The organism is Mesorhizobium carmichaelinearum, assembly GCF_900199455.1.
Classification (GTDB): domain Bacteria; phylum Pseudomonadota; class Alphaproteobacteria; order Rhizobiales; family Rhizobiaceae; genus Mesorhizobium; species Mesorhizobium carmichaelinearum.
The window spans coordinates 1-55,381 of the sequence record NZ_FZQR01000002.1; the positions used below are offsets into that span (position 1 = coordinate 1).

The 55,381-nt window shown below is 58.3% G+C and carries 60 protein-coding genes and 8 pseudogenes (1 of these 68 cut by a window edge); 32 read left to right on the top strand and 36 right to left on the bottom strand.

From position 1 onward, the window contains the following. Positions 1–114: transposase domain-containing protein (locus CKW40_RS03245; protein WP_143748234.1), on the top strand; the 114-nt coding region annotated here is incomplete at its 5' end. On the opposite strand, the gene CKW40_RS03250 is transcribed toward CKW40_RS03245, so the two are convergent. Next, positions 81–629 (bottom strand): hypothetical protein, encoded by a 549-nt coding sequence (locus CKW40_RS03250; protein WP_244571069.1) that lies wholly within the window; start codon positions 627–629, stop codon positions 81–83. The two genes, CKW40_RS03245 and CKW40_RS03250, sit on opposite strands and share 34 nt — an antisense overlap. Positions 630–841: 212 nt before the next feature. On the opposite strand from CKW40_RS03250, the gene CKW40_RS03255 reads away from it, so the two are divergent. From CKW40_RS03255 to CKW40_RS03270, 4 genes are all read left to right on the top strand, one after another. Then, positions 842–1,597, top strand: coding sequence for a phosphatase PAP2 family protein (locus CKW40_RS03255; protein ID WP_439330953.1), 756 nt, complete (start codon positions 842–844; stop codon positions 1,595–1,597). Continuing rightward, positions 1,594–2,505 (top strand): diacylglycerol/lipid kinase family protein, encoded by a 912-nt coding sequence (locus CKW40_RS03260; RefSeq protein ID WP_095198528.1) that lies wholly within the window; start codon positions 1,594–1,596, stop codon positions 2,503–2,505. Before CKW40_RS03255 ends, CKW40_RS03260 begins: the two co-directional genes overlap by 4 nt. A 28-nt stretch (positions 2,506–2,533) precedes the next feature. Then, positions 2,534–3,346: a metallophosphoesterase family protein gene (locus tag CKW40_RS03265; RefSeq protein WP_095198529.1), complete on the top strand. Its 813-nt coding sequence runs from the start codon at positions 2,534–2,536 to the stop codon at positions 3,344–3,346. 142 nt (positions 3,347–3,488) lie between these two features. Continuing rightward, entirely contained in the window at positions 3,489–3,752 is a 264-nt protein-coding gene (locus CKW40_RS03270; protein WP_095198530.1) for a YMGG-like glycine zipper-containing protein, read from the top strand. Positions 3,753–3,837: 85 nt separating this feature from the next. Here CKW40_RS03270 and CKW40_RS44525 read toward each other — a convergent pair. Both CKW40_RS44525 and CKW40_RS03280 read right to left on the bottom strand, forming a co-directional pair. Next, positions 3,838–4,134 (bottom strand): annotated as a pseudogene (locus CKW40_RS44525) (OB-fold nucleic acid binding domain-containing protein); the annotation flags it as partial. Between the two features lie 63 nt (positions 4,135–4,197). Next, positions 4,198–4,953 (bottom strand): class I SAM-dependent DNA methyltransferase, encoded by a 756-nt coding sequence (locus CKW40_RS03280; protein ID WP_244571071.1) that lies wholly within the window; start codon positions 4,951–4,953, stop codon positions 4,198–4,200. Positions 4,954–5,925: 972 nt separating this feature from the next. On the opposite strand from CKW40_RS03280, the gene CKW40_RS43650 reads away from it, so the two are divergent. Continuing rightward, positions 5,926–6,090: a hypothetical protein gene (locus CKW40_RS43650; RefSeq protein ID WP_179297812.1), complete on the top strand. Its 165-nt coding sequence runs from the start codon at positions 5,926–5,928 to the stop codon at positions 6,088–6,090. A 203-nt stretch (positions 6,091–6,293) separates the two neighbouring features. Further along, on the top strand, positions 6,294–6,581 hold the full coding sequence (locus CKW40_RS03290) for a hypothetical protein (protein WP_095198531.1): 288 nt from the start codon (positions 6,294–6,296) through the stop codon (positions 6,579–6,581). Positions 6,582–6,821: 240 nt separating this feature from the next. Here CKW40_RS03290 and CKW40_RS44530 read toward each other — a convergent pair. Together CKW40_RS44530 and CKW40_RS03300 are read right to left on the bottom strand one after the other, a co-directional pair. Then, positions 6,822–7,059, bottom strand: a pseudogene (locus CKW40_RS44530) (hypothetical protein). A 387-nt stretch (positions 7,060–7,446) separates the two neighbouring features. Then, the gene (locus tag CKW40_RS03300) at positions 7,447–7,641 is read right to left on the bottom strand and encodes a hypothetical protein (RefSeq protein ID WP_095198532.1); all 195 of its coding nucleotides are present in this window, start codon (positions 7,639–7,641) and stop codon (positions 7,447–7,449) included. 145 nt (positions 7,642–7,786) lie between these two features. On the opposite strand from CKW40_RS03300, the gene CKW40_RS03305 reads away from it, so the two are divergent. From CKW40_RS03305 to CKW40_RS03315, 3 genes are all read left to right on the top strand, one after another. Continuing rightward, positions 7,787–8,041, top strand: coding sequence for a hypothetical protein (locus CKW40_RS03305; RefSeq protein WP_095198533.1), 255 nt, complete (start codon positions 7,787–7,789; stop codon positions 8,039–8,041). A gap of 406 nt (positions 8,042–8,447) precedes the next feature. Beyond that, positions 8,448–8,681 carry a hypothetical protein gene (locus CKW40_RS03310; protein WP_095198534.1) on the top strand — a complete coding sequence of 78 codons (234 nt, stop codon included), beginning with the start codon at positions 8,448–8,450 and terminating at the stop codon, positions 8,679–8,681. A gap of 431 nt (positions 8,682–9,112) precedes the next feature. Then, on the top strand, positions 9,113–9,307 hold the full coding sequence (locus CKW40_RS03315) for a hypothetical protein (RefSeq protein ID WP_143748236.1): 195 nt from the start codon (positions 9,113–9,115) through the stop codon (positions 9,305–9,307). 61 nt (positions 9,308–9,368) lie between these two features. Here the strand turns inward: CKW40_RS03315 and CKW40_RS03320 are convergent, their stop codons facing one another. Then, the gene (locus CKW40_RS03320; RefSeq protein ID WP_095198536.1) at positions 9,369–9,536 is read right to left on the bottom strand and encodes a hypothetical protein; all 168 of its coding nucleotides are present in this window, start codon (positions 9,534–9,536) and stop codon (positions 9,369–9,371) included. 89 nt (positions 9,537–9,625) lie between these two features. Here CKW40_RS03320 and CKW40_RS03325 point away from each other — a divergent pair, with 89 nt between their 5' ends. Further along, positions 9,626–9,889: a hypothetical protein gene (locus CKW40_RS03325; protein WP_143748237.1), complete on the top strand. Its 264-nt coding sequence runs from the start codon at positions 9,626–9,628 to the stop codon at positions 9,887–9,889. 292 nt (positions 9,890–10,181) lie between these two features. Further along, positions 10,182–10,427 (top strand): hypothetical protein, encoded by a 246-nt coding sequence (locus tag CKW40_RS03330; protein ID WP_143748239.1) that lies wholly within the window; start codon positions 10,182–10,184, stop codon positions 10,425–10,427. Positions 10,428–10,438: 11 nt separating this feature from the next. Here CKW40_RS03330 and CKW40_RS03335 read toward each other — a convergent pair whose 3' ends face one another. Continuing rightward, positions 10,439–10,708 (bottom strand): hypothetical protein, encoded by a 270-nt coding sequence (locus CKW40_RS03335; RefSeq protein ID WP_095198539.1) that lies wholly within the window; start codon positions 10,706–10,708, stop codon positions 10,439–10,441. A gap of 141 nt (positions 10,709–10,849) precedes the next feature. Here CKW40_RS03335 and CKW40_RS03340 point away from each other — a divergent pair, with 141 nt between their 5' ends. From CKW40_RS03340 to CKW40_RS44535, 4 genes and pseudogenes are all read left to right on the top strand, one after another. After that, entirely contained in the window at positions 10,850–11,131 is a 282-nt protein-coding gene (locus CKW40_RS03340; protein WP_095198540.1) for a hypothetical protein, read from the top strand. Positions 11,132–11,158: 27 nt separating this feature from the next. Continuing rightward, a complete protein-coding gene (locus CKW40_RS03345; RefSeq protein WP_095198541.1) occupies positions 11,159–11,851 on the top strand; it encodes an SOS response-associated peptidase in 693 nt (230 codons plus the stop codon). Positions 11,852–12,068: 217 nt separating this feature from the next. Beyond that, entirely contained in the window at positions 12,069–12,233 is a 165-nt protein-coding gene (locus CKW40_RS43660; protein ID WP_179297813.1) for a hypothetical protein, read from the top strand. Further along, positions 12,234–12,498 (top strand): annotated as a pseudogene (locus tag CKW40_RS44535) (hypothetical protein). It abuts the gene before it with no gap. A 2-nt stretch (positions 12,499–12,500) separates the two neighbouring features. On the opposite strand, the pseudogene CKW40_RS44540 reads toward CKW40_RS44535, so the two are convergent. Then, positions 12,501–12,704 (bottom strand): annotated as a pseudogene (locus tag CKW40_RS44540) (DUF768 domain-containing protein). 337 nt (positions 12,705–13,041) lie between these two features. Further along, positions 13,042–13,503: a YidB family protein gene (locus tag CKW40_RS03365; RefSeq protein ID WP_095198543.1), complete on the bottom strand. Its 462-nt coding sequence runs from the start codon at positions 13,501–13,503 to the stop codon at positions 13,042–13,044. A gap of 508 nt (positions 13,504–14,011) precedes the next feature. Here CKW40_RS03365 and CKW40_RS03370 point away from each other — a divergent pair. The 4 genes and pseudogenes from CKW40_RS03370 to CKW40_RS03390 all read left to right on the top strand — a co-directional run bounded on the left by CKW40_RS03370 (position 14,012) and on the right by CKW40_RS03390 (position 15,966). Further along, positions 14,012–14,476, top strand: a pseudogene (locus tag CKW40_RS03370) (Hsp20 family protein). Between the two features lie 180 nt (positions 14,477–14,656). Further along, positions 14,657–14,959, top strand: a complete 303-nt coding sequence (locus CKW40_RS03375) for a DUF982 domain-containing protein (RefSeq protein WP_095198544.1) — start codon at positions 14,657–14,659, stop codon at positions 14,957–14,959. Between the two features lie 14 nt (positions 14,960–14,973). Further along, positions 14,974–15,258 (top strand): DUF982 domain-containing protein, encoded by a 285-nt coding sequence (locus CKW40_RS03380; protein ID WP_095199108.1) that lies wholly within the window; start codon positions 14,974–14,976, stop codon positions 15,256–15,258. A gap of 360 nt (positions 15,259–15,618) precedes the next feature. Then, positions 15,619–15,966, top strand: a complete 348-nt coding sequence (locus CKW40_RS03390) for a hypothetical protein (protein ID WP_095198546.1) — start codon at positions 15,619–15,621, stop codon at positions 15,964–15,966. Positions 15,967–16,193: 227 nt separating this feature from the next. On the opposite strand, the gene CKW40_RS03395 is transcribed toward CKW40_RS03390, so the two are convergent. After that, positions 16,194–16,403, bottom strand: coding sequence for a hypothetical protein (locus CKW40_RS03395; protein ID WP_095199109.1), 210 nt, complete (start codon positions 16,401–16,403; stop codon positions 16,194–16,196). Positions 16,404–16,713: 310 nt separating this feature from the next. Between CKW40_RS03395 and CKW40_RS03400 the strand changes: the two are divergent. Further along, positions 16,714–16,915 (top strand): annotated as a pseudogene (locus tag CKW40_RS03400) (CsbD family protein). Positions 16,916–17,173: 258 nt separating this feature from the next. Here CKW40_RS03400 and CKW40_RS03405 read toward each other — a convergent pair. The 8 genes from CKW40_RS03405 to CKW40_RS03435 form a co-directional block, all read right to left on the bottom strand. Further along, positions 17,174–17,449, bottom strand: coding sequence for a hypothetical protein (locus CKW40_RS03405; RefSeq protein WP_095199110.1), 276 nt, complete (start codon positions 17,447–17,449; stop codon positions 17,174–17,176). A gap of 47 nt (positions 17,450–17,496) precedes the next feature. Continuing rightward, a complete protein-coding gene (locus CKW40_RS42740) occupies positions 17,497–17,679 on the bottom strand; it encodes a hypothetical protein (protein ID WP_143748240.1) in 183 nt (60 codons plus the stop codon). 557 nt (positions 17,680–18,236) lie between these two features. After that, positions 18,237–20,228 carry a PAS domain-containing hybrid sensor histidine kinase/response regulator gene (locus tag CKW40_RS03410; protein WP_244571072.1) on the bottom strand — a complete coding sequence of 664 codons (1,992 nt, stop codon included), beginning with the start codon at positions 20,226–20,228 and terminating at the stop codon, positions 18,237–18,239. A gap of 94 nt (positions 20,229–20,322) precedes the next feature. Beyond that, entirely contained in the window at positions 20,323–26,037 is a 5,715-nt protein-coding gene (locus CKW40_RS03415) for a hybrid sensor histidine kinase/response regulator (protein ID WP_095198548.1), read from the bottom strand. A gap of 275 nt (positions 26,038–26,312) precedes the next feature. Next, positions 26,313–27,332: a YihY/virulence factor BrkB family protein gene (locus CKW40_RS03420; protein ID WP_095199111.1), complete on the bottom strand. Its 1,020-nt coding sequence runs from the start codon at positions 27,330–27,332 to the stop codon at positions 26,313–26,315. Between the two features lie 124 nt (positions 27,333–27,456). After that, on the bottom strand, positions 27,457–28,119 hold the full coding sequence (locus tag CKW40_RS03425; RefSeq protein WP_095198549.1) for a hypothetical protein: 663 nt from the start codon (positions 28,117–28,119) through the stop codon (positions 27,457–27,459). Further along, the gene (locus CKW40_RS03430; protein WP_095198550.1) at positions 28,100–28,513 is read right to left on the bottom strand and encodes a phage holin family protein; all 414 of its coding nucleotides are present in this window, start codon (positions 28,511–28,513) and stop codon (positions 28,100–28,102) included. The genes CKW40_RS03425 and CKW40_RS03430 overlap by 20 nt, the downstream gene beginning before the upstream one ends. Before the next feature lie 13 nt (positions 28,514–28,526). Continuing rightward, a complete protein-coding gene (locus tag CKW40_RS03435; protein WP_244571073.1) occupies positions 28,527–29,045 on the bottom strand; it encodes a hypothetical protein in 519 nt (172 codons plus the stop codon). A 404-nt stretch (positions 29,046–29,449) separates the two neighbouring features. On the opposite strand from CKW40_RS03435, the gene CKW40_RS03440 reads away from it, so the two are divergent. Next, complete coding sequence (locus tag CKW40_RS03440; RefSeq protein WP_095198551.1) at positions 29,450–29,668, top strand: hypothetical protein; 219 nt, start codon at positions 29,450–29,452, stop codon at positions 29,666–29,668. Positions 29,669–29,778: 110 nt separating this feature from the next. Here CKW40_RS03440 and CKW40_RS03445 read toward each other — a convergent pair. Then, positions 29,779–30,001, bottom strand: a pseudogene (locus CKW40_RS03445) (DUF768 domain-containing protein). A gap of 690 nt (positions 30,002–30,691) precedes the next feature. Then, positions 30,692–30,859: a hypothetical protein gene (locus CKW40_RS43670; RefSeq protein WP_179297814.1), complete on the bottom strand. Its 168-nt coding sequence runs from the start codon at positions 30,857–30,859 to the stop codon at positions 30,692–30,694. A gap of 547 nt (positions 30,860–31,406) precedes the next feature. Between CKW40_RS43670 and CKW40_RS03455 the strand changes: the two genes are divergently transcribed. Beyond that, complete coding sequence (locus CKW40_RS03455) at positions 31,407–33,200, top strand: PAS domain S-box protein (RefSeq protein WP_179297815.1); 1,794 nt, start codon at positions 31,407–31,409, stop codon at positions 33,198–33,200. Between the two features lie 61 nt (positions 33,201–33,261). Here the strand turns inward: CKW40_RS03455 and CKW40_RS03460 are convergent, their stop codons facing one another. The 4 genes from CKW40_RS03460 to CKW40_RS03470 all read right to left on the bottom strand — a co-directional run bounded on the left by CKW40_RS03460 (position 33,262) and on the right by CKW40_RS03470 (position 36,644). Continuing rightward, positions 33,262–34,446: a DUF2252 family protein gene (locus tag CKW40_RS03460; RefSeq protein WP_280175379.1), complete on the bottom strand. Its 1,185-nt coding sequence runs from the start codon at positions 34,444–34,446 to the stop codon at positions 33,262–33,264. A gap of 328 nt (positions 34,447–34,774) precedes the next feature. Further along, positions 34,775–35,950, bottom strand: a complete 1,176-nt coding sequence (locus CKW40_RS03465; RefSeq protein WP_244571074.1) for a phospholipase D-like domain-containing protein — start codon at positions 35,948–35,950, stop codon at positions 34,775–34,777. Beyond that, positions 35,896–36,174: a phospholipase D-like domain-containing protein gene (locus CKW40_RS44545; RefSeq protein ID WP_244571075.1), complete on the bottom strand. Its 279-nt coding sequence runs from the start codon at positions 36,172–36,174 to the stop codon at positions 35,896–35,898. The genes CKW40_RS03465 and CKW40_RS44545 overlap by 55 nt, the downstream gene beginning before the upstream one ends. 125 nt (positions 36,175–36,299) lie before the next feature. After that, a complete protein-coding gene (locus tag CKW40_RS03470; protein ID WP_095198553.1) occupies positions 36,300–36,644 on the bottom strand; it encodes a low affinity iron permease family protein in 345 nt (114 codons plus the stop codon). A 600-nt stretch (positions 36,645–37,244) separates the two neighbouring features. On the opposite strand from CKW40_RS03470, the gene CKW40_RS03480 reads away from it, so the two are divergent. Beyond that, positions 37,245–37,544 carry a DUF1236 domain-containing protein gene (locus CKW40_RS03480; RefSeq protein ID WP_095198555.1) on the top strand — a complete coding sequence of 100 codons (300 nt, stop codon included), beginning with the start codon at positions 37,245–37,247 and terminating at the stop codon, positions 37,542–37,544. A gap of 328 nt (positions 37,545–37,872) precedes the next feature. Further along, positions 37,873–38,076, top strand: a complete 204-nt coding sequence (locus tag CKW40_RS03485) for a hypothetical protein (RefSeq protein ID WP_095198556.1) — start codon at positions 37,873–37,875, stop codon at positions 38,074–38,076. A 40-nt stretch (positions 38,077–38,116) separates the two neighbouring features. Here the strand turns inward: CKW40_RS03485 and CKW40_RS03490 are convergent, their stop codons facing one another. Next, entirely contained in the window at positions 38,117–38,326 is a 210-nt protein-coding gene (locus CKW40_RS03490) for a hypothetical protein (protein ID WP_095198557.1), read from the bottom strand. Positions 38,327–38,797: 471 nt separating this feature from the next. Here CKW40_RS03490 and CKW40_RS03495 point away from each other — a divergent pair, with 471 nt between their 5' ends. Beyond that, the gene (locus CKW40_RS03495; RefSeq protein ID WP_095198558.1) at positions 38,798–39,034 is read left to right on the top strand and encodes a hypothetical protein; all 237 of its coding nucleotides are present in this window, start codon (positions 38,798–38,800) and stop codon (positions 39,032–39,034) included. Between the two features lie 316 nt (positions 39,035–39,350). Here the strand turns inward: CKW40_RS03495 and CKW40_RS03500 are convergent, their stop codons facing one another. Together CKW40_RS03500 and CKW40_RS03505 are read right to left on the bottom strand one after the other, a co-directional pair. After that, positions 39,351–39,857 carry a DUF6894 family protein gene (locus tag CKW40_RS03500; RefSeq protein WP_095198559.1) on the bottom strand — a complete coding sequence of 169 codons (507 nt, stop codon included), beginning with the start codon at positions 39,855–39,857 and terminating at the stop codon, positions 39,351–39,353. A 58-nt stretch (positions 39,858–39,915) separates the two neighbouring features. After that, positions 39,916–40,200 carry a photosystem reaction center subunit H gene (locus CKW40_RS03505; protein WP_095198560.1) on the bottom strand — a complete coding sequence of 95 codons (285 nt, stop codon included), beginning with the start codon at positions 40,198–40,200 and terminating at the stop codon, positions 39,916–39,918. A gap of 538 nt (positions 40,201–40,738) precedes the next feature. On the opposite strand from CKW40_RS03505, the gene CKW40_RS03510 reads away from it, so the two are divergent. The 3 genes from CKW40_RS03510 (at position 40,739) to CKW40_RS03520 (ending at position 42,856) form a co-directional block, all read left to right on the top strand. Continuing rightward, positions 40,739–41,251, top strand: coding sequence for a YciE/YciF ferroxidase family protein (locus tag CKW40_RS03510; protein ID WP_095198561.1), 513 nt, complete (start codon positions 40,739–40,741; stop codon positions 41,249–41,251). 26 nt (positions 41,252–41,277) lie between these two features. Beyond that, positions 41,278–41,529, top strand: a complete 252-nt coding sequence (locus CKW40_RS03515) for a hypothetical protein (RefSeq protein ID WP_244571076.1) — start codon at positions 41,278–41,280, stop codon at positions 41,527–41,529. 256 nt (positions 41,530–41,785) lie between these two features. Next, the gene (locus CKW40_RS03520; protein WP_095198562.1) at positions 41,786–42,856 is read left to right on the top strand and encodes a YihY/virulence factor BrkB family protein; all 1,071 of its coding nucleotides are present in this window, start codon (positions 41,786–41,788) and stop codon (positions 42,854–42,856) included. 402 nt (positions 42,857–43,258) lie between these two features. Here CKW40_RS03520 and CKW40_RS03530 read toward each other — a convergent pair whose 3' ends face one another. After that, the gene (locus CKW40_RS03530; RefSeq protein ID WP_095198564.1) at positions 43,259–44,239 is read right to left on the bottom strand and encodes an SDR family oxidoreductase; all 981 of its coding nucleotides are present in this window, start codon (positions 44,237–44,239) and stop codon (positions 43,259–43,261) included. 197 nt (positions 44,240–44,436) lie between these two features. Between CKW40_RS03530 and ku the strand changes: the two genes are divergently transcribed. Next, positions 44,437–45,261, top strand: coding sequence for a non-homologous end joining protein Ku (gene ku, locus CKW40_RS03535; RefSeq protein ID WP_095199114.1), 825 nt, complete (start codon positions 44,437–44,439; stop codon positions 45,259–45,261). Positions 45,262–45,296: 35 nt separating this feature from the next. Next, entirely contained in the window at positions 45,297–45,602 is a 306-nt protein-coding gene (locus tag CKW40_RS03540; protein ID WP_342202916.1) for a helix-turn-helix domain-containing protein, read from the top strand. A 30-nt stretch (positions 45,603–45,632) separates the two neighbouring features. On the opposite strand, the gene CKW40_RS03545 is transcribed toward CKW40_RS03540, so the two are convergent. Together CKW40_RS03545 and CKW40_RS03550 are read right to left on the bottom strand one after the other, a co-directional pair. Next, positions 45,633–45,923 carry a hypothetical protein gene (locus CKW40_RS03545; RefSeq protein WP_095198565.1) on the bottom strand — a complete coding sequence of 97 codons (291 nt, stop codon included), beginning with the start codon at positions 45,921–45,923 and terminating at the stop codon, positions 45,633–45,635. A gap of 13 nt (positions 45,924–45,936) precedes the next feature. Then, entirely contained in the window at positions 45,937–46,134 is a 198-nt protein-coding gene (locus CKW40_RS03550; protein ID WP_095198566.1) for a hypothetical protein, read from the bottom strand. Between the two features lie 131 nt (positions 46,135–46,265). Here CKW40_RS03550 and CKW40_RS45940 point away from each other — a divergent pair. Next, positions 46,266–46,976, top strand: a pseudogene (locus tag CKW40_RS45940) (IS1 family transposase); the annotation flags it as partial. Positions 46,977–47,879: 903 nt separating this feature from the next. Here CKW40_RS45940 and CKW40_RS03565 read toward each other — a convergent pair. The 6 genes from CKW40_RS03565 to CKW40_RS42745 all read right to left on the bottom strand — a co-directional run. After that, entirely contained in the window at positions 47,880–48,899 is a 1,020-nt protein-coding gene (locus tag CKW40_RS03565) for an ATP-dependent DNA ligase (RefSeq protein ID WP_095198568.1), read from the bottom strand. Then, complete coding sequence (gene ligD, locus CKW40_RS03570; RefSeq protein ID WP_095198569.1) at positions 48,896–51,562, bottom strand: DNA ligase D; 2,667 nt, start codon at positions 51,560–51,562, stop codon at positions 48,896–48,898. Before ligD ends, CKW40_RS03565 begins: the two co-directional genes overlap by 4 nt. Positions 51,563–52,319: 757 nt before the next feature. After that, entirely contained in the window at positions 52,320–53,033 is a 714-nt protein-coding gene (locus CKW40_RS03575; RefSeq protein WP_095198570.1) for a CorA family divalent cation transporter, read from the bottom strand. Positions 53,034–53,138: 105 nt separating this feature from the next. Further along, on the bottom strand, positions 53,139–53,696 hold the full coding sequence (locus tag CKW40_RS03580) for a cytochrome b (protein ID WP_095198571.1): 558 nt from the start codon (positions 53,694–53,696) through the stop codon (positions 53,139–53,141). Positions 53,697–53,824: 128 nt separating this feature from the next. After that, positions 53,825–54,460 carry a LolA family protein gene (locus CKW40_RS03585; RefSeq protein WP_095199116.1) on the bottom strand — a complete coding sequence of 212 codons (636 nt, stop codon included), beginning with the start codon at positions 54,458–54,460 and terminating at the stop codon, positions 53,825–53,827. A gap of 669 nt (positions 54,461–55,129) precedes the next feature. Continuing rightward, positions 55,130–55,381, bottom strand: partial view of a hypothetical protein gene (locus CKW40_RS42745; protein ID WP_143748241.1) — the 3' portion only. It continues 39 nt past the right edge of the window; the window shows 252 of its 291 coding nt (coding positions 40–291); its start codon lies beyond the right edge, outside the window; it ends in the stop codon at positions 55,130–55,132.

Here is a 55,381-nt window from a genome sequence, read left to right on the forward strand (position 1 = left end):
TACGCCTACCTCGCCGACGTCATCACCCGCATCGTCGCAGGCCATCCGCAAAGCCAGCTCGACGACCTGCTGCCCTGGGCCTATGCCCCCGCGCCACTCAAGGCCGTGGCCTGAGAACAGCGGTTACCGGCCTTCGACCGCCCGCGCATCTTGACTGTGCGGGTGCCGATGCTTCGCAGCCGGCCATCCTTGAGCCATTTGTGACGTTCGCGCGTGCGGATCGTAAGGATATCCTCTGCCTCGCGCGGTAGCACGGGCAGGTGCTCAATGCCTTCCAGCGTCTTCGTGATGGTGGCCGAAGCGGCTTTGAACTCATCTGCCTCGCCAGCGGGCATTTGAATTGCGATGCGACCGGTTTCCGCCTTGAGGTGCTTTCGCAGGGGCCATGGCAGGGACGCACGCACTTCGCGTTCGATGCCCTTGGCGCGCACTGCGGATCCGAGCGTCGCCGACGGCGGTAGCGGCCACTTTGCAATCAACGGAGGGGTGGTGCTCGCCCCTTGATCAGTCGTCGCCCGGTTTAACGTGCGTTTCCGGACGATGTTGATTAAGTTGGCGCCGGCTCGCTTCAGTGCTGCCGCCGCAGGTGACTTACGCTTCCCTTCGGTTTTCGGCCGGCGCTGTTTCATGCGACCTGTCCTGTTTTCATCTCCAGCTGATGCACGGCGTCTAGAAAGTTCCGAAACAAACGATCACCTCCACCCATGACGCTTGAGCAGCGCAATAGTTGCACCCAGGTTGCCACGGAACATGCATCTCGCGCCTATCTCGTCTCCTATTGCGCACGGACGACACGGGAACTTCGTCCTTACAATTCCGTTGTGGCCTCGGAAACGAGGTCGTGCGCTTGCGTGAATCAACCCCAACCAACGAGCGCAAATCCTTCGAGCGACGCGAACCGCGTTCGCTGTCCAGGACGGCCTGGCCGAGCGCGACTTGGTCGGTTGCAGCGGGGCTGGTTGTTGCAGTCCTCATTCTCGTGTTTGGCGCGCTTGCTGAAGAAGTCCTAGACGGGGATACCACCGCGTTCGATCTTGCCATCCTCTCGGCCTTGCGTAGCGCAGCTGATCCGGCCAATCCGATTGGACCGCCGTGGCTTCACGAAGCCGCCCGAGATGTGACATCCATCGGCAGCGTGGTGTTTCTTGGATTCGTACTGCTGGCAGGGGTCGGCTATCTCCTTCTGATCCATAGGCGGGCTCTCGCGATCTTGATGGCTGTTTCGGTGGTCGGCGGTGAACTGCTCAGCACGATCCTCAAGAAGAGCTTTGATCGGCCCAGGCCCGACATTCCTCATGTGACTCAAGTGTTCACCGCGAGCTTCCCGAGCGGACACGCAATGCTTTCAGCGATCACCTTCCTCACAGTGGGTGCCCTGCTTGCTCGTGCCAACGCGGACCCACGCGTCAAGGCGTATTTCATGGGGCTCGCCGTCTTCCTGACGGTCGCTGTTGGCGTAAGCCGCGTCTATCTCGCAGTCCATTACCCCACGGATGTGCTCGCGGGATGGTGTATCGGTTCTGGCTGGGCAATCTTGTGTTGGACGGCTGCGTCGTGGTTTCAGCCGACCAGAGTCAATCAGGAGCTCGAACCGTGAGGGCTTTGGCGCTCATCAACCAAAGCGCGGGCGCTGTCGCGCGCAGCGGCGATATCGAAAAGCTTGTCCGTGATGGGTTCGCGAAACGCGGCATCCACGCCGATGTGAAGTTAGTGGCTGGGCACCAGATTGGCGAGATGGCGCAGGGGTTCGTCGCTGAACGCCCAAGATCGGGCGATCGAAGAGTGTTGGTGGTGGGTGGTGGCGATGGTACGCTTGGGAGCGCAACGTCGGCGCTCGCCGGGACCAACGTAGCGCTGGGCGTCCTGCCGCTAGGCACATTGAACCACTTCGCCAAGGATCTTGGCGTGCCGATCGAACTTGATGCGGCAATGGACGCCATCGCGGCGAACAAGCCTGTGACAGTCGATGTCGCCGAGGTGAACGGTCGCGTTTTTCTCAACAACTCATCGATCGGCATCTATCCCTTCTTTGTCGCAAAACGCTCCGCCGAGCAAGAGCGGCGTGGGTTGGGCAAACTTGCGGCGATCGGTCCCGCTCTCGCAAGAACAGTGAGGTCCGCGTCCTGGCAGGCAGTCCATGTTGCCGCTCAAGGCAACCGCGAACGGCTGCTGACGCCATGCGTTTTTGTCGGTAACAATTTCTACGACATCGGTGATCTTGGACGCCGCAAAAGCCTGTCCTCACACGAGCTCAGCGTTTACGTCGTCAAGCAGCAGTCATGGTTCGGACTGGCTTTGCTCCCGTTCAAAATCGCGTTTGGTCTCATCGACGCAACCCGAGACGTGGAGACGTATCGCACAAAAGCCCTCCAGATCACGTCGCATCGCGCCGCCATGCTGGTCTCGTTGGACGGTGAGGCGATCAGTATGGACATGCCCCTGAACTTCCGGATTCGCCCAGCGGCCCTGCAGGTTCTGTCACCCACCAAAATGGAACCGGATTAATGGCCAGACCTATAGCCGGAGCAATGTGGTGAAGACCCTCGTCCATCTCTCGGATTTGCATTTCGGAAAAACAGATAGCCAGGTCGTGGCAGCCATCGCGGCTGAGGTTCGCGACATCGTTCCCGATTTGCTCGTCGTTTCCGGGGATTTGACGCAACGTGCTCGAAAAGGTGAGTTCCTGCAGGCGCGAGCGTTCCTCGATTCCTTTCCTGCCCCTCGCATTGTGGTGCCCGGCAACCATGATGTACCGCTGTGGAATGTCTTCGCCCGTACCTTTACCCCTCTATCCCGCTACAAGCGGTATATCGAGGCGGACACGGATTCATTCTACGCGGATGCCGAAATCGCTGTTGTCGGTATCAACACTGCACGATCCCTGACGATCAAGGACGGCCGGATCAATGTCCGCCAGCTCGAGGCGGCAGAGGAAATATTCGCGCGCTTATCCGATAAAATCATCCGCATAGTGGTAACGCATCACCCGTTCGAAGGACTGGATTTCGAAAGCGATGATGGTGTCGTCGGGCGGGCCAGCCTTGCAATGGATGCCTTCTCGCGCAGTGGCGTAGACATGATCCTGTCTGGTCATCAGCATCTTCATCGCGCCGGTTCCAGCGCCAGGCGGTACCTTATCGACGGGTATGCGGCATTGCTTGTTCAGGCGGGAACAGCGGTCTCATCGCGACTCCGCCAGGCCGCAAATTCGTTCAACATCATTTGCGTCGATGGTCCGGAAATATCCGTGGAATGTCGAGGCTGGCGGTCGCCTCGGGGCGGGTTCGAAACCTCGGCGAGATATTCCTTTCGGCATGGCCCAGACGGATGGCGTCTGCTTGATTAGCACAGATCAATTCAATTCCAGGGGCTGCGCCCCGACTAGCAAGGAGCGGGTGCAAATGTGTTGGTTCTTGGCCGGGTCGATGGATCGAAAGACTCCGTGGCGCATTTAAGCTTCGGCTAATAATGGCCTCAGGAGAGAACCAATGAAGAAGACGCTGCTCATTTTGAGTATACTCATTCCGCTCGCCGCATGCTCCCGCACAGAACAAGGTGCTGCCGTCGGCGGCTTGGGCGGCGCAGCTATTGGCGCAGCCGTGGCCGGCGACCCGGTGCAAGGAGCGGTTGTTGGCGGGGCGGTCGGAGCAATAGCCGGGGCGGTCATCGGGCACGCCAGCGAAGCCGGTCAGTGCAGATATCGCGATCGGCATGGCCGGGTTTACGTTGCACGGTGCCCGGACGGATACTGAGATCTGAGGGCGCGTGATCTCATTCGATCACGCGCCTCTTCGGGATAGGACAAGTGAATGGCACGTAAGGCTGCAAGGCCTCGCGGTCGCTCCGCAGGAAGGACACAGGATATCGCGCAGGTCAGCCCGACATAACCGTAGTCTTCGACGACCTCGCCGCCTGATGTCATGGCCCGTAAAGTGACGCTCGGCTCCTGTACCTCCGGCACCGTTGTTGTTGCTCGCGAGTTGAGGCGGCCGCAAACAGCGGCAGCGGCTCGTCGCGCAGAGCCTTGATCGCCCACAAAGCCTCAGGCCTCGCCAGCGACAATGAGGGTTCAAACGCGTGGGCCTGGGCGAGCTCGACCAGGGAGGCAGCAGCAACACCGGTGTGACACCAGAGGGCTGGTCGAGCACGTGTGGTGACGATCGTTGCCGCCGCATGAAGGCAAGCTCGGATTTGCGACTATCGCTTTCTGGCGACCACTAAGAAATTCTGAGCAAAGCGTGCTGGGACACCAACTCGCCGGCATATCGTGTCAACAGGACCGACCAACATTTCGCAAAGCCTTGGTAGCAGCCACCCGGGCCGCGGCAAAAACCCATAGCCGATGACCCGTTCGACGACAAACCCGTTGGAAACGAGCATCTGGCGATATGCGTGGATGCTCAACGTACTGCGCACGACGAGCCCCCGAATTCGGTTGAGAAAGCGGCAGACAAGCCCCATTGGCGAGGTTGCGTTCATGTGGACGTTCGAAACCAGCAACCCACCGTCGTTCAAATGCTCATGAATGGCCGACAGTGCGTCCCGCCTAAGAGTGTCTTCAGCGTTCAAGAAGAATCGAAAAGCTGTAACCACGTCGAATCTTCTGGAAAGGGGGGCAACCGTCAGATCGGCTTTCACCAGTTTGACGTTGCTCGGAACCCGCGCGCAAGCAAGCATGGATTGAGAGACGTCGACGCCAACGACCTCACCGAACAATGGGCCTGCAACAGTTGTGACGCGCCCCGTGCCGCACGCGAAGTCGAGGCAGCTGCGATCCGGCCCGCCAAGAGGCCTGAGAATGCCTTCCACAAGGGGGCGTTCGATACGCAACCACAAGGCAGCATAGTAGCCGGAACAGAAGGTTTTGGTGTAATCGGTGCCGTAGCCTTGGGTCTGATGGCTCGATCGGTAATCGCTATAAGCGCTCCCCTCGAATGACCGCTCGGTCAACACATCACCTCGAGAACCCCCATCACAACAACCTCCATTCTGGGCTTGCCAATAAAATTCACTAGTCCCGATCGATCTTCATCCGATCACATGACGCAAACCTTACAAAAAATTATAGCAGGGGGCAGAATTCCGATCATGCCGAGAGGGCGTCAGTTCAGGGTGCCCGCTTCTCCACTTCGCTCATCATGGCCTTTCGCTCGTGCCTGGACGGCGTCACCACCGCGCGTTTCCGGCTGGCCGCTCGGCTACCGCTCCGACGCTTCTCGCGCGGTTGTCGCCGGCCAATCCATCCGCTGAAAGCTCCTCGTCTTACGACTTTGGTCGGGCTGTTGTGCGCAAAGGTCTGAGGCCTGCAACCCGAATGACCGTGCGTGGTTAGGACATCGATCGCCGAGTAAGTGCCTTCATCGCCGGTCAGATCGATGCCCGCCAACTCACCGGAGGTGGCGGGCATCGGATTGAGGAACAATGACGAAATGCCTTTGTCCGATGAACTGCGCGACGTTCTGGTCGAATTTTCATGCCCGATCTGCTCGCATCCTATCGTGAAGCCAGGGTCTTGGCTCCGAACGATCGGGGTTTTCAATTGCGAAGGCTGCAAGGATAGGGTGCGCATTGGCTATGAAGAGAAGCTAGAGATCTTCGGGCGCTATCTTCGAAAGCCGACTAGAGGTCCCCAGCGCCCCGCCAAGCTGCGCTATGCCGGAGGATAGGTCACGGGTGCTACCGGCACGTGACCTATCGCTTGGTTAGTGGGTCAGTTGGAAATTTGAAGCTTCACTGCGGCGCGTCCCGAATTTCATGCATGGCGTCGATAAGCAGACCCAATTCGGCGACGTCATCACGCTCCGTTTTTAGGCGGAGTGAGATTTCTCAGCACCAAGGGGCAATGTCAGTGTCAATCTTCTTCCGATCAGGAGCGGCCGTTCAGTCAAGTCCCGCAATGTGCGATAATTCGCTATGGGAATGAAGGTGAAGGAGAAGACCAAGCAGGCGATTTATGCGCCGTTAGAGGGCGGGCTTGGAGCGGAAGCCGTATACTATGCCCGCAGGGTCGGCATCACTAGAGACGAAGCCGCCAAGATCATCAGGGAAACTCACGAACTGTATAATGTCCGCAAGGAAAAGACCAGATAGCTTCGCTCATGGTTCAAGGCAGCGATGGCCAATACCGGCCAGGAAGATGGTATGCAGATCCGTGCAGATATCGTTGATGATGTGCTGGAGGGCAAAGGCCAACAGCACAGCTAGTGTGGCCTAAACGACCGACGCGCCGTGTGCGGGAACAAATTGCTGGATGCCGAGTTGACCCCCCGAAGGGTAACACTCAGGAGAATCAAATGAAAATCATCCTCGCCGCACTGGCGATTTGCATCGCCGTGCCTTCGATTGCCTCGGCCGATGCGATCGTTCTGACCACGAACCAGCATCGTCATCACCGCCACCATCATTGGAACAACGGAGAGGTTATCATCAATCGGGATGGGGGGCGCCTTCATCACCGCCGCCACGGCCAAGAGGCCTTCTACGATCACGGCCGCCGGCATCATCACCGCCCGGATGTCGTCATCGTGACCAGGAAGCACCACCGTCATCATCACGTCGTCATGGATAACGGCGGCTACTGATTGGGCCGACTTCGGCTCGGGGCTCGGCTGCTCGACAAGAGAGAGCCGGGCCTGTTGCCGGTTAAAGCCGGCCGGTTGACTGATGCAGCCCTGTCCGCCATCTCCATCACCCTGTCGCTCTAAAGCCCGCACCCCTCTGGCGGAGAAGAGCGCGGGCCGATCGGAGTTCCGATCTTCGGCAGGAGATGGAGCGCACCAACCTGCCGCACGCAACAACCTTTAGAGATAGCTAATGTTCCGTCAAGCCGCGGGCGGCAGTACCGGTGCTGTGGTGTACCACTGGATGAACGGGACTTCGTTCCCGGTTACTCCCGAACGGCTTTCAAGAGCGCCTCATACAGGGCACGCGTTGCCCGGTAGTCATCGCATGTAGGTGATATGAGCGGCTTCACGATGCTCTTGTGCAGCGCTTCGGCTGCCACCAGGACGTCTCGATTTGAGCCTGCGACAACTGCTTGGAAGGTTTGGTTCTGGCCATTTGGTCGACCTCTTCGTCGATTTCGCCGCGCTTGATCCCAATGGAACTGGTGCGTCAACTCATCGATCGAGATGACGTCGTCTCGGGGACCTCGTTGGCAAGCCATTTGTCGAGGAAGTCTACGCCGCCCGTGCTCATGCCTCACCCTTCTTCAATATCCAGGCTTCCCGCACGATGGAGGAATGATCGTAGCCGAGCATCGCGATCAGGTACCTAACCTGCTCCTCGGTAATGCCGGTCTCGCGTGCACATTGCGCACAAACTCGGCTCTCGGATCGAATGGTTTCGGTTCCTCCGCCATAGAACCAAATTCGCCACCCGCGCAAAAGTTCTCTGAAACGTACCAATGGATAGCGCCTGCCTAGTTTAATCGACCTCGATGATTTTTTAAAACTTCTTCTTTGCGCGTGCTCGATCACCTTTGACCAGAATCGCGTTCTGGACGAATGCTTCGGCTGAAAGTCGCGCCTCGCGCAGGCGCGCTGTCTTGGCATCTCTTGCCGCTCGCTCCGCCTCGATCGCCAGCTTCGATTCTCGATCTGCCCGCTCGATCCGGTCTTTGTCGATGCGCCGCCTTACCACAGCTACCTCCCATCACATATGCGGCATGAAGGGAAATCAGGGCAAATGGTTCCGAAAAGAAAGCGCATGTTCGCCTCGTCGCCCTGGAACATTTCGACCCACGCTGGGTTAAGAGGGCATCCGATTGGTTTGCAGCAGGCGCACAGTGTGGATTTCGATAACGCCCGATGTTCCAGAGGAGAAACGCCCGCGGTGGGGCATTCTTGCAATCTTCGCGGCCACCCTTTTTGTGATGGCCGTCGGATGGTCTATTTTTGAGTTGTTCTTCGAACTGCCAGCGACGCAAGTGGAACGTACGGCAGGGGAAAGCCGCAACTCGGCGTTCAATGGCGTGCCGGACGACCAAAACCCTAAGCCTGGCAAAATACCGTCCGCTCATCGAGATGCTGCCGAGAAGTAGGGCTGCAAGTTCCCTTTTCAGCGCTTCTTCGGCTTCGGAGTGATTTCCTCCACCCGCACCTTGTCGCCGATCTCCTTGGCCAAATCCAACGCCTTCTGCTTGTTCCTTGGTGGTAAGCACGGTCCGCCAGTGCGGCTTCTCGAATACGCTGACAACGTAGGTCGTTGCAGGCCTGTCGGTCATCAACGGCCGTCGTGTCCTTCGTTCGTACGCTGCGACTATATTAGCATGAACGTATGTAGCCCGCCGGTTAGGCCCGGCGTCCTATTCACATCCCAATCTATAGGTGCCGGGCCGCATTTGCCGATCGGATAGGCCAGGGTCGTAGCGTCCTTCGTTCGCACGTTTCGATTATATTAGCGGAACCGCATATACTTGCCATGCGGCGCCTAGAGCGGAGGCCCAAATGGGCGGCTTTAAGCCTTGGCATGATGCTATTCACGACCATCAGGTCGAATGTTTCGCTTCGGAGAACGGTTTGCCTGCCGACCTGGTCTGGGAGTTGATCCTAAAACACGGAAACAGCCGCAAGGCAGTGATCAAAGCTGCGCAGGGTTGCCGGGCCGCTCTCGCCACTGAGAATGGAAACCCGCCGGGCGAAGACCCCAACCACCTCAAGCCCGGCGAGCCTACTACCTGATCAGGTACGCGATCAGGGCCGGGATTAGCCGGCACACTATCCGACGCAAGAGCAATGCCAGAACGCCGTCCCAAAATGGGACGATACCGGGGGAAAACGCCCACGCAGGGTTATGTTGCAGACCTGCTAATATTACGGTCGCGCCGGTCGGCTCGCCGCGGATGAGTCGGCTAGGCCCGGCGGCCAGTCAATACAACACCCCAACGACGGCTGCCGGGCCGCATCGAAGGCCCTAGTCATTGTGCCGCCTGTAGGCACTACCCCAGCCGTAGGCGGCCGCACGGGTCCTGTGTTGTTCCTGACAGGCCGGCACTAATTTGACTCGCTAACCAATTGTCGGAAGCGTACAAATCTCCTGTCGCCCGCCTTATCCGGCAAACGGGCGCTTGGAAGCCAACTCAGGTGCTCCCGCCAATACGCGGGAGATCGAAATGGCAGACGACCATTCAGACAACAGGATGACGTCTTTAGACTGCGACATCATTCGCAGCGCCTTCAGAAAGTCCATTGTGGAAAGGCGCATTTCCGAAGGTGAGCGCCGCCGGTATGCGAGACTTCTCGCGCTCGAACTCACCGAGCTTGATCAAATTGATCCGGACATTATCGACTGGATTGTAGCCCGCTAGATCACTAGGCCGAGCCCCCTCCAAACCACCGGATGAACTCCACTTCCTTTCCGGTGATTTCTCATACGGCCTTCAACAGCGCCTCATGCAGGATCCGCGTAGAGCGGTAATGGTCGCAATGGTGCGATATGAGCGGCTTCACAATGCTCTTGTGGAGCGCTTCCGCTGCCACCAGGAAACGCTCGATCTCAGCCTGCGATAACTGTTTGGAAAGTTTTGATCTGGCCATTTGGCGATCTCCGTTTTTGAGGGTTTCGCCGCAACGTGGGATTATATTCCTCGACTGGATCGAGGCATGCAAGAGGGAGGATGCAGAAAATGACAACCGACGACACGGTAAAGCAAGAGATGCGCCTCTTGGCGATCGAATACATGCTCATGGAAATCTACAATCTTGTATTGGTAAGTTCTGATACGCCGGAGCCTGTCGTCGAAGGTTTCGAACAACGCTTGCTGGAAAATGTGGACAGGATAACCTCTGTCGTCGCGGATGATCCGGCGATGGCCGACCATGCCGCTGCGGAACTCAGAGATGCGCTTGCGGACCTAATGACCGGCGCGAGGCAGATGCGCCTTCAATAGCCCTTTTGGCCAGCCTGTCCGGCCGATCGTCGAGAAACTTCAGGGCGCGAGCGCTCATTCCGTTAAACCCAGATCATAATTCACAATCGCGTCGAGGATCGTGCAGTAGAGGCTGTCAACCTCTTCATCGATTTCGCCGCGCTCGATACCGAGCGCCCTCCTATCCAGCAATCCAGCGTGCCGAGCGTGTCGATGACGTGCCCAACGTGCAGGCCAGAAATCTCCAGTCATCCATGCGGCCCTGATTGCCGGTGGCGTGGAATTTACCCAATGGTGTGACGCTGAGTGAGCAATGAGCAAGGCAGCCGGATATATTTTTCACCCTGAGGAACTTTCGCTGCCGACTCGGTGTTTTCGTGCCGTGGGCAGGAAAGCAAAGCAGCGCCGCGAAGAGCCAATCGACCGCGAACGCGTGGCCGAAGCTGACTTTTATGCCCGCAGGTGCGGTCTTACCCGCGAGGAAGCTCTGAAACTTCTCAAAGAGACCAGCCCGTCAAAGCCGGTGATCCATCTGGTCGGCAAGGGTAAGGGCCGCTAGGCAGCTACCCTTTACTCATCCTTCCAGATCACGCGCTTTTCCCATCGGATCTCAACCAGGCGCCGGAACCGGATCGTTTCAAGCTCTTGGCCGACCGGATGAAATAACTCAGCGCTCATCGATTCCTTGCGCTTGCATTTTTCGCAGCGGACCTTTGTCCTTAGCTGATCGGCGGTGACGTTGCCGATCACTTCCCGCAATTCCAGGGGCTTATAGAAGCGCTTGATGTTGCAGTGGCCGCACCGGATACGCGCCACCTGCCCTGCATTGTGGGCATGCATCAACGTCCAAGGTGTGCCCTTCGGCCACTTTTCTGGTTGCTCTGGCATACCTTGAAATGAGGAACATATTCCTGTCAGGTCAAGGGGTATTGACTCTCGTGTTCTCATTTTGTTCACTGCTGGCAAATTGGAGACACAACAATGAAACCGATCATTGCTACCGAATGCGAACAGCCCGAACTCTATGCCATCGTAAAGCGCGAGCGGCCCGCCATTCATCGAGCCGTCAACAAGATGGCGAAACAAATGCGCGGCCTCACCGATGTCAGTCAAAAGCAGGCCGTTGCCGAACTGACGGCCATATGGACTTTGGCGAACTATCCGGAAGACCTCGACCTCGCTTTGTCGCTTTCGGAGGCCATACGCCACCAGACCGACATCTATATCCGGGAGAGCAAGAACGCTGGCCGCGTGCGCCCCTGATGCCGAAACACGACTAGGGGCAACGCTATGTGTGGTCGCTACACCAGATATCTGTCCTGGTCGGAGATCCACCGGCTCTACCGGTTGACGGCGCCGGCCGAAATCGGGCGCACCGACGCCCCTCGCTACAACATCGCTCCTACTGATGAAGTCCCGTTCATAACGGCTGGGGAAGATGGCAACCACAAGCTGCGCACTGGTAGATGGTGGCTGGTACCGTTCTGGGCGAAGGAAATGCCAAAGGGACAGATGTTCAACGCCCGTATCGAAAGCGTCGACACAACGCCGGCATACCGTGACGCCTTCAAATCGAAGCGTTGCCTTATCCCGGCCGACGGCTACTACGAATGGACGATATCGCCCGCCGACGGCAAGAAGGATCCCCGGTTCATCTTCCAACCCGACCACGCGCCATTCTCGTTCGCAGGTCTATGGGCCTACAATTCGAATCTCGAAATCACCAGTTGCACGATAATCACAGAACCGTCGGCGGCGCCGGTCAACCAAGTCCATGATCGCCAGCCCCTCATCCTAGACCCGGCCTACTATGACGCCTGGCTTGACCCCACGATACCTGCCGGCGACCTGAAGGACATCCTCAGCCACGACATCGATGGGCAGTTGCAGTTCTCCCGCGTTGGCCGCAGCGTCAACGCCGCCGCCATCGACAAGCAGCCCAACGATCATGCCGAGCTGATCGAGCCCATCAAGCTGCTATGAGTGACGAACCGATCAAGCTTGCCGAAGGGATGACATCAGTTCCTCACGAGCGCGCTAGGATCGAAAATCACGTCTGTGAGTTTTCTGGGTGCGCCAAGCGCGCACCGTTTGGTTTTGCCCGGCCGAGAAAGCCATCGCATTGGTATTGCTTCGAACATCGCGAGCATGGCGATCGGCACCTTCGAAGGAGGAAGACCATGCCAGATAGCCCCCGTACATGCCGACCGGCATGTTGATTGACGACGAGACCAGGGTGGGAGTTCTGATATTCGAGACGGCAGAAGGTAACTTCGACTTCGCCATCAATTTGCAGGCGGTCGAAGTTCTGACGAAGGCGCTCAACAAGATCGAACTGGAGCTGCGCTCCAGTAAGACGCACTGAATGTCGGATCACGTCCTTCCCGGCCAGAAGAAACCGAAGCTGATTGTTGTCGTGGCGTTCGACCACGACGAGGATGGAGAGTTGTTCGCGGCCTATGGTCCGATTGATCAGCAGAGCGAAGAGCGAGCCATCCGCACCGCTATGGCGCTTGCTTGGGCAACATGTCGGCGTCATAGCTTGGAGCCGCGACGCCGATCCGGCGTTGGGTGATTATGGGCCACCGACAGTGCTATTTGCCAGCGGCGAAGTTCCAGATATGGAGTAGCGCTAGTCCGACAATCCCGGATCGTAGTGCACGATTGCATAAAGGATCGTGCGGCAGAGGCTGTCGACCTCCTCGTCGATCTCGCCCAGCTAAATGCCGAGTGCCTTGGCGTCGGCGATGAGCTTTTGCGTAAGTTCGTCTACCGAGATGACATCTGCGTTCGTCGTCTCGGGGATGTTGGCGATCCATTGGTCTAGGAAGTTGATTCAGCGCAAGCTCATGTCGCGATAAGCTCGCGCGCAGGTTTAAGTTCCGCCTTAGTCGACCTCGATAATCTTTCGGGCTGGTTTCTTCGGGGCCGCTCGACGACGCTTGACGGGAGCCGGCTTATCGACGGGTGGCGCCGCCAGCAGGCGTTGTGCTCGTAGTCGCTCAGTCTTCGCACTTCTGGCTACGCGCTCCGCCTCGATTGCCAGCTTCGCCTCGCGATCTGCACGCTCGATTCGTTCCTTATCGATCCGCCTTTGGGTCATGGAAAGCCTCCGTTGGCTGACCGACCTTGAATGCTGCCCCGATAGAAATGTTCCGTCGCAGGTCGAAGGTTTAGGTCCGTACGGTGGAACGTGGCGGGACCTCGTCGAGGAGTGTAATCTCATCCCTCGCCGCTGGCAGTTCGCCGCTTGGCGTCAGCTTGTCGACCGCCTCGGGCAAGTCTTTCGTGATCCTGGCAATCAGTTCATCGCGAGACAGCCCAGTTTGCATCGAAAGCGACGTGAGTGTGTCCTCGTCTATCGCCATTTCGACATCCTTCGGGTCGATCGGCTGGTTCGGGCCGCTGCTGACCCACGAATCCACCTTCGACCCTGCTCCCGCATTCCTGAAGCGGTCGAGGATGTCCCCAAACGCGGTCCCGGAGACACTTTTGGAAACCTGATCCAGGAGCCCGCCTTCCGGGTTGTTGGGATCGGTATTTCCCGCACTGCGGATCAAATCTCCGATCTTGTCGCGATTTTGATAGGCCAGAATGCCGAGCATGGCGACAGCCATTCTTCCAAGATTTGCCATTGGTTTTTCTCCTGAAGGTCATAGGGAGAAGGTTTCGTGCCCGCAAAGGTTCCACCTGCAGGGGCGACCTGATCCTGCGCCAGGTGTTTGGCACGAAGAGCCGGGACACGAGCCGCTCAAGCCCGAGCCCGAGCGACGATCATCAAGTTCCCTATCAGGGAATAAGTGGCCCGCCGCCCCATTCACGGCAGCGGCGGGCCGACCGATGCTTAGGTCTCGGTCGGCAGCGCTACCCAGGGAAGGGACGCTGCTTGCCTGTGAACTTGCGAATGATTTTGCGGTTCCACGAGACGGGAAAAGCCCGCCAGCTAAGCCAGCGGGCAATTGGTCTGGAGTAGCTGGAACGATGCCAAGGGTGGGCGCCAAAAAAATTTCGAGATGCTCTTGAACTCATTTGGGACGATTCCTAATTCGATTTTCGCCCGAGGCCATAGGGGCTCGGCAAAAAATGGCGGCGCCGCATGCGCGGCGCCCCTTGTACCCATGTTGCTTCAAGGAGAATGTGGCTATGAGAACCTTTGACACCCTCTATCGCACCACCGTCGGTTTCGACCGCCTTTTCGACATGCTCGACAGCGGCACGCGCCCGGACTGGCCTCCCTACAACATCTAGAAGGTCGGCGAGAATGACTACCGCATCGCCATGGCCATCGCCGGCTTCAGCCAGGACGAGGTCGAGTTGACCCAGCACGGTCCCGAACTAATCGTGGTTGGCCAGAAGGCTGATGACCAGAGCGGGCGCCAGCTTCTCCATCAGGGCCTTGCCTATCGCAGCTTCAGGCAATCGTTCAGGTTAGCCGACCACATGAAGATCAAGGCAGCCAACTTGGAGAATGGCCTCCTCACGATCGACATTGTCCGTGAGATTCCCGAAGAGCTGAAGCCGCGACGCATCAGCATTGGCGTGGGTGACACGCCGACGGCCGCCACTCAGATCCCGCAAAACACGGACCGCGCGCGTAAAGCCGCGTAATCCTCTGTCACTTTGAACTGCGGTCCACCTCCCGGCCTCGGCTGGGAGGCTCCGATTGCGGAGAAAGGGAGATGATTACTTTACGGCAAAGTAACTGGCGCGCATCTATCGCCTGCGCGCGGTCGGCCTGGACCCCGCAAAACCATAAAACTCCATGGTTCGTTCGATTTGGAGGGTCATATGAACGATCGGATGTTCGACGGCGCCGTCTTCGTCAAAAGCGGCAACAATCTTGTCCAGGAAATCGCCTGTCTCGAGGACGCTCTGGAATTCCTCTATGAATGGCCGAAGGACAGGCGTGGCCCCATCCACCAGACCGCGTTGCGCGCCTGTCAGCGGGCTTTCGATAGCGACTATCCGCTGTCTGCAGCCAGAGACGCGTTCAGCGGTTTTGCGAAAGCAGCCAGAATCCTTGAGGAAGTTTCGATGACGATGCCGTGGATGACGGGCAAAGGTGGCCAAGGCGGAGGAGTGACTGCCTAGAAAGGAGGTCAATGATGCTATCGAAACCTTTTGAAAAACCTGTTCGCGTGTGGGTAGGGTTAGGCTTTCCTCGCCAACTCAACACGGTCGCAGACGCGTATCAATTCGCAGCGGAATGGTGTGGCAACAGCCCCGAGCAGAAAGCGGCCATTCGCGCGTGCAAAGCCGCGTTGATTGGCGATGTAGAACCCGAGACTGCACGAGGCATCTTCATAGCGTTCGCGCGCAAGAAGGATATTCTCATGGAGGACGGCATTGAGCCTGCGCCTTCCAGGAAGATGAGCCCGCGCCACGTCTAAAATGCAAAAAACGAGGCGGTCGCCATGACTGGTGGCCGCCTCCCTGGCTAAGTGGACGAACAGCGGCGCCAAGCGTCGCCCGAGAGAGCATGGTCGATGACGAAGGGAACTGAAATTAGACAGCCTGTCCATCAGGTAACCGCAACTTCATATGACGCCGACTGCCAGGATGCTTTGACGGCCGATCTTGATGATCTGATAGACAGAGCCGAAGCCGCCGGTTGGAACCGGACGCGCATAGCTTCAGCCATCATGTACTTGGCGGCAAAGAGACTGACTGCGACGTCATAGACGCGGAAGCTCGCCGCGAGGGCTGAGGCTTCGGCGGGGACCAGGAGGCCACCAACGCGCGCTCCGCCTGTGTCAGTCGTCACCGCCGCCGCCACCGCTGCCGCCACCCGCGCCCCCGCTGCCGCCACCCTCGCCGCCAGCATGCTCGCCGCTCTGGTGCTCATCGCTGTCATCACCGGATTTCTCACCCTGGTCGTCACCACCCTTTTGCTGGCCGGCAGCCGCGCTTTCGTCACCATGGTGGCCATCGCTGGCTTCGGTTTCGACCGCATCATCATCGTTCCGATCGCCGGTGATGACACCCTGCCCATCATCGTTTGGCGCATTGACGGTCGCTGGACCGCCGTGATCGGAGACCTGACTTGCGAAGGCATTAGCTGCCGTGAAAATCCCCAGCGCACCGACAGAAGCCGCTAACAGCAAGGGGAGCCTTTTCATCGTTTCCTCCAATGTCGGCTTGCCAGCCACCGTGACTGGTCCCGGCTTTTATCGTTCTCGGCACATTACGGCGCGCTTAAACGCCAAGGAGTAATTTTAGCGATCGCTAATTTTTGGAGCGATCCTATTAGCGATTACGCGCCCTCGACTTTGCCGCCTAGCTCCTCCTATGCCTCGCTGTCGGACTGGGCGCCGGCATCCTCCCGCTAGCGCCCCAAGGGCTGTTTTGAAAGCGAGACAAGTTCAGCCTCGTCTTTGATGCCGGCCATGTAGTTGGCAATGATCCGGGAGGCGATGGCGTCCCGCGCTTCCGGCGACTGATTTTCGAGCCTCAATTGCTCAAAAACCCTGCCGAGCAAAGCCACCTCAGATGGATCGAAAATACCTGCCTCGGTCGCCTTTTTTCGTATTGGCATGTTTGTCCTCACGCAAATCCCGCAGCGATGTTCAATTGCGAGTGGGTAGCCGTCGACCTTCGCTCCGCGAATCCAGCCGTCGCTTTCCGAAGGATGCTTGACAAAGGTCGGCATCAAGGGCGCGACGCACTTCCAACGCATGCACGGCACTCTCACGAAAAGGTTCAATAAGCTTGGGCTAAAATAGTTCCGGAACTGTAACGCGGGCGCCATCTGCCCATCAGCGCCAGACGACGGGGCTCCGGTCGCCTGGAACTTCTGTGGCTGTGGCGAAACGACGTTCCGCTTTTTTCAAACGAAGGAGGTCGTCATGGACTGGAACCGCGTGGAGGGAACTGGAAGCAGGTGAAGGGTAAGGTCAAAGAACAATGGGGAAAACTCACCGACGATGACCTTGATCGGATCGCTGGCAAACGCGATCAACTTGAAGGTAAATCCAGGAGCGCTACGGCATCGAACGGGATCGCGCCCGTCGCGATATCGACGACTGGTACAGCAGGCAAGGTTGGTAAGAGAGAGCCCGCCGCCCCATGCGCGGCGGCGCTTCATTGCCTGTCTGGTTGGCGGCGCCGTCTTACCATCATCGGTATGTTCAGCGGTTGGAGAACACCGGGTTGAGACGCGCTGAGAGAACGACTGCCGCGGGGGGTGGCTGTCCCGTTCTGGATGTGTTGCGGCATCGCCTGCTGGCAACCTCCCCCGTTACGGCTCTCGCCTGCAGTTATTAGAAGGCGGGCTCGGCGCGCCCGCCTTCGACGTTCAACCTGCATTCAGCCGCCCATCATCTTTGCCATGGCGCAGAAATCCGCGTGCGACTTGTTGATTGTGGTGTCGCCGCAGTCTTTCAACACCGCCTTCTGTTCGTCGGGTTTCATGGCCATCCACGCGGTCTTGAAATCCTTTTCCGTCTTCAAGGTTTTCATGCCGGCATCAGTGAAGAACGGCGACATCTTTGCCGGGTCGTCGAGCGCGGATGTACTGCCAGCCAGAGCCGAACCAGCCATGATTGCGAGCACCATCGCGCCCGCTGAGAGCGTCTTGATCATTGTTTCCTCCATGGTTAGGTCATCCAGTGTGACCTTCCGGAAAAACGTCATCCTCTGAACTCGGTTCCACCGCTTTCCGACTTCAGATTGAAAACCGTCTCGTCTATTTTCGGGATCGAGACAGGCAATACGATGTCGAAGATCGGAAATGGCAGCGTTTGGCGCTGATGCACTCGTCTGTCCTTGAACGCCATGTGGCCTGCTGTCAGGACGATGGGGGCGAAGGCCATCTTATCCCGACGCCGCGCCGGCGACTGTTGGCGCTGTAAGGAAAACGGCGCATAATCGCAGTTCTGCGCGCGTGCGCAACCGCGGACGAGTGTCGCGCGTAGAACGTAGGAAATTCGCCCCCGCTGTGGGCGGTGAACCGGACAGCCGTAGGAGCGTAAGCATAGGGCCGGCCGCAGGACGGGACGCGGGACCGACTGTCCCCCGTCCGCAGCCGTCCATGTGTTTGAGAGATCGTGCCCAGTGCGGCTGGCCAAGGGTCCGCGATCGCACCATTTCGGATATTTTAGTCTATTCTAACTTGTTGTTTGGCGCGTGACCAATGGCGTCACCCAGTGCGGACTTTCAGGCAGTTGTCTTCACCGGCAAACCGCGCTGGCCACAGATCATCCCCGACCGCTTCCAGCCGTCCAAAAGTCGGCGGTACTGCCCTGCGTGCCGACGCCTAATGCTGGCTCCCGCGTGGCAAAGCGCGACGCCGACGAGCTTGCTATCACGAACTTGAATTTCAGCAGCAAAAAAATCAGCGCCGTTTGCTGCTAACCAATCCCCCCTCCCGCTAGCCTGTCTTGATCTTTGGCGGCTCCGCGTTGGCAATAGCGAGGAAAATGCTTTCGAGCAGATCCTTGTCGCGGAAGGGCTTGCCGAGCAGCGGCACGTCCGTCGGCCGATCGGCGATTTCCTCCGCGTCGGCGTAGCCCGTGATGATAACCGCCGGCCAATCGGAGCGCAGATTGCGTGCGAATCGGATGACGTCCACTCCTGATACGAGTGGCATGGCGAAGTCGGTAACGATGACATCGAAATCGTGGGGGGCACGTTCGATCATCGCCAGCGCCTCTGCCCCTCCCCCCGCGCAGGTGACCTCAAAACCGCGCTGGCGTAGCGACTCGGCTGTCAGGTGGCGCAACGCGTTACTGTCATCGATCAAAAGGATGGACGGGCGCTCGCTGCGGGCTCCTGGATGCATTTGCTCGATATCGGCTTCCACTGAGGGAGTGGCGGGTTCTTCGACCGAGCGTGGTAGCCACAGTTGCATGGATGTTCCACGATCGACGACGCTGTCGATACGCAACGTGCCGCCGGACTGCTTCATAAAGCCGTAGACCGTGCTGAGACCTAGACCCGTTCCCTTCCCAACGGGTTTTGTGGTGAAGAAAGGCTCGATGACCTTTGTGAGAATATCAGGTGCGATGCCGGATCCCGTGTCTCTGACCGTCACAACGACATAGTCGCCCGCCGGAACGTCCTCCGATCGGCTTGCAACCGAGCGGTTTTGCGCGTGAACCGATATCGTTCCTCCAGAAGGCATGGCGTCGCGCGCATTGAAAACAAGATTCATCAAGGCAAGCTCAAGCTGTCCGGCGTCGACGCGGACCGGCCATACCGTATCGTCGATTTGCCAATCGAAGCGGATAAGACCTCCTAAAACGGGAGCCACCAAGCCGTTCATGGTATCGCCAAAGGCAGCAAGCCGCACCGCTTCGGGTTTCAGAGTTTGACGGCGCGAGAAGGCAAGCATCCGAGCGACGAGATCGGTGCCTTGGTTGGCAGAGCGCCGCAGCAGTTCGACAACCTGTCTTGCCTGATCATCGAGTATGCCACGGCGTTCGAGCAATCCTAATCCGCTCAGAATAGCAGCAAGCAGATTGTTGAAATCATGAGCCAGGCCACCCGTGAGCTTGCCGATTGCGTCAAGACGCTGCGATTGCAGCAGCTGATCCTCAAGGCCGCGCCGCTCGGTAACGTCAAGGAACGTACCGAGTATCTCTGGCTCGCGGCCGTCCGAGCCGTTCGACATCACACCCTGGTCAAGAAAGATGCGGTATTCGCCGTTGGCGCACTGCCAGCGGAATTCGCACGTGTAGGAGCCGGTGGTTTTTGCCGCCAACAGCGCTTGTTCCAGCCTGGGTAGATCCTCGAGGTGGACCCGGCTGAGTCCGAAGGCCGGATCCGAAGTCAGATCTTCAGGCGAAAACCCGGTCAGGCGCTCGACACCCTTGGTGACAAAGCGCGCCGCGAAGGGCGGCGCGGCTGCCCGCGCATGGAAGCAGACCGGCAGCGAACTCAAAATGGCATCCTGCCGTTCCTCCACGTTGCGCAGTGCCCGCTCGGCCTGAAGTTTGTCCTTCTGCGCCTGGAGCGCCTGTGCCAGCAGTGCCTGCTCGGTCGTAGCCTTCCGCTGGATCTCCAGCGTCTTTTCGTGGAGTTCTACGAAAACCGCGACTTTCGAACGCAGCATGATCGGATCGAATGGCTTGAACACATAGTCGACCGCGCCGGCATCATAGCCGCGCAGCATGTGAGCCTCCTCCTTGTTGATGGCGGTGAGGAAGATGATCGGCGTGCGCTTGGATTGCTCGCGCTGGCGGATAAGCGCTGCCGTCTCATAGCCGTCTATCCCCGGCATCAGGACATCCAGGAGGATGACGGCGAAGTCCTCCTTCAGCAGAAAGCGCAACGCCTCTTCGCCCGATTGGGCGCAGATAACATCGCCGGTCGAGGCGAGCACTTCGCTGATCGCCAGAAGATTGCGTTCATCGTCGTCCACGGCAAGGATCCGTGCCCTTGTCGGTCCCTCGGCCAATTGCCCCGCCTCAACTTTTCCTATCCTGTTTCTCGGAGGCTTTTGCATGGACCAGCCGTCAGTTCACTGCCACGAGCATTTGTTCCGGGTTCTCCGCGCGTGCCCGGGAACGACCTATCCAGACGCGAAGCAATGCCAGCAGCAGATCAAGATCGACCGGCTTGGCGATATAATCCGAAGCACCGGCGTCCAGACATTTCTGCCGATCGCCCTTCATCGCTTTGGCAGTAACGGAAATGAGCGGGATGTGAGCGATCGCCGGCGTCCCGCGAATGCGCCGCATCGTCTCGTAGCCGTCCATCTCCGGCATCATGATATCGATCAAAGCTGCATCAACATCGGGAATCTGTTCCAGCAGCGCGATACCGTCTCGGCCGCGTTCCGCATGCAGCACCTGTATATCGTAGGTCTCCAGGACGCTGGTGAGCGAGTAGATGTTGCGGATATCGTCGTCGACGATGAGAACCTTCGCCCCCGCCAGATCGGACTTGCCGGTCTGTTCGGTTCCTGGTCCGTCGTCGTCTTCCCGTCCTTCTCCCGGCAGTGTTGCCGAGATATGTAGCGCCAGCTGAGCAAAATTCTCAGCCCGCGGCGCATTTGCAAGCGCCGGGTTCAACGCCAGCACCTGTTCAAGCGCATCAGGATGAGGGGCAAAGAACAGGAGCTGCGGCAAAGCTTCGCCGAATTGGCCAGTGACCTCGTCCAGCGCTTGTGCGTTGTCTTTGGCGGAGCGCCCGCAGCCGAGCACCACGGCATCGTATGAAGCCATGCCGATGTCATCCGCGTTTGCCGCGAAGCGGCCGACCGCAGTGACCGAGGTCACGCCGTCGCGGATCGCTTCGACGAGCGATAGCCGGCGCTCCGGATCTGGGTCGGCGACCAGAACGCGACGCTGAACGCGAAGCTTCCTGGAATGGATATCCTGGAACACCTTCATGAGTTCATCGGAGGAGACAGGCTTGGTGGAAATGCTGGACGCCCCCCTGCGCGCAAGACTTCCGATATCCTCGGCGCCCGAGATGACGTGGACGGGAATGCCCTTGGTCTTTTGATCATGGCGCAACAGGTCGAAAAGCACCCAGCCGTCGATATCCGAGAGCCCGAGGTCAAGCGTAATGGCGTCGGGAACCAGTTTGCGAGCCAGGGCCAGGGTGCCGGAACCGGCGTTCGACAAGACGCCTTTAAGGCCCGCCGAACGGGCAAGACCAAGCAGCAACCCGCCAAAGGTCGGATCGTCCTCGACGATCAGCACGACGCGATCGGTCGGCGCGATGGAATCACGGTCATCGATCAGCTCTGCCGAAGGCGGACTGCCGAGCGATGCCGGCGCGGCACCAGCGTCCGCTTGCGGCGGTAAGGCCGATTGCGCTGCCGCGACCCGGGGACCGGTGAACGGGATGACAAGGGTGAATGTCGAGCCCTTCCCCGGCGTACTTTCAACCCGCAACTCGCCGCCAAGCAAGCGCGCAATCTCCCGGCTGATCGAGAGCCCAAGCCCGGTGCCGCCATATTTGCGGCTGGTGGTGCCATCGGCCTGTTGGAAGGCCTCGAAGATCAGTTTCTGCTTGTCTTCTGGAATGCCGATGCCGGTATCGGTCACAGCAATCGCCAGGGCCTTCGCGGAGTGCGCCGAGCCGTTGCGCCGGCCGGACTTTTCAACTCGGAAGTTCAGGCTGACCTCGCCCTCCGAGGTAAATTTGAATGCGTTCGAAAGCAGGTTCAGGACAATCTGCTGCAGGCGCTTCTCGTCCGTGCGGACAGTTTCCGGGAGAGCCGGGTCCACCTTGATGGTGAAGCCAAGGCCCTTGTCGGCCGCCAACTGACGGAACGTACGCTCCATATGCTGCCGCAGATGCGTCACCGGCATATCGTTGACGTCGATGGAGACAGTACCGGACTCGATCTTCGACAGATCGAGGATGTCGTTGATGAGGCTGAGGAGATCTGTGCCTGCGGAGTTGATCGTGCGTGCAAACTCAACCTGTTTCTCATTGAGATTGCCTTGCTGGTTGGTTGCGAGCAGGTTTGACAGAATGAGCAGCGAATTGAGCGGGGTACGCAGTTCGTGGCTCATATTGGCCAAGAACTCGGACTTGTACTTCGAGGTAAGCGCCAGCTGCTCGGCTTTTTCCTCCAGAGCGCGCCGTGCCATCTCGATTTCGAGGTTCTTGTTTTCCACCTGCTTCTTTTCGTTTTCGAGCAGCTGCGCCTTTTCCTGCAACTCCTCGTTCGTCGCATGCAGCTCTTCTTGCTTCTTGGTCAGTTCGGTCTGGCGCGCCTGCAGTTCGGAGGTCAGTAGCTGCGACTGCTTGAGCAGTCCCTCGGTGCGCATCGTCGCGGCAATGGTGTTGAGAACGATGCCGACGGACTCCATCAGCTGATTGAGGAACGACTGGTGCGTGTCGCGGAATTCCCCGAACGAAGCAAGTTCGATCACGGCTTTGACCTCATCCTCGAACAAGGCGGGAAGGATGATGACGTTGGCCGGCGAGGCGCTGCCGAGACCTGACGTGACGCGCAGGAATTCCGGCGGCACATTGTCCAGCATAATGGCACGCTTGTCGGCAGCACTTTGCCCGACCAGACCTTCGCGCAGATCGAGACGCTGTTTGATGGCAGCCTTGCTTTCGGCGCCATAGGACGCCGCGAGCTCAAGATAGGATTCCTCTTCATCGCGATTGGTGACGTAGAAGACCCCGTATTGCGCGTTCACCAGCGGGGCGAGCTCGGACATGATCAGCCGCGAGACGGTGGCTAGGTCGCGTTCGCCCTGGAGCATCCGCGAAAATCGCGCGAGATTGGTCTTCAACCAATCCTGCTCGGCATTCTTCAGCGTCTGATCCTTCAGATTGCGGATCATTTCGTTGATGTTGTCCTTGAGCGCGGCGACTTCACCGGAGGCTTCGACGCTGATCGAGCGGGTGAGATCGCCCTTGGTCACCGCCGTCGAAACCTCGGCAATGGCACGCACCTGGGTGGTCAGATTGGCAGCGAGCTGATTGACGTTGTCGGTGAGATCGCGCCAAAGGCCGGCGGCGCCAGGCACACGCGCCTGTCCGCCGAGCTTGCCTTCGATGCCCACTTCACGCGCGACATTGGTCACCTGGTCGGCGAAGGTAGCGAGCGTCTCGATCATGCCGTTGATGGTGTCGGCCAGCGAGGCGATTTCGCCCTTCGCGTCCACCGTCAGTTTGCGCTTGAGATTGCCCTGCGCGACCGCTGTCACGACTTCGGCGATGCCACGCACCTGATTGGTCAGATTCGTCGCCATCAGGTTGACGTTGTCGGTCAGGTCCTTCCAGGTCCCAGCGACGCCTTCGACGCGGGCCTGACCACCAAGCTTGCCCTCGGTGCCAACCTCGCGCGCCACGCGGGTCACCTCGCCGGCAAAGGAGTTGAGCTGGTCAACCATAGTGTTGATGGTCGACTTAAGCTCAAGGATTTCGCCCTTGACGTCGACCGTGATCTTTTTGGAGAGGTCACCGCGCGCCACAGCGGTTGTCACTTCGGCGATGTTGCGCACCTGGCCGGTCAGGTTTTCAGCCATCGAGTTGACGTTGTCGGTGAGGTCCTTCCACGTGCCCGCAACGCCGCGCACCTGCGCCTGGCCGCCAAGCTTGCCTTCGGTGCCGACCTCGCGTGCCACACGTGTGACCTCCGACGCGAAGGAATTGAGCTGGTCCACCATCGTGTTGATCGTGTCCTTCAATTCCAGAATCTCGCCGCGGACGTCGACGGTGATCTTCTTCGACAGATCGCCAAGCGCCACAGCCGTGGTCACTTCGGCGATGTTGCGCACCTGGCCGGTCAGGTTCGCGGCCATAGCATTGACGTTGTCCGTCAAATCCTTCCACGTGCCGGCGACGCCACGCACCTGTGCCTGGCCGCCCAGCTTGCCGTCGGAGCCAACCTCGCGCGCCACGCGCGTCACCTCCGATGCGAAAGAATTGAGCTGATCCACCATCGTGTTGATGACGTCCTTGATCTGCAGGATCTCGCCCAGCGCATCGACCGTGATCTTCTGCGTCAGGTCGCCGGTGGCGATGGCGGTCGCCACCTTGGACACGTCGCGCAACTGCACCGTCAGATTGCCGGCCATGGCGTTGACGTTGTCGGTCAGGTCCTTCCAGGTACCGCCGACGCCTTCGACATGAGCCTGTCCGCCGAGCTTGCCTTCCGAACCGACTTCGCGCGCGACGCGCGTGACTTCCGAGGCGAACGAATTCAACTGATCGACCATCGTGTTGACGGTGTCCTTGAGCTCGAGGATTTCGCCCTTGACGTCGACGGTGATTTTCTTGGACAGGTCGCCGCGCGCCACGGCCGTCGTCACCTCGGCAATGTTGCGCACCTGCCCGGTCAGATTGGCGGCCATCAGATTGACGTTATCGGTCAGATCCTTCCACGTGCCGCCGACGCCTTTGACCTCGGCCTGGCCGCCGAGCTTGCCTTCGGTGCCGACCTCGCGCGCCACGCGCGTCACCTCCGAGGCGAATGAGTTTAGCTGGTCGACCATCGTGTTGATGGTGTCCTTCAACTCCAGGATTTCACCCTGCACCGCCACGGTGATCTTCTTCGACAGGTCTCCAGAGGCAACCGCGGTCGTCACCTCGGCGATGTTGCGCACCTGACCAGTGAGGTTTTCAGCCATCGAGTTGACGTTGTCAGTGAGGTCCTTCCACGTGCCCGCAACGCCGCGCACTTGCGCCTGACCGCCAAGCTTGCCTTCGGTGCCAACTTCGCGCGCGACGCGCGTCACCTCGCCGGCGAAGGAATTGAGCTGATCGACCATCGTGTTGATGGTCGATTTCAGCTCAAGGATTTCGCCTTTCACATCGACCGTGATCTTCTTCGACAGGTCGCCCAAGGCGACGGCTGTCGTCACCTCGGCGATATTGCGCACTTGGCCGGTCAGATTCTCGGCCATGGAATTCACATTGTCGGTCAGATCCTTCCATGTCCCGCCGACACCTTCGACGCGCGCCTGGCCGCCGAGCTTGCCTTCAGTGCCGACCTCGCGCGCCACGCGCGTCACTTCCGAAGCGAAGGAATTGAGCTGGTCGACCATCGTGTTGATGGTGTTCTTCAGTTCCAGGATTTCGCCCTTCACGTCGACCGTGATCTTCTTCGACAGGTCTCCGGACGCAACAGCCGTCGTCACCTCCGCGATGTTGCGCACCTGGCCGGTCAGGTTCGTTGCCATGGCGTTGACGTTGTCGGTCAAATCTTTCCACGTCCCAGCAACGCCTTTCACGCGCGCCTGGCCCCCGAGTTTGCCTTCGGTGCCGACTTCGCGCGCCACGCGCGTCACCTCGGAGGCGAAGGAGGCAAGCTGACCAACCATGGTGTTGACGATCTTGCCAATGCGCAGAAATTCACCGCGCAGCGGTCGGCCGTCGATCTCGACCATCATCGTTTGCGATAGGTCGCCCTTGGCGACGGCACCGATGACGCGGGCGACTTCAGCTGTGGGCTGGACCATGTCTTCGATCAGATCATTGACGGACCGGACACTGGATTCCCAACTACCAGTGGCGTTTCGGACGCGGCCACGTTCGCCTATGCGTCCATCCTTGCCGACAACCTTGCTGAGCCGCTCGAATTCATGTGTCACCTGATCGTTCAGATCGACGATCTCATTGAAGATTTCTGCGATCTCGGAATCGATGCCTTCATAGACATTGTCGATGCGGACGGAGAAATCACCGCGCCGAAAGGCTTTTAGAGAATTCAGAATGCTTCGACGGTCCAACTGCTTTTTGGATGCCTGCACAGTCACAGCCCCACTCCCAGCCCTAAGATTAGATTGCCCCCTGCGGCCAAACGGTACATCCCGCCGCAACCGGAAACGCGGCACTTCCACGTTTGTTCCGTGGGCAGAGCTGCGCCCCATTGTAAGGTTCTATTTGGAAGCCCGCGTCACCAGACGCCAATCAGTGCCACAGTGCCAAAAGGACTCGCCCTCCGATACCTGAACGCCGCCGTGGGACTCGGCATCCCCGGCGGCCAAACTCTGGACAAGGGCTTGCGCCTCCGGTCCAGCGTGGGTCAGCTATCCCTGTCGGAATGAAAACGCCGGAGACCCATCATAAGCGCGGTCATCGTCGCGCTCGCGCACGCTACCGCAAGGACGGCGACCACGCCTGCAGAGTCGGATCTTGTCGTTGCGCGAAATGGGACGTTTGCTGCTGGCACAGCACTGTGAACCAGCGGGGCCAGATCCGACCTACTGCCGTGTCGAACGGAATAGGCGCGCGTGAATTCGGCGCCGAGAAGAAAAATTTCTGATGAGTAGTAAACCCAGAGGAGTATCACGAGCAGCCCACCGGCCGCCCCATATGAGGACGCGACCGCGCTGGAGCCGATATACCAGCCGATAAGCGACTTCCCGAACGTGAACAGGGCAGCGGTGACAACGGCGCCAATGCCCACGTCGCGCCATTCGAGGGTTCGATCAGGCAAAACTTTGTAGATTGCGGCAAACATCCCCGAGATCAGAGCAAACGAAACGATCGCGTTGATCGTGCCAAGGACTATTGTACCAAACGGCAGGTGAGCGTTGATGATATTTCCCAGCGCCGATATTGCTGCGCTGGCAACGAGGGACACGAGTAACATGAAACCGAGCGCGGCAACCAACCCGAGACTTGCTGCACGAGCGCGGACCAGACGTGACAGGGAATTTCCCTGAGGTTCAACCTTCCAGATCGTGTTTAGCGATTGCTGCATTTCCCCAAAGACACCGGATGCCGCCACCAATAAGGTGACTACCCCTATCACCGCGGCCCAGCTTCCGGACAACCTATTCGAGGCGCTCTCCAGTGCTGTCTGGAGGAGATCCGCGCTTTCTGGGCCCATCAGCCCCGAAATCTGGGCAGACAAAGCCAATCTTGCAGCATCCTGACCAAAAACCAGTCCAGCGATAGCAACCACAATCAGCAAAATGGGCGCCAACGAGGTGGTCGCGTAAAAAGCCATTGCCGCGCCGTGACTAAGAGCATTGTCGTTGACAAACCCGACTACGCTCTCTCTGACCAAGTCCCATGCATTTGTGATCGAGCGGCGCATTTTTGCGTCCATAGGTATTTGCAGCATTTTCAACAGCGTTCATTAGCAATGCGCCAGAACTTCCGGTGTTCCGATTAGTGCTCAGCACGCTATACGCGGTGTGGTTGTCCAGGCGCACCATCGCTTAGTCCTGATTGCCGCCATCCTTCGAGCCACCGAAATAATCGCCGGCTACAGCCATGAGCACCAAGAAAGCGGCGGAATACCTGGCGAAGCCGAAGGACTGCGCCGCTGCCAGTTTTGCACCGCGCGAATGCAGGCTAACGAATTCGGAAGCGGCGCTCTGGAGTTCTTCTGCCGCTTTGCCGAAAAGCTCACGCTCTTTCCCGGTCGCCTTGAACGAACGACCGATAACGTGGCCGATCAAAAGCCCTCCCGCTGAACCGGCAAGTACCTTTGCCCGAGCCACGTTGCTGAGGCCCTTGCGCTGGCTCCCTACGTTCGGAACGCTTAGACGACCCGTGTGCTTGCCGCCGCTCGATATTTTCACGTGCGGCTCGGACGCGTTCACGAGACCGCTGGCGCCTTCAGCGCTTTTTCTGCCGGCATCAAAAACTGCTACGGCCCCCAAGGCTACCGCCGCCACCGTGCCGCCGTTTTGCTTGATGGCGTCTGAAACGCCACCAACGGCCCCGACCATCTTGTCCTTTGCGTACCGAGTGGTCACTTCGACCAGGTGATGGGGCTGCAGGCGCCGGCTTATCTCGGCGACAGGTGCAAACAAGGCCTGCCGTTCGATCCGCATTTGCCCCACGATCTCGCTGAGATCATCGTTGCGTCGTGCCATAACGGATCCCCTGCTTCAATGCAGCCAGATCGCTGCGCACCTGGTTGACGGTCTCGATAGGCGTTACGGTCCATCCCACCAGCGCTCGCTTGGCCAAATAAAGAGAGAGCAAGCCCCCGGCAATCAAAACGACGCCAACTATCAGACAGGAAAACATCGCGCCTATACCAAAATAGATCATCGCCAGGATGAGAAACTCTACGAAAGCGAAAGCTCCCAAGACAAAGAAGATGCCGGCTGCCACCCCGCATGCGCCGGAGGAGGCGACGGCCGATGCCTTGCTTCTCATTTCCGCTTCAAGCAGGCGCAAATCCAAGCGCATCAACGAGGCGATTTTTTCCAGCGCTTCGTTGATGATGCCGGCGAAGGGCTGACGATCTATCCCATCATCCATCTGAGGACTCCTCTCAGGAGCGATTCGAACTGCCCATGATGCGGGTCAGCACCACACCAGCGAGGATTCCCACTCCGAAGAACGCCGCCGGTTGGCGCTGTGCGAATTTGGTAACGGACTCGAGCAATTCCCCGACGTTTCGATCTCTTATGTCCGTGGAGATTCGTTCGACGCCTTCGGCCGCACTACGGACCATGCCCGCGACCTGAGGCGACTGCTTTTCTATGCCGTCAGCAGCCTCCTTGACAGAATGCGCGATGTTGGCAATGGCGTCGGCACCAGCGGTTTTGTTCGTCTCGACTGCTTCCTTGAACGCGCCCGCCGCATCGGAGACGACTGAGCCGGCATAATCCCTAGCATCGGTCGAAACAGAGGCCGCAGCGGTTTTCAAGTGGGTCGCGGTCTCGGACGCGCTTGTCTTCAACTTGTTGAGGGCCTCCTTGCTGTTACCGGCACCGCTATCGTCGGCCCGCCACTCATTCTCGTTCGGTACACTGGACCCGGGGAAGCCGCTTGTCTCTGGCGTGTTCACAATGTTTCACTCCTGTTGTTTTAAAATGAACTTCGCCATCAGCGTGCGGTTCCTGCCTTCGCAGAATATTCCCATTGCACCTCTCCACTGAAGGCTGGCTTCGTGCGGTAAGCGTGAGCCCGGTCCGGAGCTCGTCTCGAATAAACACGGGGCGAGACCTCGGTGGCGTGGAACAACTCAGAAATCGCGGTTTGTCGTAAGGCAACCTGCGCCGCGTTTGCGGTCCAACCTAGTCGGCGGCCGGCGGTCACGCCGACGCGATCCGCTCCATGATCTCAGGCCGGTACTGATTTGACTCGCTAACCGATTGTCGGAAGCGTACAGTTCGTTCGTCGCCCGCCTCCAATGGCAAACGGGCGCTTGAAAGAGTCGATCACGCTTTCGCCCAATCGGGAGTATGCGAGATGACCATTCGCGGAACGGCTGACGAAATACGGTTGGCAACACTTACCAGGATTTTGGACGACTATTGCGAGCAAGCTGGCATTGAGGGCTCGCACCCGGCGCGTGAGCATTTGGCACGCCGCTTGATCGCTCTATTCAGCGGCGGCATCGATAGACCGGACGATATCCGGATGGCTCTCGACAGTGCATCGAATGGTTGGCAGACCAATCATATTTGATCAGGTGTTACCAGTCATAGGGGCTACAGCACACTCGTAACAGCCTCCGCCTTCCGTAGACGCTTCGATCGCCCCAGCGTTGTCCGCGAATTTCGCGCAGCTGTCGTATTCTATTCCGGCCTGCCAGGCACGAAGTGGACGATCGCGTCGAGGAGGGTGCGATAGAGGCTATCGACTTCCTCATCTATCTCATCCCGCTTAATGCCCACCGACTTCGCGTCCGCGATAAGCTTTTTGTGTGAGTTCATCGACGGAAATGACGTCGGCCTTCGTCGTTTCCAGAATGTTGTTGGCTATCCACTGATCGAGAAAGTTGATTCCGCGTGCGCTCATCAGGTCACAAGCTCGATCGATCCCGTAGGTTCCGGATCGAACTTCATAGAGAGGCCGCGGGATACCGCCGTGTCGACGATCAGCGCTTCGATTCATCGCGGTTTATGAATATGCCCACAATGGAAGCGAGATCATCCTCTTGGCCGATGGCCAAGATCACTTCCGCACCGATATTGCGGGCAGCTTGGATCGCCCGTCTCCCGCAAAAAATATCGCGCAGAACTGAACATCTGACAAGCCAAACCGCTCAGTTCGGCTCACTGACTACGGCTTCGTCCACCTCTGCCTCCATCTGGTCGCCAATAGATTTGGCCTTGGCGATGCCAACAAGAGGGGCGTCGTCAAAGCCTTACAGCTCGTCAAAGCCTTACAGCCATGCGTCGGCATATTCCTCCCAGAAACAGGGCACAACGCGCTCACTTCCGTTCTTGTGTGCTTGTGCGCCATACATCCGTGCGTATGTGACACGTTCCTGGTCCTTCTTGGGCACGGCCATTTTCTCACCTCCTCGAACGTTGCTGACTAAAAGCGGTGCGCCCGCCCAAGATACCAGTCGAAACATTCGCCAACCCGGTCCCTAACCTGGCTTCATCGATCCCGTGAAGGCGGCCATTTGCGCCTTCCTAGTCGCCATGCGGCTTTTCCCGGCTGCCTCGACGATTTGAGAAGAACAACCGAGCCGAATAGTTCTCATGTTTGGCCCTTTTTAAGCATCCGGGCCTCCCGCACGATGGAAGCATAATCGTAGCCGACCATGGCGATCAGCTCTCGAACCTGCGCCTCCGAAATCCTCGTCTCAAGCGCCAACTTGCGCACAAACTCGGCTCTCCTATCGAAGGGTTCAGATTCTTCAGCCATTGAGGTTCAATTCCCCACCGGCTCAAAGGTTCATTCCGGCTTAGACGAAGAGACGGCTGGCGATCGAGACGACTCCGCCTCGGTGGTGTTCCGTGGTAAATTTCTTGCGTCAGATGGGCGATGCTTCGGCGAGCCCGCCTTATCGACGGGGGCTCCCACAGACAGGCGCCGGGCGCGCAGGCGATCAGTCTTCGCGTTGCGAATCTGCCGCTCTGCTTCAATCGTCAGTTTTGACTCCCGGTCGGCACGCTCCGATTGCCCTTGTCGACTCGTCTTTGGATCACGAAAGCCTCCCGGCTCACCGAACCTTGCATGCCAATCCGCTGAAAATGTTCCTTCGCGGGATCAAGACGTTACAGTTCGGTCGCCAACCAGAAGGAGAGCGCCATAGGGTCGGCCGCCTGCAATTGGTCGACGATGGCTTGCCAACCAGACAGCGTCAATTTGGGGAACTTCGGCGCCAAAGTGGAACCGGAACCATTTCACTTTGCCGACGTTCCACAAGGTTACTGAGCGGTTGGGAATTAAGCGCAATGGAAGCCCAGTTATGACGGAGCTAATGTCGGGGCTTGGCCAGCACGCGGTAGATTATGAAGATTTTTTTGAGAACGGGGGGATTGGTTTGCATGTCGTTGACCGTGCTGGACGCATTCTTCACGCCAACAGAGCCGAATTGAAACTGTTGGGGTATGACGCCGCCGATTACATCGGTCGTGACATCGCCAGCTTCCACGCTGATGAGGATGCCATTGATGATATCCTCGCTCGTCTTTCGCGCGGCGAAGTCGTCGAACGCTATCCCGCTAGGCTCCGCGCCCGTGACGGCTCCATCAAGCATGTGGAAATAAGTTCAAGCGGCCAGTTCGAAAACGGCGAACTCGTGCATACGCGTTGTTTCACTGTCGACGTATCGCAAATCAAATCCGTCGAGCGGGCGATGACCCAAAAAGAGGCCCGCTACCACCAAATACTGGATGCATTGCCAGTTGCCATCTATACAACAGATGCACGAGGTATAATTACCTACTTTAACAGAGCTGCTGCCGAACTTGCCGGCCGGGAACCGAAGATCGGCCAAGATCAATGGTGCGTCACTTTCAAGCTGTTCACTGTCGACGGCAAGGCAATGCCGCATGACCAATGTCCCATGGCGATCACACTCAAAGAGGGCCGCCCTGTCCGGAACGTCGAAGCAATTGCCCAGCGCCCGGATGGAAGCTTTTTTCCGTTCCTGCCGTTTCCCACTCCATTGCGGGACGAGCACGGACAGCTCACTGGCGCCGTCAACATGCTCCTGGATCTGACGGACCGGAAAAGAGGCGAAGACGCCGTCCAGCACTTATCTGCGATTGTAGAATCGTCCTTCGATGCGATTGTTAGCAAGGATTTGGACGGGTTTATAAGGAGTTGGAACAGAGGCGCGGAGCGGCTGTTTGGATATGCGCCCGCCGAAGCTATCGGGCAGCATATCGGCATGCTGATCCCGCCCGACCACCACGATGAGGAGCCAAGGATCCTTGAGCGTCTAAGGCGCGGCGAGCGGATCGAGAGCTATGAGACAATCCGCCAGAAGAAGGACGGACAACTGGTGCCGGTCTCTCTGACCATTTCGCCAGTCCGTGACGCCACAGGGCGCATCGTCGGCGCTTCAAAGATAGCACGCGACATAACCGTGACCAAGGAGAACGAACATCGCATCCGGATGCTGATGCGCGAGGTCAATCACCGCGTAAAGAACCAGTACTCGGTGATCCTTTCAATGATCCGCGAGACTAACAAGCGGTCCCAGAGTCCCTACGACTTTGAAAAGCAGGTGCGGGAGCGCATCATGGCCCTGTCGAGGTCTCATGATCTGTTGGTCTCGGCCGACTGGAAAGGCGCCACGGTCTCCGATCTGCTGGCGGCCCAAGCCAAACCCTTCGGCCGGGAAGACGCAATTACCATGGAAGGCCCACCGATCAGGCTCAGTCCCAATGCCGTCCAATATCTCGGCATCGCTTTTCATGAATTATGCACAAACTCTGCCAAGTATGGAGCGTTGTCCGGCAGCCAGGGCACTATCGCAGTGACTTGGGGCATTACGGGTGAGCAAGGCAATCGAACATTGAAGCTGATTTGGTCTGAGGAGGATGGTCCTCGGGTCAATTCAATCGCGAGGAATGGCTTTGGCAGCGTCGTGCTTAAGCGTGTTGCCCCGCAGGCATTGAGTGGAACCAGCGACCTGAAGTACGGCGCCAATAATGTGGTCTGGACGCTCGAGGCGCCGGCACCTTTCGTCGAGGCCTCACTGTTCGATGACCGCGGTACGGACTGCGATTTGAGGGATAGTGCATCACTCTAAGCTGCAGCGGCCTCTCATCCAGTTCCCGCCGGCGGGAGGATGGTCCGCTGACACGGCGCCTTTACCGCACCGAAACCTCCCGCTTGTCCAAAGCAAAACGCCGGCAATGCTCGAGATAGGCGACTTCGTGATCGGCGAGCAGATCAATGACGCTCGCCCAAAGCCAAGATGGCGTATCCATCTCGCTGCCATCAGAGCGAAGCAACTCTTTGGTCCAAAGGCGCCACGTGCCGGCATCCATCTGTCTGCGATGAGCTTTGCCGACAATACCACCGAGATGGCGGGCTATGGCCTCGATCTGCATGCTGTTCAGACGGTCTATTTCCAATTTGAGATCTTGCGGTGTCACTTCACGCACGAACACCGGCCTACCCATCACTGTCCCTGACAGCATCCGCTCACCCAAATGTGGGGACAGCGCCCTTGCGCCTGCAATGACACGTTCGGCGTGGCCACGGGGCATGGTGGCATCAGGGCTGGACGGGGCAACCGCTGTGGTTGCCTCCTTCAGGTCAAGCAACGCCATCCGGCTATGCCTCCCCTGCACCAAGGCAGCGTAGCGGAGATGGCCGAGGGAACTGCACCCTTTGATCCAGTATGCAGCGTCCAGTACCTTCAATTTGCCCCTTCTCGCCTTGTCGACGTCGGGCGATAGGCGCGACACATCGGTGCTCTGAACGAATGTGAGCACCTGATGCCGTTCACCGCGATGAAGAGGCCAAAAGCGCTTGCTACGCGGCAAAACAGCGCTCATCGTCTCCAACCGTTCCATCGCCAGAGCGTGCCAGCGGCGACGGACCGCATGCTGTATCAAACTCCGTAGAGTCTTCGGCTTTGTTTGAGAGTCCCGTCCTTTGTCAGGGCCTCGAGAGGCCGACACATAGCCAACGAGAAGTTGGACGAGCATGCGTGCCGTTGTCACTCCAGGCAGATCCGAACTGCGAATAGCCGACGCCAGCGAGAGCCCCAATCGGACCAGATCATGGGCCGGGTTGCCGATGACGGTTTGGTCGAAATCGCGGATTTGAATGTCGACGTTCCCCTCCAGATCCGCCAAGGCGCCAAGATTGCCGAGATGGCAATCACCGCAAATCCATATTGCCGGGCCCTGCGGCAGCGCCGAGCCGTTTCTGCCAAGCCATTCATAGAACCTGATGACGCTGCCGCGCACATAGGCGTGAGGTGATTGCGCCATTTTCCGGTTGCGGACGCGCTCAAGATAACCCTTACGATCTTTAAAATTCACTGAGTTCTCTCGGTATGCCGCGCGACCGATAGCGGCCAAGCGGAATCTGTCGTCGCTCTCCCGGCCCCATCCTGCGGCATGCCTTCAGCGTAGCGTGTGCCTCGCCGATTGCCTTTGAACGCGCGCGGTCCATATTGTTCAGCTCTCTTGCTAGAGCCGGTATTATGTCAAAGCTCGGCGGCCTCGAAGCGGAGCTTGGTCATTGGTATCTCCTATTTCGATGCAATGTCCGGATCGGCTTTGCGTTCCAAAAATCGCTTCGCATCCTTCTGTCCCAGAGGACCGAGCCTGCGTGCGACTCTCTTGTCGAACCACCAACCATCCCCTGCTAAAGCTGGGATTCGATCGGGAGATGCCTGACCAGGGCAGCCAGGATGCGGCGGAACCATGCTGCCTCGGGTTCGCGAGTATAGGTCTGCGGTCTGCCTTCATCGCTGCCATGCCAGCGCAGAACTTCGTTCTTCAGTTCGAGCCGGTAGCTCGCTTCCGGCGCTATCTCCGATTTGAACCGATGTCGCAGTTCCGCGACCAGCTTCTCGTCTTCAAAAAGCACGCCCATTTCCGAATTCAACGATACGGACCGCGGGTCGAAGTTGAAGGATCCGACGAAACCGATGCGGTCGTCAACGCTGAACGCTTTGGTGTGCAGACTGGCGCCTTTGGATCCAAATACGGAGATCTTGGGCTGCCGGCTAAAGGGCTGAAGCTCGAAAAGCTGCACGCCCTTTCTCAGCAAGCGCTTGCGATAGTTGGCATAGGCTCCGTGGACGGCGGCGACATCGGTCGCTGCCAAGGAGTTGGTCAAAACAGCGACCTGCACCCCGTCGTCGACGAGGCCGCCGAGGATTTTTGAACCCTTCTTACCGGGGATAAAATACGGGGACACGATTTCCACGCGCTTGCGCGCCGACTGGATGATTGGGAGCAACTCCTTCATCAGCCAACCGTGCGGTCTCCAGCCTCGGACCTTCTCTGGAGGGTCGGAGATCACGCGCACGCGCTCGACCCAATGTACGTCATTGCTCGCCGCTATGAACTCGGCGATGGAGCCCTTGTCTCCGATACCGCTCAAAAGCGTCGACTCGGTGTCCGCGTCGCTTCCCTCGAAATAGGAGGCATGCGAGCCTGGCGCGGCTACACCGAGTTCGCCTATTGGCTTGGCGTCCTGGCATACCCAGAAAGTCTGGAAGATTTGCGCGGTTTGCTGGACGGCGGGACCGAGGAGCAGCATGTCGAGGTCACGGAAATTCGTCTCCGCCGCGTCAAAATAGGCATCGCCGACATTACGCCCACCGACGATGGCGATGCTGTCGTCGGCAATCCAGGCCTTGTTGTGCATCCGCCTTGTCAATGCAAAAAGCCGCAAAAGGACTTCCACCCCGCGCATGATGCCGCGCGCTCTGATGCCGCTCGGGTTGAACAATTTGAGTTCGATGTTTCGATGGTTGCTCAGCGCCAAATAAGCGGCATCGCTCTTGCGCGGATTGACGTCGTCGAGCAGCATTCTACGCGCACGCCCCGCTGGGCCGCCCGGACAACTTCCTGCAAAAGCAAGCGTCCCGTGTGGTCGTCGTGCCAGAGATAATACATGAGATCGAGAGTGCGAACCGCGCCTCTTGCCGCCAAAACACGCGCGGCGAAGGCATCATAATTGTCGGAGATCAGCAGCAGGCCGCTCTTACCTGCTTTGATTTTATCGGCCGATGTCTGCGTAATCGAGACGTCCATGAATTGACCAGTTTTGGAGGATAACGAGGCGCCGTTTATTAGGCCAAGAACCCGCCAGCGCTGATCTGGTTGCACGAGGGTCTTGAGCCTGCTGAGAGCTCACGAACAGCTAGCCCGTATGATAATCAGGTGGCTCGCCCATTTCGTTGCGCTGCTTCTTGTTCAAGCATCGCAATCTTTTCGCGGATCTCCTCTGGCTCGGCATGCTCCAGGCCGACAACGTCGTTTCTGGTCTCCCTAAGCGAAACGACGATCTCATCGAGCTTGGCGTGGATGGCGGCGGTATCGCGATAGCCCTGTATAAGGACAACACCGGTGATCACAATGGCGGCCACCGAAAGGGCATAGGTGACCGCGTTGGTCAGTCCGAACGGCACCAACGCGGTGCACAGCACCATCGCGACCATCATGACGTAGAAGCCCGGCGGCCGGGAAAGGAAGTCCGCCGCCACAAAAAGGATGCGGTTCATTATAGCGTTCCCATAATTGCGCTGCCGGGGGCTCGATCTCGCGCCGAACGCCGCCTTGGATACAACGACACCGTCATATCTTGGCCAGAGCGAATACGGCTATCAGCGCGGTGAGACCGACGCAAATGGGCACAGCCAGTAGGAAACCGGCCTCTATGAAGCGAGTCTGTTTGTCGTTGAACATTCAATCACCCGTTGCTGGCTAAAATTCAAGTTAACAAGCGGTCGCTCGCCGCGGCGAGCAAACCGTTGGCAACGCAGCTGCACTGATTTTGAGATGTGGGCTGTCCAGTTCAGCCAAGGGATATTCCAATCACGAGCAGAGATATGGCCAGGACGAAAACTGGCGCTAACAACCAACGCGCTTGACCAACACTTCTGTCCATGGATTCGTTCCTCGGTTCCGTGGCGGACAACTTCCGCGACGGGTGACCGTTCCAAGCTGCGTGGCCGGCAAGACTATTGCGGAGTCTCGATCGGACTTTGGTCCAACCTCTCCCCCCGACTGAAGTCCATCCAAGGGAACGATTGCATCCACGCCAAGTTGGCGGTTGGGCTTCGACATCGTCGATCGGGGCCAATCTCACAAGGAGCACGACTATGAAATTGCATGTCTCTGCCGCAGCTGCGGCATTTCTTCTGCTCGCAGGCGTCGGCATCGCGACGGCCGAAGACATCATTATTCAGCCGGAGCAGGAAACGGTTATCCGTGAATATGTGAAGAAGCAGCCGCTTGCGTCGGTGAAGGTTCCTGGAGTGGAACTCAACATCGGCACGGCGCTGCCCGACACCGTCGAACTTCGCGAAGTTCCCAACGTCAAATACCGCTATGTCGTGATCGACAACCGGACGGTTCTGGTCGATCCGACCACCCACAAGATCGTCAAAGTTTACGACTGACCAGCCTTGCCAGCCAAAGCCCGTCGCCTCTCCCGGCGGCGGGTTCTCAACAGAAACGGAAGATCGCAAATGCAAGATCTCGCAAAATCCGATGCCTTGGGCCGCGCGGTGAAAACCTCCGGACCAAGTTCGCAAACGCGAAAATTACCTGAGACATGAAGGCCTTTCGAAAAGTCGCAACGGTGATGGCGGACTATCAAGGCCTCATCGACGGCGACGACCTGATCCCCACCTCTTTTCTCAATGACGATTAGTTCATTCCCGGCCATTGGCCTAAGGTGAACCAGCCGCCCGCGTCTAAGGCGTCGGGTTGGAACAAGGAAACGCCATGACTTCGACGGCAGCGCTGATCTGGTATCTGGTAATCGCCGGCCCGCAGGGCGGCATGGCAGTGTTGCCAAGCACTTTCGACAAGCGCGAACAATGCACTGCCGCAATTCTCGAATACCAGAAGCAGCCAACACCGCCGGGCTGGACCCTGCAGTGCATCCCCAGCGCCTCCCCATTCACCAACAATGGATCCGCTGAATAGTGCGATGCAGAGCAATCGGCTCCTCTGACGCGACCTCGCCTCAGCTCTTAGCCTCGACATCGGCTCCCAGAAGCTTGATATGTTCGCTCGCGATTTTGAGCAGAGTTTCGGCGGTCTCCCGCGCTGTCCATCCCTGGGCCTCCGATTCGGTCACCAAGGCTGCGAATGCCGTTTCCAAGGCGACTTCGCAGTTGACCATTCGATCCGGACTTGCCTCCGGCAATATGGGCGGTTGAATGGTCTGGGACATGCGCGATCTCTTCAATAAAAAGGGAAAGCCCGCGCCTCTCGTGAAGAGCGCGGGCCGATCAAGGTGTCTCGCCCGATCTTCGGCAGGTGACGCGAGGGAGCATTGCCTGCCGCAATCACCAACCTTTGGAAGGCACTAATGTTCCAGACCAACCGATCGAAAGTGCGCTGACCCTCGAAGTGCACGATGATCCGCGAAACGCCTTTTCAGCGTCGAGGAACCGACGAGCTGGTGGCTTTGTAGGCAGTGATCGCGGTTTATCCCTCAGCCAAGGAACCGCGGAATCCAACAAATTCACCGGGCAAGTTCCCAAAGGGCCAGCGCCCAAGCGGGTAATTTAATCGTTCCTGTACGTCAAAGTGAAATGACACGCTTGGCGAACTGTCCCATAGCTGGGCAGTCGGCGGCCAATTTGTGGGCTCCGCTGCTTGGGAGCGACGATCGCACTCTCGCCCGTAATGGAGGCGCCTGATGCTCGACCAACCAATTCGCTCACAAAACGAGGCGTTCTACCCGAACGACCTTAAGACCCTAAGGCTCGCCTTCGACGCACTTTGCGCTGAATTCTGCGTTCTTCCCGACACAGCTGATGCACAGGGGATTGCCCTCGAGCTGATAAGGCTATTCCAAACCGGCATGGCAAGTGGAGATATGCTGATGATGGCGGTGCGTGCCCGTTGGCAAAACGAATGGAAGATTGCTGGCTAGACCGCCCTAGCCGCCGCGAGCGCGCCCAAGAGGACCCCAAAGACAGCAGAATGGCCCGGATCTCTGTCCGACCCTCGCCGATCAAGTTGGGAACCTGGACCAGGCAGCGCCGCTCAGGAACGAACGCTGCATCATGCTCAACCTGCCGCAGGCTTCGAGGTTCGAGACAAGCAAAAAGCCCGCCACCGAGGCAAGGGCGGCAGGCCTATTGTGAAGCTATCCGACCAAGTCTCCGGCTCGGTTTGCCAGAGTGGGATCAATACGCTCCGTGTCCCACAATCACCTGCCTGTGTTCCATCGAAGCACGCTCGCTTTGCTATTGGCTGGCCTGACGAGCCGCCTCAGCCTCCTGTACATCCACCGTGTAGAGCAGTTCGCCCTGTTCGTCGGAGACCCGCACCAGCCAACCAGACAAATCATCTGTTCCGGGCTCCAGATCGACCAAGAGATCGACCGCACAGCGAATTGCTTCGGCGCGCGCGGCGTCAAAGCTCGGCATGCGGGACGGAGGAATCCTCCGACTGGTTTCGCCGTCGCGATAGTCGAAAACATATACATCGCCCGCCGCATCCCTAACCGACGTCACCGAAACTTCGTCAAAGTTGCCGTTGCTGGTGGCGTCGTAGTCGTTCGAGGCAAGACCAAAGGTGGCGGTTTGGACGAGGATAGCCTTCGCGCGGTCCAGCACGATTTCCTCGTTCCCCTCGATGTTGGCCATATCCACGGTAACGCATTCATTGCCCTGGCCACAAAACAGCACGCGCAATATCGCTTGACCGTTCGGTGCGGTGGCATTCAAGACTTGGGTACGAACGATTTCCATTGCAGGCTCCCGGCTTTTTCTGTTGGCAGAATGGTCCGGACGATGCCGGCCGCCAATCTCAACCTTGGTGCTCTGGCATATCTTCGAGCTGGGCCTTGGTCCAGGTGGTAACGGCATGAACATCACCCTCTTCATCACGCATGAAATCCAGTTGGTTGGCTGAAACCGCCACCGGCTTGGCGCCGATGCCGAGAAAGCCACCTACGTCAATGACAATCTGGCTGCCGTGCTGATGCGAAACGGTGCCGACCTTTTCGTTGTCAGCGCCATAGATGGGCGCGCCGTCAAGAATCTCTGGTGTCAGTTCACTGCTGGCAAGCCTTACATGATTGGTGTGGTCCATCGTTGCATCTCCTAATGGGTTGGGCGTGTCACCAATCTACGAGCAGGCTAAGGGTTCCCATTAGGGAAGGCCCTTCGCGGCAATCAGGCAGGCTCCAAGCTGCGGCGCACCGGTTGCCCAGTGCCATAACAGCAGCCAGATCCTCAATGACCTACCTCTTGCTTGCAGGATGAACACCAGCAAAGGTTCCGATGAGTTCACTTCCCCCCGTAATCCCAGACTTGAACAACGTCATCAGCGTTGCGGCGTGTGCCTCGCGCTCCTTGGCCGAGGCATCGGCAGGCAGGGGTGCTCGCTGAGGGCGCCAGAGCAACGGAACGTCGCCTAGTTTGAGAATGCCCGCATTGCGCATTGGATACTCGAAGATCACTCGCTCCTGTCCTGGCCCGGCACCTAAACGGCCCAGCAAGGCGTCGGTCGCCTAACCACATCAAATATCCGGCACTTGCTTTTTTTCTTTGCGGCGGAACCAGTCGACAATCGTGAAGTTGCTTCTGCGCCTTGATTTGAGAAGCCAAACAAACCAGGAGATAGCCAGATGGCGACGACAAAACCGGCCGCGACCAAGGGTCTAGGCGAACTGTTCCGAGATACGCTCAAGGACATCTATTTCGCCGAGAAAAAAATCCTCTCGACATTGCCGCAAATGGCCAAGGCCGCGCAGAGCCCCGAGCCGAAGGCGGCGTTCGAAAAGCACCACGGCGAGACACAGGAGCATGTGGCTAGGCTCGAAGAAATCTTCGAGGTTCTCGGTATGAAGCCCCAGGCCAAGACCTGCGCCGCCATTATGGGTATCACCGAGGAAGGCGCTGAGATCATGAAGGAGTACAGGGGCAGCCCTCCCTTGGATGCTGGTCTCTTAGCCGCCGCGCAGGCAGTCGAGCACTATGAGATTTCGCGCTACGGCACCCTGCGCACCTGGGCGTCGGAACTCGGATTGACTGCGGCGGTCCAGTTGTTGGACCTCACGCTCGCCGAAGAGAAGAAGACAGACGTCGCCCTTACCGAGCTCGCGGAGTCGGCGGTCAACGTCGCCGCAGAAGCGGCGTAGCAAGGTTTATTGCCTTTGGATGAGCCTTGGTTGCCAAGGCTCATCCACACAATCAGCGCATCGGCATCTCAGCGGCGCAACAGGAGTATGACATGGGCTTTTTCGGCAAGTTGTTCTCAGGCCTGGATCGCAAGCCGCCAGCCGACAAAAAAACGAGTGGAGACATGCGCAAGGCAACCGGCGCCGGCCCGGCGATCGCGGCTCATTCCAAAGACGCAAAGACGTCGGCAGCGACCGGTCAAAATCCAGCGGCGGCCAAGAAGAAATCAGCGAACTGATAGCCGATGTTGCACGCGACTTATCACAGGCTGCATGCGTTGCGGCTTGACGGTTCGTAGGGTTAGCGGGAACAGCTATGCCGTTCACGGCGTTGAGAGGAGCCAAGCCCGGGCATTGGAGGCGAATTGGTGGAAGCGCTCGGCGGCAACCCAACAACAACGGGTCAAGACAGGAACGCACTGGCGCACCCGCTGGAGTCTTGGTCGACTCAATCCGGCGATGATCGTCACTTGGGTGGACAGTGAGGTTAAACGAGTGACTTCGAAAGCGAGACGAAGCCCGCAGCCAAACGGCAACGAGGCCTCGTTGATCGATGGAGAAGCGGCCAGTCGCGCGGCATCCACTACGGAAGAGAGTAAGGCCGCTCTGCGGTCGGAGGGCGGGGACCGCGGCCGCGACGCGGCTTGGCCGTCCCAAATACCAGCACTTGGATGGAAAGATATTTTCTGGCGCTTGTGGGAGGAATTCAACAAGGACCGGGTTCTGCTCGTCGCCGCCGGTGCCACTTTCTACCTGCTGCTGGCACTCTTCCCGGCTTTGGCGGCGTTCATCTCAATTTATGGATTTGTCGCGGATCCGATCACGGTTGCCGACCATGTCGCTTATCTCGGCGGATTGCTTCCATCAGGCGGGCTGGACCTCATTCGCGATCAGTTGCAAGCTTTGGCCAAGCAGAAACCAGGGGCGCTCGGCATAGGTTTTTTCGTCGGGCTTGGTATCGCACTTTGGAGTTCCAACAGCGGTATGAAGGCACTCTTTGATGCAATGAACATCGCCTATGAGGAACGCGAAAAACGCAGCTTCATCACGCTCAACCTCATGTCGATCCTGTTCACGGTTGGAGCGCTGCTGATCGGCATCGTGCTGTTGCTCACGGTGGGCGTCGTTCCCGCACTTTTGGGCTATTTCTATCTTGACTCGTGGACGGAAACGCTAGTCGCGGTATCTCGGTGGCCGATCCTTGTCGGTGCGATGTTGACCGGAATTTCCTTGCTTTATCGCTTCGGACCGAGCCGTGAGCGAGCCAAGTGGCGCTGGCTGAGTTGGGGCGCGTTGATTGCAACGGTGGCATGGATCGCAGCGTCGTGGCTGTTCTCGTTCTATCTGCAGCATTTTGCCAACTATAACGCCACCTACGGCTCGCTCGGCGCCGTTGTCGGCTTGATGATGTGGACATGGATTTCCGTCATCATCCTTATCGCTGGAGCCGCCATCAATGCCGAGATGGAGCATCAGACAGCCGTCGACTCGACCACGGGCCCGCCCCTGCCCATGGGCAAGCGTGGCGCGGTGGTGGCTGACACGTTAGGCAAGACCGCAGACTGAGGCTCCAAATGAACGTTGCACCGTGAACGACGACTTCATGATTAGGACATGTCAGGACGTTCGGGCTGGACCCGCCGATTTTCTGATTTGCTACCGCCTCCACCATAAGGACGAAGAGGCTGTGAACCTCTTCGTCAATCTCACGGGATGAAATGCCTTCCACCAATGCATCCCCAATCGTCCTGTCGGCGAGATCAGTGATCGAGGAAGGGTCGGCGGAGGGGTGATCTGGAACGTTCTCGTTTATCCATTTGTGTAGAAAGGCGAGGCCACGTCTGCTCATGAAATGGCTAATTTCACTCCGCGAAATGGTTCCCTTTGAGCCATTGTAGAGACCGGACGGACGGAATTTGCCGTCGCCCGAACTGAGATCACCTAGGCCGTTCCTTCGCAGGATGATGCTCAATAACCACCGATCACGGGCAGGATCTCGCCGGTGATGTAGCTTGAGCATTGTGGCGACGCCAAGAAGACATAAGCAGGCGCGATCTCCTCGGGCTGCGCAGGTCGTTTCATCGGGGTCTTTGCGCCGAACTTCGAAACATCGCTCGCTTGCTTTTCGGATGGGTTGAGCGGTGTCCAGACCGGGCCTGGCGCGACGGCGTTCACGCGGATTCCCCTGTCGATTAGATTGCCCGACAGCGCCCTTGTGAAAGCGTGTATCCCGCCCTTGGTCATCGAGTAATCAACCAATTCCTTCGATCCGCCTATCCCAGTGATCGATCCAGTATTGACGATCGCGGATCCCGGCTTCATGTGCGTCACAGCTTCCTGGGCCATATGGAAATAGCCGTACAGGTTTGTCTTCAGCGTAGTGTCGAAATGCTCTTCGGTCAGGTCGGCGAAGTCGCTTGAATGTACCTGGAAGGCGGAATTGTTAACGAGAACGTCCAACCCACCCAGCTGCTTGATCGTAGCGGTCACTGCCTTTCGGCAGAAGCCACGATCGGCGACATCGCCGCGGAGAATGATGCAGCGGCGGCCCTCGCTTTGCACCGCTTGTTTCGTCACCTCGGCATCGCCATCCTCCGATAGATAAACAATGGCAACATCGGCGCCTTCGCGGGCGAACAAAACAGCGACTGCCCGGCCAATACCGGAATCGCCGCCAGTGATCAGCGCCACCTTGCTTTCGAGCTTACCAGAGCCCCGCCAAAACGGGGCGTCATAGAGCGGAGCCGGCTTGATATCGCTTTCGTTCCCGGGCTTGGGATGATGATGCTGCTTGGGAAATGGAGGTGCCGGATATCTTCGCGCACCTGCTTGCATGGCGCCAGTCGGCTTCGATTTAGGTTTGGCCCGGTCGTCCGAGTCGACTTGTCGCTGTATGCGTTGCTGCTTTTCTTTTGCGTTGGACGTGTTGATCTTGGTTGCGGCGGGCATCGATGTCTCCTGTGTTGTCAGAGACAACGCGCGTTTGTGGAAAAGGTTGATCGCCGCCGCGACAGCATGGAAATCCGCGTTGCATCTCCATTTGGCTCTAACGTTCTTGTTGGGTTCGTCCCTTCCGCCAAATCGGCGGCAGGAGGAACGATTTGAAAGGAAACTCGTTGGCTCTGAGCCGAAACAGGATGAACGATATGGTCGCGCCGCGTGCTGTCTGGAAAGGTTTTTTGAAGGTTGGCTCGGTTACCTGCGGCGTCAAGATTGTTGGCGCCACCAGCGAAGCCTCGAAGATTCACTTCAAGATTTTGAACCGCAAGGACGGCCTGCCTGTCAAAAGCGTCTATGCCGACGAGAAGACAGGGGAGCCGGTCGAAACGGAAGACCAGGTCAAGGGTTTCGAGGTGGAGAAGGATGAATTCCTCCAGATCGAGCCCGACGACATCAAGGCGCTCAAGCTCACCTCGGATCACACATTGGAGGTGGGTGAGTTTGTGGCGATCAGCGAGATCGACACCCGCTATCTAGAGAAGCCCTACTACCTCATTCCAGCCGACGACGCGGCCGTCGAGGCATACGGCGTGATCCGCGATGCCATGAAGAATAAGGGCGTCGCAGCACGGTCCTGCATCGTGCTCTACCAGCGCGGCCGTGAAGTTGTTATCGAGCCATATGGCAAGGGCATGGTGATGACCGAACTTCGAAACCACAACGAGATGGCCTCCGAGGACAGTGTCTTCGATAGCATGACCAAGGCGAAATACGATCCCGAATTGCTTGAGATCGCCGGCATGCTCATCGACAAAAAGGTGACCACTTTCGATCCCTCGAAATTCGAAGACACCTACGAAGATGCGCTGATTGCCATGATCGACGCGAAGCGCAGAGGCAAGGCGCCCCCAAAGGCGGCGCCCAAGCCGCAGGAGAACGTCATCAACCTGGCCGAGGTGCTCAAGAAGAGCCTCGCGCAGGAAGGATTAGCGACGCCTAAGACGAGCACTCCGAAGCGCAAGAGCGCTTAGTGCAAACCCGCACAGAGTCGATCAAGGAGCCGTTTGTGACCCAATTGACTGTCGAGCAATGTCGGGCGGCGCGGGCTCTGGTGGACTGGTCACAAGCCAGGCTCGGCGCCAAAGCGCAAGTCAGTGAGGGAACCGTTCGGGACTTCGAGAAGAGTAAGCGCGTTCCGGCCGGCGACATGCTGGTTGCGATGCGATCCGCGCTTGAACTGGCGGGGGTTGCCTTTCTAAGTGATGGTGAGACGATCCATGGCGGCCCAGGCGTTCGGCTCAAGACGTCAACGGCGCCGCGCACGCCCATCCAGGATGGCGAAGCGGGAATTATTCAAAACAGCGAAATGTAAGCCGCCGCTCGGACCGAGCCATCGCTGCCGTTACCTTTGATCGTTGTAGGGCTCTTTCGTTTGTCCAACCATCTTCGCGAATTCCGAAAACGGTAGAGAATTGTTCGCGATCTGCAGAAGACGGATTGGAAAGCAGATGGCGTCGCGATTGGCCGGCGGCATGTCTTCGTAGGTGCGCTCGTCGCCGGTGAAATTGGCTTCGGACTTCCGCAACGCGATATCGATGTCGTCGACTGAAAGCAGGCCTTTGTGGACCAGCAAATTGTTGATCGACTCGACCGCCATCATCAGACCTTCAAGCTGAAGATTGGCGACGTTCATGGCTTGGAACTCTTTACCTGGTCGGATGGTTCTGCCCGTCTGACTGGTGAGTCTTGTCGTCCACCTCATTGACGGGGCGAGTCAGTCCAACGCCATTCTTGGGCTTCTTGTTTCCGGCCGCGTCCTGAGTGAACGCATCCGAAGGGTCGGCGCCGGTCTTTGCCGGATATTTTGTCGCCCCAGTTTCGCGATGGTTTTCGTTGTCAGACATGTCTTGGTCCTCCGTGTGATCAACGATAACCGCACCCGGCAGCGCTAGTTCCGCTCCAGATGGAACATTCCCTACGGCCGGTCGTCGGCCAGCAAAGGAGACACGGAAATGGCCAAGATCAAGAATCTCGGCGCCACTATCAGTGTGATGAAATTTGGTCGTTCGTCGGCGCGAAGGCGAAGAATGTTTCGGCCATGAAGCAGCTGGTTGACGGCGCTGGCGACGTGTGGACTTGGACCGCGCTCGACAGCGACAGCAAGCTTATCATTTCCTGGCTCGTCGGCGGTCGCGACGGCGAATATGCGCTGGCCTTCATGGATGACGTGAAGGAGCGTCTTGCCAGCCGCGTCTAGCTTAAGACGGACGGCCATCGCGACTATTCAATGCGGTCGAGGAAGCCTTTGGAGCGGACATCGACTATGCGATGCTCATCAAGGAGTACGGCGAGCCGGAAGGCAAGAAGACGTCTCCAGAGCGCCGCTATAGCCCCGCCGTCTGCACTGGCGCGACCAAGACGCGGATTGAAGGCAATCCCGATCCTATGCATGTCGGCACATCGCATATAGAGCGCGCCAATCTCACCATGCGTATGGCAAACCGCCCCTTCACGGGCCTCACCAATGCGTTCTCGAAGAAGTTCGAAAACAACGTCCACATGGTCGCGATTTATACCGTTTGGTACAATTTCATCAAAAATGCACAAGACGTTGAAGATGACGCCGGCAATAGCGGCTGGCGTGTCGCAGACGCTTTGGTCGATGGAAGACCTTTGCGAGAAGATGGATACCGTTGCGCCTAAGCCGGGCAAGCGTGGCACCTACAAGAAGCGAGTAACAATCTAGTCGGACTTCTGATGTTTGTCCTGCGACCTCAGTCGAGCGGATTATGTGCTATAGGCAGACGTGAGGGGACTAATTCCATGGGCCAGCCAAAACGGCGTATTGCCTTGATATGTCTTGTCTTGGCGAGCGATGCCAACGCCCATGGCTGGTATTCGGGCAAGACTGATCCTGTTCTTAATCTCAAATGTTGCAGCGATCACGATTGCCACCCAATCGATTCCAGCGATGTCCGATCGACTAGACAGGGCTATTACGTTAAGCAACCTCAGCCTTATTCTAGGAATGACCCACCTACGGGCGAGTGGTTCATTCCTTGGGACCGTGTACAGACAGCGCCGGATGACCGGTATCACATCTGCGAAAATCTCTACCCGACGCTTCGCGTTGGCAGATATCGCATGAGATGGACGTGCTTCTTCGCGCCGCGAGCCACAGGTTCAATTTCAAACTGAGACACTACCCCGAGAGCCGCATGCTATAGACGCGCCATCGATTGAGCCTGAAATACCAGCCCTACCTCAGCAAACGGATAGTTGACTGCAGCCAGGGGTGTCCTGTCCCGTCAACCATCCAGGTCGACAGCGGTCGATGAGCGACGGGCCGTGGCCCATCACACACGGCCACGCATGCACTTGAGGCCCCGTCCCCAACCTCTACTGTCGAATTTTGCCATTTGACCGAGGACATGATGGGCAACGCGACAGCAAGCAATCTGTGTTTGGACGCGCCAGACGTAGGGCCATCGCCTTGACGCAGCAGAAAAGCGTCACGGGGACCGATGGCGAGGCGTCGTTCGGGTTGTGGTTCGCCAACATGCTTGGCGCGGAGACGGTGTTTTCTCGGCTCTATCAACCCAGTGATGTAGCATAAACACCGCTGCGGCACCGTCGGCGGCGATTGCCTTCACGTTTTCAATATTTGCGCGAAGGTGCACTGTTTGGGGGCTTTGTCAGGGCGCCACCGCAAGAACTTGCTACCGTGTCGGAAGCGATCGCCGGTGACATGGTCGAACCGGACTTCCACCACCAGTTCGGGCTTCAATGGCTCCCACTCCCCGCTCCTCTCGGTGCTCCAACGGCTCGGTCCTCCCGGCGCTTTGCCGGTAAAGCCCGGAGGCGCGCGCAAAGCTTCGAGTTGTCGGGTAAGCTCTGATCGATCCTCCTGCGCGATCGTTGACGTAAATCCCACATGGTCGAGCTTGCCCTGGTCGTTGTAGAGCCCAAGCAATAGCGATCCGACCTCGCGCGCGTTCGCCAAGTAGCGAAAGCCACCGACCACACAATCGGCTGTGCGCAGCCGCTTGACCTTGACCATGGCGCGCTCGCCGGGCCGATATTCGTCGTCGACAAGCTTGGCGATAACGCCGTCTGTTGAACCGTGACCGGATTCGCAAAGCCATTCCGTTGCCGTTGCCAAATCCCGAGTACAACGCGACAATTCGAGATCGGCATGTCCCGCCGACTTAACGAACGCATCCAACGCCTCGCGCCGCGCAGACAGCGGTTGACGCATCAGGCTGGCATCCGGACTTGCCAGCATATCGAACAGGATCAGCTTGGCCGGTGTTTCGACAGACAGTTTCCGAATCCTGCTTTCCGCGGGATGCAATCGCATCTGCAGCGCATCGAAAGAAAGCGAGCCGTCAATGTCGATGACGATCTCGCCATCGACCACGAATTCTTCGGCCTTCAGGTCACGCAACATCGAGACGACTTCCGGAAAATAGCGGCCGAGCGGCTTGCCTGATTTCGCCCGCAGGTCCACTTCATCGCCGGCTTTGAAGGCGAGGCAACGGAACCCGTCCCACTTAGGTTCGTACTGCCATTGGCTAGTGCTACCAGGCAGTTTTTCAGCAGCCTTGGCCTCCATCGGCTCCGTGTCCAATGGGACGGCAAAGGACGGTTTTTCAACTTTCGATGTCATGCCGCGAGCTTCGCTGAACCAAGCCGTTTGATAGCACTGCTGAGCGACCTCTCACCGTCGTCGTAGTCGGCCCAGGCGACGGTCTTCTTCAGCAGGCTCGGCACGGTTCGGACCGTGTATTTTTTCGGGTCGAGATCCGCCCTCACCTGACCCCATGTCAGCGGCATGGAGACAGTCGCTCCTTCCCGGGCACGGGATGAGAGGGGTGCTACGGCCGTCGCCATGCGATCATTGCGGAGGTAGTCGAGGAATATCCGGGAAGTCCGCAGCTTCTTGGCCATGTTGACTAGGTAGAGGTCCGGACGGTCCGCCGCCATCTGCATGCAGACAGCCTTGGCAAAGGCCTTTGCCTCGGGCCACGTCGTTTTGCTGCGTTGACCGGCCAGCGGCGTTACAACGTGCAGGCCCTTGCCACCCGTGGTCTTGCAGAAGCTCACCAGGCCCAAATCTTCAAGACGGTCGCGCATTTCCTTGCCCGCTGCGACCACCTCGGGAAAGGAGACTTCCGGGCCAGGGTCGAGGTCGAAGACAAGTCGCCCGGGTATCTCGGGGTTGCCCGGCTGGCAATTCCAGGGATGCAACTCCAGACCGCCGATCTGGGCGATCGCAGCCAGGCCCTCGACGCGGTCGATCTGCAGATAAGGCTTATGGTCGCCGAAGACTTTCACCAGTTCCAGCAGATTGGACGTGCCTGGCATTGCGTGGCGCTGGAAGAATTGCTCGCCGGCGTACCCGTCGGGCGCGCGCACCAGGGAACAGGGGCGACCTTTGAGATGGTTGATCATCCACGGGCCAACGGCCTCGAAATATTCCGCCAGGTCGAGCTTGGTGACCGGCTGGCCACCATCTCCGGCATTCGGCCATAGCGGCTTGTCCGGTTTCGAGATGATGACGCCCATAACGACCGGGCTTTTTCCAGTCCTGCCAGTTGTTTTGGCAGGGTCGGCAATCTGCGTCTCCCGAGGGTCTGCTGGCCGCTCGGCCTCAACCTCTCTCGCCGGCTTGTCTTCGCGGAGGCCTTTGAAGGCGGCCTGCCTGATATTCCCGCCGCCGGTCCAGCCGGCGAACTCGATTTCCGCGACCAGCTGCGGCTTGGTCCAAAAGACGGTCGCATCTTTTTTCGGTGCGCCATCACCGGTAAACGGCGACTTGGCGGCCTGCATTTCCTTCAGCTGCGGCAGCAGCTGCTTGATCTTGGCCTCGCTGTAGCCAGTTCCGACACGGCCGATGTAAGCGAAGTGCTCACCGCGATTAATACCGACCAGCAACGACCGGAACTTGCCGTTGGTGGTCGACCAGCCGCCGATGACGACCTCATGCCCGGCGCGACATTTCGATTTCGCCCAGGTATCGGTTCTGCCCGAGACATAGATTGCATCAGCTTTTTTGGAGATAATGCCTTCGAGCTCAAGTCGGCAGGCAGACCGCAGCACAGCGTCGCCGCCGTTGGTGAAGTGCTCAACATAGCGGATGAGATTCTCACCGCGCTCGGCCTCACCGAGCATTTCGCTCAGCCGTTCCTTACGTTCCAAGAGTGGGAGCTTTCGTAGGTCGACCCCCTCGGCGAACAGCATATCGAAGGCAAAGAAGATCAGATCCTTTGTCCGTCGCTCCGACAGTGCGGCCTGCAAGGCGGCAAAGTCCGGCGCGCCATTTTCGCCGAGCGCCACGATCTCGCCATCGACGATGACGTTGGGAAGACTCACCGCCTCTTTTGCGATGGCGCCAAACTTCTCTGTCCAGTCGAGGCCCTTTCGGGTCCTCAGCGTCGCGGCGCCTTCTTCGACGCGTAATTGGACGCGGTAGCCATCGAACTTGATCTCATGCACCCAATTTGTTCCCACCGGCGGTCGGGAAAGGGTCTGGCAGAGCTGGAGCGGGATGAAATCTGGCATCGTCAATGCCAGGTCACGAGCGGGACGTTTTGGACGCGGCGTTGGTTTTGCTGACGGCTTAGGCAAAGCCTTTGACGACTTTGCGCGCTCGTCGGCAGCATGGCCGCGGTTGCTGTCCCACACTGCGTCTGCATCGGCCACCGATGGACCTTGCATCATGAACGGCTTCGGTCCGGCCCCTTTACCCGCGGCAATCTTTTCCATGCTCCGTCCGGAGGCCACGGACCTGTCTTGTGCCAACACCGCGTCGCCATTGCCGTCGGTGGCATATTTGTCGCGATGTTTGATCAGCAGCCAGTTGGTCCGCTTCCCACCATTGCGATCATGCTTCATGCGCACCAGGACAAAACTTCCGTGCAGGCGCTTGCCGTCGAGCGTGAATTTCAGATCGCGCTTCTCCAAGGCTTGTTGGGGAGACATGGGTCCTTCCGGCTCCCAGTAACCGCGATCCCACAGCTGCACGGTGCCGCCACCATATTGACCCTTGGGAATCGTCCCTTCGAAGTCGCCATAGTCCAGCGGATGGTCTTCAACCTCGACCGCCAGGCGCTTGTCCTGCGGATCCAGCGACGGACCTTTGGTGACGGCCCACGATTTGAAAACGCCATCGAGTTCAAGGCGCAGATCATAATGAAGCCGCGTGGCATCGTGCTTCTGGATCACAAACCGAAGCCGGTTCGATTTCTCGATCGAGCGCTCGCCACTGGGCTCTTTCGTCTTCGTGAAATCCCGTTTGGCCCGATAGGTGGAAAGCTCGCCCTTTGTCATGGAATTGCCTCGGCTGATGACGCAACGCGCGACTCAACGTCGTCGGCGGGATTTGGTTCGGTGCGTGTGCGGATGCAGTCGGCGAGCGATCATGAAGGACCGCAGACGTGTCGAGCGGCGTGAGGCGTCGCTTGATCCGCTCGCGATAGGTGTCCGCTAGAGCTTTATCACTGCCTTGATGCAGCCATCCTTCTTCTCGCGGAACGTCCTATAGGCCTCCGGACAGTCTTCGAGGTCGATGTGGTGGGTAATCAGAAACGAAGGATCAATGTCACCTTCTCGATGAGCTTCATCAACGGCGCGAGGTTGAACATGCGTTTTGCCCTGTCATCATCGTCAGTCCTTTCCGACGTAGATGCCTATGGGCACGGTCACGCTGCCGACTAAGACGCCAGGGAGCGAGATGGTGCCGCCGCGGCGGCACCCCATCAGCGCCTGCTCAAGGGCATAGGGCCGCTCCATGGCCGTCAAGTCAGGCTGCAAAGTCTCGATGAAACCGCCGGGCCATGGCTTTCCATGCCAACCGCCTCAACACGGAGCCGGGACGTGTGGAGCCCGTCATGTCCAGAAATGCGCTGCTGCAGGTCTTGTGGTCGTCGAGTAAAGACTCAAGCGCCTGACGCTTGCGCGCTGAACCTCTGCCTACAACCGCTCCTTGGGTTTCCCCAGGAACGGAACCTAGAAAACGGCGAAGCGTCGTCTACGCCCTGATCGAGATGGAGGCAGCGGTGGCGCATGCTGGGCTTGAAATCTGCGCTTAGAACCAGCCCCGCCATTTGAACCAGACGAGGGGAACGATAGCGCTCAACACGATCAAAGCCAGCCCGTAGGGATAGCCGTACATCCAGTCGTACTCAGGCATGAACTTGAAATTCATTCCATAGATGCCCGCGATTAGCGTTGGTGGAATGCCGACGATCGACACGATCGTCAGAATTTTAAAGATATCATTCTGGGCGATCCCAATCAGGCCCACCATCGCGTCGAGCAGAAACTGCACCTTGTCAGAGAGGTGGACCTCATAATTGTCGAGCGATGCAACGTCCTGTTTCAGGCCTGCCATGCGCGGCTTCAATTTCCCGCCGGCCCAGTCCGAGGTTAACTCACACGCGAAATCGATGGCACGCCCCAAGGCCAACAGCGCATCACGCTTTTCAGAGAGATAGTCGCCCAGGCGACCGAGTTGGCGCAACCGTGCTCGTATAAGCTTGTTGGAACGCACGGCCGGCGCGATTTGCGGGCCATAGCCCCCAGCATGCGTTACCATCGGTACGCTCATCGACAGCACACCGTCTCGCGCCTTCAGCCGACTTGAGGTTTCGATCTCGCTGAGAGCTTCACGACTTGGCACTTCGATCCCAGCCGCCTTCTTGACCTCCGCGACTTCGGCTGGCGAAGGATCGCGAACGTTCCACCATATGGTTTTGCCCTGCGCCTTCGGCACATCGCTTTCTGGATAGATGCTCAACATCTGACGATGCCTCTTCTGGCGACACAGGGCCTGGCTGGCATGAAGTCGCCGCCCAGACGAGAAAACGAACCCCTGGTCGTCAAGGCAGCCAAGTTCACGCAGGCGCTAAGGCGACGGGTCGGAAATTCCGGTCAGCATCTGGCGCAGCACGCGGTCGCGCAGGAATACATGGTGGAAGATAGCTGCAGCCGCGTGCAAGCCAGCGAGCCACATGATGATGTCGCCCAGTGTCCCGTGGATTTCTGCGAGTGAGGCGCCGGCATCCCAGGGCCTGAAAAACGGACCCAGCGCGCCAAACCCGTATACAGTCACCGGATGGCCCCCAAACCATGCCCCTAGCAAGGCGGTGGCCGGAACAGCAAAAAGAAGTGCGTAGAGTGTCCAGTGCGTCACCTTTGAGGCGACGTCCATCCATGTGGGCATCGGCGGCGACTGGGGAATACGATCGAACAGGCGCCAGATCAAACGTACGATCAGCAAGCAGAAAACAGTGAAGCCGAGTGACTCGTGAAGCAGCAATGTCGGAGCACTGGCAGCGGAGTACACGCGCGCAGGAGGGCCCCCTGCGGAGACTAGGAACGCGATGAGCACGAGCAACGCTGTCAGCCAGTGAAGCGCCTGGGCTAGGCTTCCGTAACGGGTTGTCATACCGGACGGTGCCATTCAAGGACTCCAGTCGCGGATGGTTTTCGCGCTAGCTCCGCGACGCGCCACGCTTCCATCGTTCCTCAAGTGCCTTCTCATAAATTTCCAAGCCCGTCTTCTTTCGATCAGTTGCCAGCAGCCGGCCGTTATTTCGTTGTGGTGTTGAACTCACGGTTTGCCGCATAGTCGATATTGAAGGTACCAGGAGGGGCGCGAACGCCCTCCTTCACATTGGAGATAGTAACCGTCGTGATTTGGTCCCTCTCGTCGGTGAGGCTCCATCTGAGTAGATCGAGCGATTTCCTGTCGAACACCATAGCGATATTCGAGTTTCCGAAAGCCGACTTGTCGGCCAACTTAATAATAACCTGGGCGCCCTCGTCTCTGATGCTTTTAAGGCGATTGCCAGAGAATTCGACCTTATCGTCGAGTAGGAGCTTAAGCGGCGTCTTCGCGAGAGCATAAAGACGGGATGTCTTGAGCTTCTTGTTGTAGATTACGACGGATTTTCCATCTGCAATTAAGCTGACCCCTGATTGGCCTGCATAGTTGAACCGAAGCTTGCCCGGGCGCTGGAGAAAAAATCTGCCGCTGGTCTTTTGCCCTTTGGGGCCAGACTGAACGAAATCCCCGGACATTGACTTTACGGATGACAAGTGAGCGGCAATCGTCGCGGCTTCTACAGGCGCGGCCGAGGCCACAGTCGCAAGTTCGATATTTATCCCTGAGGCGCTAATAACGGCAAAACAGAAAACCAGCAGTTTTTTGATCTTATATTCCATTCTCTTATCCCACCCGAGCGCGTCTCTCATCCCACCCGAGCGCGCGCGTGATCGAAAGAGTTCAGGTCCAAAGATCGGTGGCCATCCCGGCAATGACTCGACTTGCCGTCCGCCACATGCACTGACCGGCTTCGCGGGAGTGCCCGATCACCGCCCCGGTTGGCTATCATCCCCATCCCAAGGCCTTTTGTCCGAGTATTTTGGCCTTCGTCGCGCTTATCTCCTGAGACCAAAAAAACTCAGAACTGCGAGAACAACGACCACGAGCCCTACAATGTAGATTATGCTATGCATTGACTCATCTCCAAAATTAAAGGGAGGCCCGCGCTGCCTTGCGTGCCTACGGTGCTTCGCACCCTGAAAAGGGAACATTTAGGACAGCCTAATGTTCCATCGGTAGCCAGGGATTTCGCGCCTATTCAGATATTTGGTGGCGCTTGGTTGAGATTCAGAGCGCAATGGGCCGCTTGGCTGCTTAGATGGCCCAGCGTAGCGAGAACGTCGCAGGCAGTCGACGAGGGGGAAAGGCGGTAGCGCTCTCCGGCTACCACTATTCCCTTCGACGCCGTGGGGGATGCCCCTCGCCGAGGAGTGGTGTTAGCCGCCCAGTGATTTCGACTTCGATCCCGCCAATCCTCGATGGACCTCGAAACATCGCGACGGCTTCGATCAGTCCCGCATCTGCTCTGCAGATTCGGGATCGCCAGCGGCAATGTCATTCGCAAGTCCTGTCTGAAGCTGGTTCAGTTGTGCCTCGTAGCGTGCCAGCACCGAGGGATGCAGCACGATGACTCCGGTCGCGGGGGGCAAGGCCAGCAACACCACGAATGCGCGATGTAAGGACGCAAATCGAAACATGCAGATCCTCACCGGTGAGGGCTGGCCTGGTATGGAGATGGCGACGGTAGTCCCTGGAGCCTG

Excerpts from the sequence above, each read along its gene's own strand:
- CKW40_RS03250 (WP_244571069.1), bottom strand. The coding sequence starts at position 629 with ATGAAACAGCGCCGGCCGAAAACCGAAGGGAAGCGTAAGTCACCTGCG.
- CKW40_RS03270 (WP_095198530.1), top strand. The coding sequence starts at position 3,489 with ATGAAGAAGACGCTGCTCATTTTGAGTATACTCATTCCGCTCGCCGCA.
- CKW40_RS03290 (WP_095198531.1), top strand. The coding sequence starts at position 6,294 with ATGAAAATCATCCTCGCCGCACTGGCGATTTGCATCGCCGTGCCTTCG.
- CKW40_RS03310 (WP_095198534.1), top strand. The coding sequence starts at position 8,448 with ATGGGCGGCTTTAAGCCTTGGCATGATGCTATTCACGACCATCAGGTC.
- CKW40_RS03315 (WP_143748236.1), top strand. The coding sequence starts at position 9,113 with ATGGCAGACGACCATTCAGACAACAGGATGACGTCTTTAGACTGCGAC.
- CKW40_RS03320 (WP_095198536.1), bottom strand. The coding sequence starts at position 9,536 with ATGGCCAGATCAAAACTTTCCAAACAGTTATCGCAGGCTGAGATCGAG.
- CKW40_RS03325 (WP_143748237.1), top strand. The coding sequence starts at position 9,626 with ATGACAACCGACGACACGGTAAAGCAAGAGATGCGCCTCTTGGCGATC.
- CKW40_RS03330 (WP_143748239.1), top strand. The coding sequence starts at position 10,182 with ATGAGCAAGGCAGCCGGATATATTTTTCACCCTGAGGAACTTTCGCTG.
- CKW40_RS03335 (WP_095198539.1), bottom strand. The coding sequence starts at position 10,708 with ATGCATGCCCACAATGCAGGGCAGGTGGCGCGTATCCGGTGCGGCCAC.
- CKW40_RS03340 (WP_095198540.1), top strand. The coding sequence starts at position 10,850 with ATGAAACCGATCATTGCTACCGAATGCGAACAGCCCGAACTCTATGCC.
- CKW40_RS03345 (WP_095198541.1), top strand. The coding sequence starts at position 11,159 with ATGTGTGGTCGCTACACCAGATATCTGTCCTGGTCGGAGATCCACCGG.
- CKW40_RS43660 (WP_179297813.1), top strand. The coding sequence starts at position 12,069 with ATGCCGACCGGCATGTTGATTGACGACGAGACCAGGGTGGGAGTTCTG.
- CKW40_RS03365 (WP_095198543.1), bottom strand. The coding sequence starts at position 13,503 with ATGGCAAATCTTGGAAGAATGGCTGTCGCCATGCTCGGCATTCTGGCC.
- CKW40_RS03375 (WP_095198544.1), top strand. The coding sequence starts at position 14,657 with ATGAACGATCGGATGTTCGACGGCGCCGTCTTCGTCAAAAGCGGCAAC.
- CKW40_RS03380 (WP_095199108.1), top strand. The coding sequence starts at position 14,974 with ATGCTATCGAAACCTTTTGAAAAACCTGTTCGCGTGTGGGTAGGGTTA.
- CKW40_RS03395 (WP_095199109.1), bottom strand. The coding sequence starts at position 16,403 with ATGCCAATACGAAAAAAGGCGACCGAGGCAGGTATTTTCGATCCATCT.
- CKW40_RS03405 (WP_095199110.1), bottom strand. The coding sequence starts at position 17,449 with ATGATCAAGACGCTCTCAGCGGGCGCGATGGTGCTCGCAATCATGGCT.
- CKW40_RS42740 (WP_143748240.1), bottom strand. The coding sequence starts at position 17,679 with ATGGCCTTCGCCCCCATCGTCCTGACAGCAGGCCACATGGCGTTCAAG.
- CKW40_RS03420 (WP_095199111.1), bottom strand. The coding sequence starts at position 27,332 with ATGCGCCGCTCGATCACAAATGCATGGGACTTGGTCAGAGAGAGCGTA.
- CKW40_RS03425 (WP_095198549.1), bottom strand. The coding sequence starts at position 28,119 with ATGGCACGACGCAACGATGATCTCAGCGAGATCGTGGGGCAAATGCGG.
- CKW40_RS03430 (WP_095198550.1), bottom strand. The coding sequence starts at position 28,513 with ATGGATGATGGGATAGATCGTCAGCCCTTCGCCGGCATCATCAACGAA.
- CKW40_RS03440 (WP_095198551.1), top strand. The coding sequence starts at position 29,450 with ATGACCATTCGCGGAACGGCTGACGAAATACGGTTGGCAACACTTACC.
- CKW40_RS43670 (WP_179297814.1), bottom strand. The coding sequence starts at position 30,859 with ATGGCTGAAGAATCTGAACCCTTCGATAGGAGAGCCGAGTTTGTGCGC.
- CKW40_RS03455 (WP_179297815.1), top strand. The coding sequence starts at position 31,407 with ATGACGGAGCTAATGTCGGGGCTTGGCCAGCACGCGGTAGATTATGAA.
- CKW40_RS03465 (WP_244571074.1), bottom strand. The coding sequence starts at position 35,950 with ATGCTGCTCGACGACGTCAATCCGCGCAAGAGCGATGCCGCTTATTTG.
- CKW40_RS44545 (WP_244571075.1), bottom strand. The coding sequence starts at position 36,174 with ATGGACGTCTCGATTACGCAGACATCGGCCGATAAAATCAAAGCAGGT.
- CKW40_RS03470 (WP_095198553.1), bottom strand. The coding sequence starts at position 36,644 with ATGAACCGCATCCTTTTTGTGGCGGCGGACTTCCTTTCCCGGCCGCCG.
- CKW40_RS03480 (WP_095198555.1), top strand. The coding sequence starts at position 37,245 with ATGAAATTGCATGTCTCTGCCGCAGCTGCGGCATTTCTTCTGCTCGCA.
- CKW40_RS03485 (WP_095198556.1), top strand. The coding sequence starts at position 37,873 with ATGACTTCGACGGCAGCGCTGATCTGGTATCTGGTAATCGCCGGCCCG.
- CKW40_RS03490 (WP_095198557.1), bottom strand. The coding sequence starts at position 38,326 with ATGTCCCAGACCATTCAACCGCCCATATTGCCGGAGGCAAGTCCGGAT.
- CKW40_RS03495 (WP_095198558.1), top strand. The coding sequence starts at position 38,798 with ATGCTCGACCAACCAATTCGCTCACAAAACGAGGCGTTCTACCCGAAC.
- CKW40_RS03500 (WP_095198559.1), bottom strand. The coding sequence starts at position 39,857 with ATGGAAATCGTTCGTACCCAAGTCTTGAATGCCACCGCACCGAACGGT.
- CKW40_RS03505 (WP_095198560.1), bottom strand. The coding sequence starts at position 40,200 with ATGGACCACACCAATCATGTAAGGCTTGCCAGCAGTGAACTGACACCA.
- CKW40_RS03510 (WP_095198561.1), top strand. The coding sequence starts at position 40,739 with ATGGCGACGACAAAACCGGCCGCGACCAAGGGTCTAGGCGAACTGTTC.
- CKW40_RS03530 (WP_095198564.1), bottom strand. The coding sequence starts at position 44,239 with ATGCCCGCCGCAACCAAGATCAACACGTCCAACGCAAAAGAAAAGCAG.
- ku (WP_095199114.1), top strand. The coding sequence starts at position 44,437 with ATGGTCGCGCCGCGTGCTGTCTGGAAAGGTTTTTTGAAGGTTGGCTCG.
- CKW40_RS03545 (WP_095198565.1), bottom strand. The coding sequence starts at position 45,923 with ATGAACGTCGCCAATCTTCAGCTTGAAGGTCTGATGATGGCGGTCGAG.
- CKW40_RS03550 (WP_095198566.1), bottom strand. The coding sequence starts at position 46,134 with ATGTCTGACAACGAAAACCATCGCGAAACTGGGGCGACAAAATATCCG.
- CKW40_RS03565 (WP_095198568.1), bottom strand. The coding sequence starts at position 48,899 with ATGACATCGAAAGTTGAAAAACCGTCCTTTGCCGTCCCATTGGACACG.
- ligD (WP_095198569.1), bottom strand. The coding sequence starts at position 51,562 with ATGACAAAGGGCGAGCTTTCCACCTATCGGGCCAAACGGGATTTCACG.
- CKW40_RS03575 (WP_095198570.1), bottom strand. The coding sequence starts at position 53,033 with ATGTTGAGCATCTATCCAGAAAGCGATGTGCCGAAGGCGCAGGGCAAA.
- CKW40_RS03580 (WP_095198571.1), bottom strand. The coding sequence starts at position 53,696 with ATGGCACCGTCCGGTATGACAACCCGTTACGGAAGCCTAGCCCAGGCG.
- CKW40_RS03585 (WP_095199116.1), bottom strand. The coding sequence starts at position 54,460 with ATGGAATATAAGATCAAAAAACTGCTGGTTTTCTGTTTTGCCGTTATT.